This is a genomic window from Aquirufa echingensis (assembly GCF_042714525.1).
GTDB lineage: Bacteria > Bacteroidota > Bacteroidia > Cytophagales > Spirosomataceae > Aquirufa > Aquirufa echingensis.
This window is the reverse complement of the sequence record NZ_JBBKYA010000003.1, coordinates 288,357-346,027: the sequence shown is the minus strand read 5'-3', so window position 1 is coordinate 346,027 and position 57,671 is coordinate 288,357. Positions and strand designations below refer to the sequence as shown.

Below are 57,671 nucleotides of genomic sequence, written 5' to 3'. Positions count from 1 at the left end.
GAAGAGTTAAAATTACAGGATTTACTTCAGAATGACTGGAAATCGGTGTTGAAATCTACATTCCGATCCGAAAATTTTGAGAAGCTTTCGGTGAAAGTCCTTGATGTCTATCAAAATGAACTTGTTTATCCTCCTGTTTCTCAATTGTTTGATGCGCTTAATCTTTGCTCCTTCGAAAATACTCGCGTGGTCATCTTAGGTCAAGATCCCTATCATGGGCCTGGGCAAGCACATGGCTTAAGTTTTTCGGTACCCCAAGGCGTTCCGCTTCCCCCTTCCTTAAAGAATATTTATAAGGAGTTGTTTCAAGATTTAGGCTTGATGCGTTCTTCTGGTGATTTAAGTGATTGGGCAGGTCAAGGAGTTCTACTTTTGAATACCTCATTAACCGTTCGGGCAGGGGAGGCGGGTTCACATGCAGCAATGGGCTGGCCAATGTTCACAAAAGCAGTCTTGAATTTGCTGAATGCGCATGAAAGTCCAATCGTCTTTTTGTTGTGGGGTAATCATGCACAACAGTTTGCTTCTCTGATTGATGCGAATAAACATTATGTCATCAAGTCCGCACATCCATCACCTTTATCTGCGAATCGCGGCAGATGGTTTGGGTCAAAGCCCTTTTCGCAAACGAATAATTTCTTAGTTTCTCAAGGAATAGAACCCATTCGATGGGCTTAAAGTCTTTTTAATTGGCTTGGGAAATAGACAAATTGATTCGGGAATTCCGCTAAAAAGAAATTGGAAATTAGGTTTTCGATGGCCTCTTTTCTTCTTTCTTCTGATTGTGGAATCAAGCATTGAACCGAAAACCCTTTCGAATCGGGTTCTTGATGCGAGCTGATTTCAAAAACATGCGCTTGTTCGATGAAATCCCAGGCATTTAATTCCGGTACGATATGTTTGGTCAGAGCCTTGATGGCTTGGTCTTCGATTTTGTTCTCGACAAATATAGAAATGTTGTATTGGATCATGGTTTTAGGGTCTTTTGAGCAAGTGCTTGGTACATAATTTCCGCTGTGTGGAAAGCTTCTTTGTCTATGCCATCTTTGATTTGGTGCCGACAAGATGTTCCGTTCATGGCGATAATCGTTTTACTTTTAGTCGCCAATAGGCGAGGGTATAAGACTAATTTGGCAATTTGTTGGGATAATTTATAATGCTTTTTCTCATAGCCAAACGAGCCCGCCATACCACAACAGCCTGTTGGTAAAAGTTCAACCTCATAGTTGGCAGGAAAGTTCAGAACTTGTCTGGTACTACTAATTCCTGCGATGGATTTCTGGTGGCAATGCCCGTGGAGGATTACTTTTTCAGGCTTATCGGTAAATTGTTCTTGCGTAATGCGTTTTGCTTTGATTTCTTGAAACAGAAATTCGTCCACTAAGAGGCAGTTTGCTTTTAATTTCAAAGCTTTTTCACGGAGCTCTTCATTAACCAAATTAGGGATTTCATCCCGGAAGCTCAATATGGCGCTCGGCTCAATTCCGATGAAGGGGTGTTCTTCTGAAACGATGTCTGTTAAGGCTTGGACATTGGTATTGGCCAATTGTTTGGCAAAGGCAAGCATTCCCTTGGAAATATAGGTTCTTCCGGAAATGATTTGATTAGGGATTTTGACACCGTAACCTAATTCATTTAGAAGTAATACGGTCTTTTTGCCTAATTCAACCTCATTGTAATTGGTGAATTCATCCGCAAACAAATACACAAATCCTTTTTCGAATTGGTCTTGGTTGACCCGATTGCTATAACGTTTATGCCATGTTTCAAGACTCGTGAAATGTACCTCAGGAAGGCTTCTGTTCCATGAGAATCCCATGGCACTTTTCAGTAGGATAGAGCTTCCTGGAAAGTTGATGGCTAAGTTGTAGAGTGGAGCAACATAGCTAGCGAGTCTTTGGAGGATAGGGAAGTGGCCGACCATTTTAGTTCGCCACGGAATCCCTTGTTTGTCATAATGTTGTTGGAGTGTTTCAGCCTTTAATTTTGCCATATCTACTCCGGATGGGCATTCGGTTTGACAACCTTTGCAGGAAAGACATAGGTCTAATACTTCAAGTAATTCAGGATTTGAATAAGCCTCAGAACCACTTTCTGTGATGAGTTGGCGTAAAATATTCGCTCTCCCTCGCGTGCTATCTTGTTCTTTTTGGCTGGCCATGAAACTGGGACACATGGTTCCACCGGTCAATGCTGTTTTTTTACAATCCCCAGAACCTGAACATTTTTCAGCGAGGCCTAATGGACTTTCTGTTTCTGGATAATGGAAATAATAGTTTGCGGCCTCCTGTTTTTCCTTTTGACGAAAAGCTTCATCCATTGGAGGAGAATGAACAATTTTACCCGGGTTTAGGATGTTTTGTGGGTCAAACAATTGTTTGATTTCAACGAATAATTGGTAAATCTCATCGCCCATAATTTGCGGGATGAATTCGCCTCTTAGTCGGCCATCACCATGTTCTCCACTAAGTGAACCCTTGTATTTTTTTAGAATTTCAACCGTTTCCGTAAGTAGTTTCCGGAATAAAGTTTTCCCTTCTGGGCTATGAATATCTAAAAAGGGTTCAATGTGTAATTCTCCTGCACCAGCATGGGCATAAAAGGCCGCCTGCACATGATGCTTTGCTAATAAAGCTTGAATATCAGCAACATAAGAAGGTAAGTCAATGGGAGCAACCGCACAATCTTCAATGAGATTTACGGGTTGTTTAAGCCCGGTTTGGTTGCGGATAAGTCCCAAACCTGCTTTGCGGATATCCCATCCTTTGCTGATTTCATCACCATACAAAACAGGGAAGGCATAAGCCAAATTAGCCTCTCGGATCGATGAGATGCAAGTGGCGATTTTCTTATCTAATTCATCCTGACTTTCTGATCGGAATTCAACCATCAAAATGGCAGCCGGTTTTCCTTCGATAAAGCTACGGTCATCTTTGAAGTTGGGATGATTCTCTGTAAACGACAGAATAAAATCATCCACTAATTCTGATGCGGTAGGATTGGATTGTAAGGCAATGATATTAGCGTGCAGCGAATCTTGTAGGCTGTTGCAGTGTAAACATAATAGCCCAACAAACGGCTCGGGTTTACTCAGGAGGTTCAATTTGGCTGCATGAACGACCGCTAAAGTTCCCTCGGATCCAGCTAATAAAGCTGATAGATTGAACGGTTGACCTTTTGGATTAAAGGGTTGCATCTCAATGAGTGCATCGAGTGCATAACCCGTATTTCTCCGTTTGATTTCAGCCTTTGGAAATGCATTTCGGATCAGTGATTGTATCTCGGGATTATTGAGCATTCTGTGAAGCTCTCGGTAAATCGTGCCTTCTAAGTTGGTGAGTGTTGTTTTTTTATAAAACGCCTCTAAACTTAGTGGTTCTGTATGTATTTCTGTTCCATCGGATAACCATGCTCGGGTTTCCATTAAATGGTCACGGGTTGTACCCCAAACAATGGAATGCAAGCCACAGGAATTGTTTCCGATCATTCCGCCGATTAACGCGCGGTTCGCCGTGGACGTTTCAGGGCCAAAGAATAAATCCGCAGGCGCTAAATGTTTATTTAAATCGTCTCGAATGATGCCTGGTTCCACCCAAACACTTTGTTCTTTTTTATTCAATTGGATGATTTTGGCCATTTTGGCCGATATCTCCATGACAATACCATCGCCTACAACTTGCCCAGCTAGGGAAGTGCCCGCACCGCGTGGAATGATATTGGTTTTATGATTCGCCGCGAATTGTATGAGCCGTTTAATGTCTTTGGAATTGGACGGAATGGCAACGGCTGTTGGTTTTACTTCATAGACGGATGCGTCGGTCGCGTACAATCGTTTGGCCATCCGACTAGTTTGCGAGTCATTGATAAAGAGTTCTCCCTCAAAATGAATGCTTAATTGCTCGATGTCCCGCTTACTCCAATGCATGTATCTACGAATTGAATTTTAAAATTACGAAATCCAATCTTACCAACATATAACCACTCAAAGTTTCTGATGTGCAATTCATCCGAATGAACGAATTCCTTTCGTTATTAATTGTAAATTTGAATTCAAACTGAAATCTATGTTCTTTTTACGTCAAGTTTACGAGAGTTTTTTGTTTGCCTATCAGGCATTGCGGTCGAATGTGATGCGTACGACATTGTCCTTATTGGGCGTAAGTGTAGGTATTTTTGCCATCGTGGCGGTATTTACGGCCGTTGATTCCTTGAATAATAAGATTCGGAAAGAGATTGATTCCTTTGCAGGTTCTGGCGTTTTGTATGTAGGAAAATGGCCTTGGTTGATGCAGAATAATTATCCTTGGTGGAAATATTTGAATCGGCCGGAGATGAAATACACGGAATTTAAATACTTGAAAGAACATTTAGAGAACGCGGAAGCTATTGCGATTATGGATGGTGGTCGGACGGCGAATGTTAGTCGAGGAAGTAACAGCATCGATGCCAACATGACGGGAGCTTCCTATGAGTATAATCAAATTACGAGTACTCCGATTCAAGATGGTCGTTATTTCCTTCCAATTGAATCCGATAACGGATTATTTGTATGTATTATCGGTGCCAAAGTGGCTGAAACTTTAGTGGATGGTCGATCTGCAGTGGGAGAAATCATTAAGGTTAATGGAATTAAGTTTTTAGTGATTGGTGTGATTGAAAAGAAAGGGGAGGACATGTTGAATTTTGGGGGTACTCCAGATGAAAAGGTGATTATTCCATACACAACTTTTGCGGCGGTATTCCAAAAAGACAGACCTGCACCCGATATTGCAATTAAAGCATTTAAGTCGGATGATGGTCAAACAGCCTTAGAAGGTGAGATTACGGGTATGATGCGTAGTTTACGTTCCATTAAACCCAAGCAAGAGGATAATTTCTCTGTAAATCGGTTGGATGGCTTGCAAGCATTTTTCGACGGGATTTTTGCAGCCTTGAATATCGCGGGAGCTTTAATTGCCGGATTTTCTTTGTTGGTAGGTGGCTTTGGTATCGCCAACATTATGTTTGTATCCGTGAAGGAGCGAACCAATATTATCGGAATTCAGAAGTCCTTAGGTGCTAAGAATTATGTGATTTTGTATCAGTTTTTATTTGAGGCGGTGTTCTTGAGTTTGATCGGAGGTGTTGTTGGGATAGGTTTAGTCGTACTCATTACGTTAATTCCACAAGATGCATTGCCTTTGACCTTATCAGCATCGAATGTTTTCAAAGGCCTCTTTATATCGAGTTTTATTGGGGTGTTGTCGGGAATCATTCCTGCCTGGGTTGCCGCGAAGATGGATCCAGTGACGGCCATTCGATCGAAATAAAAAAAGCCACCTGTCAGCTGACGGGTGGCTTTTTTTATGCATTGTAATTCGATATTAGATAGACAATGTCGCTAATACGGAATTCATATTACGAACAGCTTCAGCAGATTTGTTGAAAGCAGCTTGCTCGTCTTCTGTTAATTTGTAATCAACGATTTTCTCCCAACCATTCTTGCCTAATACGACAGGAACGCCTAAGCAGATATCTGATTGACCGTATTCTCCGTCAAGTGATACGCAGCAAGACATGATTTTTTTCTCATCGCGAACGATTGCCTCAACTAATGCAGCACCTGCAGCACCTGGAGCATACCAAGCAGAAGTACCTAATAAACCAGTTAAAGTTGCACCACCTACCATTGTGTCTGCAGCTACTTTGTCTAACGTTTCTGAATCTAAGAATTGGCTAACAGGTACACCGTTATAAGTTGCCAAACGCTTCAAAGGAATCATGGTTGTATCTCCGTGACCACCGATTACCGTTCCGTGGATATCATTGATTGAAACATCCATCGCTTTTGCTAAATAGCATTTGAAACGAGCTGAATCTAATGTACCACCCATACCGATGATACGGTGCTTATCTAAACCAGCTACTGATTTCGCCAAGTAAGTCATTGTATCCATTGGGTTAGAAATGATTACAATGATTGGGTTTTTAGAGAATTTTAAGATGTTTTCTACAACACTCTTAACGATTCCAGCATTTACACCGATCAACTCTTCACGAGTCATACCTGGTTTACGAGGTAGACCAGAAGTAATTACAACGACATCTGAATTAGCTGTCTTTGAATAATTATTGGTTGAACCTACTAATTTGGTATCAAAACCCAACAAAGAGGCCGTTTGAAACATATCAAGGGTTTTACCTTCAGCAATACCTTCTTTGATATCTAATAATACTAATTCATCTGCTAATTCTTTTCTAGCGATGTTGTCAGCACAAGTTGCACCTACGGCACCTGCTCCTACTACGGTGATTTTCATTGTTTATATTTTTAGGAATGATTATACTAAAATCGTCGCAAAAATAAGACATAATCGTCAAATTTCGACGTTCTTTTTAAAATCAATATTTATAAGGATAGAGCCGACTTGGAATTAGCAGCATTTTAGTATATTTAAGGATTAATTAGTGAAAATGGGAACAGAGAAAAGTTTTATAGATCGAATTATTTCATCACATTATTTTCAGAAGGCCATGGAAAAAGCGGAAGCGGTTTTCATGAAGGATAAATTAGGCATGTTAGGTCTGATTCAAAAGTCTTTGGTTAAGGTTCAGGAGATTGCGGCAACAAGTAATATTTCAGTTGTTCGGCTATTGAATCATTACATTGTGTTGTTTAGCGAATTAATTAAAGCTTATGTTGCGGGAACGTACAAGAAATTGCCTGCGATTACGTTAGTGAAAATAGTGGCTGTATTGATTTATTTTATTTCGCCCTTTGATTTCATTCCGGATGTTTTACCATTGGTTGGATTTACAGATGATTTGGCCGTCGTATTGTGGGTTGGAAAATCGATTAAAAAGGAATTAGATGAATTTGAAAAACATGTGAATGTTTGACGCCTGAATAAGGATTATTAATGACTATTGAATATATTTACAAAATTAAAAATTAGACTACAATGAACATCTCAAGTATATTATTGTTTTTAAATGGTTTAGGTGGCGGCGAATTATTGTTAATCGGCTTAGCTATCTTATTGTTTTTTGGTGGTAAGAAATTACCTGAATTGATGCGTGGACTTGGAAAAGGAATTCGTGAGTTCCAAGACGCGAAGAATGAAGTGAAAGATCAGATCAACAAAGAATTAGACGAAACAAAGAAGTAGTCTTACCGTATTTGTTTTCAATGCATAGTTGGTGAAAGCCAACTATGCTTTTGTGTTTAAAAAGAATCCCCCTTTTTTGATGAATTTAGTTCCTGTTGCCTACTCGGAAATACGTCGAGATTTATTGGCTGGCAAGCGTACATGCGTGGAAATTGTGCAAGGTCATTTAGATCGTATAAATGCTTATAATGCCCAATTGAACGCATTTTTGACGGTTTATGACCAAGAGGCATTAGCGCGTGCAGCAGAAATAGATGCTAAAATCAAACAGGGAACTGCAGGTCCTTTGGCTGGTCTGGTTGTTGGGATCAAAGATTTACTTTGCTACGCCGACCATCCTAGTCAGGCGGGAAGTCAAATATTAAATGGCTTTCAATCCACCTTTTCAGCTACGGCTGTACAGCGTCTTTTAGATGCCGATGCGATTATTATTGGACGGCAAAATTGTGATGAATTTGGGATGGGATCTACGAATGAGAATTCGTCATTTGGACCTGTATTGAATTTTGCGAATACCGCTCGCGTAGCAGGTGGAAGTTCCGGAGGTTCGGCTGTCGCAGTTCAAGCGGGAATGTGCCAGGTTTCATTAGGAACAGATACGGGTGGTTCGATTCGTATGCCAGCAGCGTTTTGTGGTATTATGGGATTGAAACCAACGTATGGTCGAGTATCTCGTTGGGGCTTAATCGCTTATGCTTCATCATTTGATACAATTGGTCCTATGGCGCATCATTTGGAAGATCTGGCCCTTGTGTTAAAGACCATTGAGGGGAAAGACGGATACGATAGTACCGTGGTGGATGATTTTGATACGTCTTATGCATCCAAGAAAAAAGTGGCTTATATCAAAGAAATCGTTGAGCATCCAAGTTTGCAGCCAGAGATCCGTGATGCATTTTTTGCGCATGTGGAGACATTGAAGTCGGCGGGCTATGAAGTTGTTTCGGTTGATTTTGCATATATCGAGCAATTATTGCCAACGTATTATGTGTTGACAACTGCTGAAGCAAGTTCTAATTTGGCTCGATTTGATGGGGTCAAATTTGGTCATCGCACGGCAGATGCCAAAGATTTAATGGAGCTTTATAAAAAGACGCGGGATGAGGCATTTGGTGAGGAAGTGAAGCGAAGAATTATGTTAGGGACTTTTGTGTTGAGCGCCGACTATTACGATGCTTATTATACGAAAGCCCAACAAGTTAGACGCCTTATTCAGGAGCGTACTTTGGCGATTTTAGCTGATGTAGATTTTATTATTTCGCCGACGACTTCGTCTACAGCCTATAAAATGGGTGAAAAAACGCTAGATCCGCTTCAGATGTATTTGGGCGATTTATTCACCGTTCAGGCAAATATTACGGGTTTACCAGCTTTGTCGGTTCCCATGGGAGAAGATATTGCCGGTTTGCCGATGGGTTTTCAGGTGACTGGGAAGGCATTTGATGAGCAGGGCTTAATTGATTTTGCTAAAATTTTCGAATAGATGTTCGTAAGGCTTTTGAGTTTTGTGGTATTGTTGTTGCTGAATCTTCCAGTTTTTGGACAGATTACAGCATCAATGCCGGCTACTCAAGATGTCAATACTTCTAAGAACTATTTTCCTACGGATGATTTAGCAGCGATTGATTCTTTGGCATCATTTGAACAAGGTTCACCCACCGCGTTTATGATTGATCCGTCGATTGTCTCATCGCGCTTGGTTAAATTACAAAATCAAATTCCATTAAATTACAATTTTCATACACACCAGTTTGTTGAATATTTCGCTTTTCGGAAAGCGGAATTTACCCAACGGATGTTGGAGCGCAGGGATTTGTATTTCCCGTTGTATGAGAAATATTTGAAGCAATATAATCTACCAGAAGAATTAAAATATTTATCCTTAATTGAGTCTGGCTTAGAATCGAGAGCGTTAAGTAATAAAGGTGCAGGCGGTTTATGGCAATTTATGCCTTATACGGCACGTGGAGATTTTGGATTGCGGGTAGACGGAGTTGTGGATGAGCGATTTGATCCTGAAAAAGCGACAGAGGCTGCTTGTAAATACTTGAAGCAACTATTCCGTGTATTTGGTGATTGGCATTTGGCTTTAGCGGCATACAATACAGGTCCAGGTAATGTGAAGCGGGCAATTCGTAAATGTGGCAAAAGTGATTTTTGGGGCATTTATAATTGTTTACCCAAACAGACGCGTGCTTATGTACCGCAATTTATTGCCATGGATTACATGATGAATTACCATTGGGATTATGCCATTCACGCAGAGAAATGGGTTAAAAAGATTCCTTTTGATACGATTCATGTCAAAGGCTATTTGAATTTAAATCGCTTGAAGCAATTTGCTTCGATTCCTGTGGATACTTTTCTGTTGATTAATCCTCATTTAATTGGGACGAACATTCCCAACGATAATAAAACGGTTGTGGTGCATATTCCAAGTTTCCGTTTTGCTTATTTCAGCTCCAACAGACAAGCTATTTTAGATTCAGCTGCTTTCGTCAGCCAAAAACAATCTGATAGTTTAGCCGCATTATTTGTGGATAAATTGGTTCAGCGACGCTACAAGGTTAAACGAGGTCAATCTTTATACGACGTAGCGCGCATTTTGCAAGTGAGTGTTTTGGAATTAAAGCATTTGAATCGCCTAAAAACGAATCGGATTAAACGCGGAAAGCAATTGGTTTACTTTGCACGCGTTCGAGAGAAAGTGATGCAAGCTGCTGTTGATTCCGCGGCTGATGTAGAGGAGCCTGTCGTTTTTAAAAAAGCTAAGAAAGCTAAAATCCGTTTTCATAAAGTTCGTTCGGGAGATACACTTTCGGATATTGCTGAACGTTATCAAGGCCTAACGGTAACCAAATTGAAAAAACTTAATCGAATGCGTGCTTCGACGACTTTACGTCCAGGTATGCGTTTACGAATTTCATAAGATGATCGCATATTTAAAAGGTAAATTAGCTCACAAAGATCGTACACATGTCATCATCGATGTGCAGGGAGTAGGCTATGAGGTTAAAATTTCATTGCAAACCTACGATGCGCTAAAAGACGGCAACGAAAATGTCCAATTATTTACGCATCTTCAGATTAAAGAGGATTCACATACCTTGGTAGGTTTTCATTCCATGGATGAAAAATACCTGTTCTTGGATTTGGTTTCAGTGTCTGGCGTGGGATTAAGTACGGCATTGGTGATGCTTTCTTCTTTTTCTTCGAGTGAGATTCGCTCGGCGATTATGAATGAAAATATTGGGCTGATTCAATCGATTAAAGGAATTGGTTCGAAGACGGCCCAGCGCGTTATCTTAGAATTAAAAGATAAATGTAAGAAAGATACCTTGTTTGTTGAGGCAGGTGCGGCATCACATGATGCATCATTTGGGGTTAAACAAGAAGCTTTAGCAGCATTAGTAACGCTAGGAATTCCGCGTGTAGCTGCGGAAAAGAATTTGGATCAATTGTTGAAGGCAAATCCGGATTCGAATGTTGAACAATTAATTAAACTCGCGCTTCGTTAATTTATTTTTAACCCTTTTTGGATGTTTTTGCACCGCATTTTTCATAGGACCCTCCAGGTAGCTTTTACGAGCTTCATGGCGATTGGTGGTTCATTGGATTTGTCGGCCCAAGTATTGGATTCAACTTTAATTCTTGAAAAAAGTGGTAAAAAGCCACGTTATCAAGTCAAGAAATCGAGTAATTTAACTGCTAAGCAAAAGTCACCTTTTGCTATTTATTCCATTCCTCAGGTTCAATCCACTACGCGTATTTCTGGTGAAAATGTTTTGCAGGAGCGTCGTTTAGGCGAATTGTCTTTGAGCCCTGTGCATAGTAAGAGTTTTTCGGATTATAGCCTCCAACAAAATAGTTTGGTGAATCGGAGTTTTTGGAATGCTTATTCCAAAAGTTTAGATGGTTCAAGTAGCGTTCAATCCCGTGGATTGTTTCCCAAAATTGAATTACCTCCTGCGATTGATCGTATTTTTGGAGGATCGGAAGTGTATTTCAAACCCAATGGAAGTTTGTTGTTGGATATTGGCTATCAAGGTCAATATGTAGATAATCCTGCGATTCCCGTACAATTACGCTATGTGGGAAATTTGTTTTTCAATGAACAGGCGCAGATCAACTTTCAAGGCAAGATTGGGGATAAGTTGAATTTGAATGCCAACTTCGATACGAAGGCGAGTTTCAATTTCCAAAATCAATTAAAGTTAAATTGGAAGACGCAGGAGGAGGATATATTACAAAACATCGAAGCCGGTAATACTTCTTGGACCTTGAATTCGCAATTGATTCCTGGGGTTCAGAATTTATTTGGTTTAAAGACATTATTGCGTTTTGGGAATTTGGATGTGACTGTTGTGGCAGCACAGCAGCGTTCTAAGCAGGATTGTATAACAATGAAAGGTGGTTCCCAAGGACGTTCTTTCGAACTTCGGGCTGATCAATACGATGAAAACCGACATTTCTTTTTGTCGACCTTTTTTCGAAACAATTACGAACGCTCTCTACAGAATCTACCTGTAATCACAAGTGGTATTACGATCACGCGTGTAGAGGTTTATGTGACGAATCGTACTCAAAGCACTGAAACCTTACGTAATCTTGTGGCTTTGTCGGATTTAGGAGAATCCAATCCCTACAGTCGGGATAAGGCCATTATGCAGCCAATTGTCGCTGGTCAAACGGTCGATAACAAAAACAATGGTATGTATGTGAAATTGACGGCTGATGCACAAATTCGTAAGTCGGATCAGGCTTCATACCAATTAGAATCTGCTTACAACTTACAGCGGGGTACTGACTTTGATATGTTGAAAGGTGCCAAACGCCTGAATGAACGTGAATTTAAATTCAATTCCCAGTTGGGTTATATCTCTTTAGTCGCACCACTTCGGAATGATGAAGTGTTAGCAGTTGCCTATGAATACACGTTTAATGGTCGGAAATATAAGGTAGGCGAGTTGACGGAAGATTACCAGGCCCGACAAGACAATGAGGTGTTGATTTTAAAGATGCTTAAGTCATCCACGATTCGAAATCACCTGCAACATCCGATGTGGGATTTGATGATGAAAAACATCTATTCCTTGAATTCGAATGGTTTGAGTAAGCAGAATTTTCAATTGCGCTTGATTTATAAAGATGATGCGACGGGGATCGATAATTCCAATCTGATAGAAGGAGAGAAGGTGAAGGATATTCCTTTGGTTAAGGTTTTAGGATTAGATAAATTGAATTTTGCTGGGGATCCTCAACCTGATGGAAATTTTGATTACATCGAGGATGTGACCATTGATTCAAAAAATGGTAAGATTATATTTCCGGTCTTGGAGCCTTTCGGGGCGAGTTTAAAGAAACAATTTACTGCTTCGGAGTCCAATTTAGTCGATAAATATGTGTTTGATAAATTGTATCGTTTGACACAGACGGATGCACTCCAACAAGCATCTAAAAACAAGTTTTTTATCAAAGGCAATTTTCAAGCGGGTGTTGGTGGAGATATTTCTTTGCCTTTTGGTGTTGAACCTAAGTCGGTGACTGTTTCTGCGGGTGGACAATCGTTGGTCGCAGGTTCCGACTATATTGTTGAAGGGCAATCAGGAAAAGTTAAGATTTTGAATGAGGGGGTATTTCAGTCGGGAAGAGAACTTAAAGTTTGCTACGAAAAACCAGATTTATTTACCAACCAAGTTCGTACCTTATTAGGGACGCGCTTAGATTATAATCTAGGTCAAGATGTGCATTTGGGGGCGACAGTTCAGAGTATGAGTGAGACACCGCCTGCCTTTTTACGACGTGTTTCAATCGGGAATGAACCGGTCAATAATACCTTGATTGGTTTTGATGCCAGTATTTTGAAGAAATCAAATGCTTTGACACGGATGATTGATGCATTGCCAATTATCTCGACAAAGGAAACTTCTGTGATCGATTTTCAAGGGGAGTTTGCCAAATTAATTCCGAATGTCAATGATCGTGTACAAGGAAATGCATTTATCGATGATTTCGAGTCGGCGCGAGTGGTCTTTAATTTAAGTTCACAACCTACGCTTTGGCGTCCAGCCTCTACACCGAAGGATTTTGTTGTTTCGAATCCACGTGACTTGAGTTCAAATTTCCGTCGGGCGAAAATTTCTGCCTACAATGTGGATGCCAGTTTATATGGTACGGGAGGATTCTCCTTGGATGTTCCTGGCTTAGATCCGGCAACAGTAAATACTTATGCCTATGAGCGTGTGGTGACCCCAAAAGGATTATTCCCCAATAAAGATTTTGCGAATAACATTACCAATTTGCCTTTGGGCGTTTTGGACGTAGCTTATTTTCCATCAGAGCGTGGTATTTACAATTTTAATCCGAATCTGACGGCACAAGGTTTATTACCTAATCCGAAGAATAATTTTGGTGCGATTACCCGAGCGATTACATCCGATACGGATTTTGATAATTCGAATGTGGAGCAAATTGAGTTTTGGTTGATGGATCCGTTTGTTTCGGGCGAATCAGGTAAAATTCGGGATGGGGTATTTAACAAGAACAATACGACTGGAGGTAAATTGATCTTTCATTTAGGAGATATTTCGGAAGATTTTATTCCGGATGGATTCTCCAACTTTGAGAATGGGATACCAGCTGGTGAAAAGATTGTATCTGGAGGATCACAAAACGTGGAGAAGACGAATTGGGGATTAGCACCGAAACGTCAATTTGTGATTAATGCGTTTGATAATCAAGGTGGGAGAGGCCAACAAGATATTGGTTTGGATGGTTTGCCCAATCAGGTAAGTGAAAACAGTTCGATTTCGGAAGCAACTTATTTTGCGGAATATTTGAATCTAACTAAGACTCGCGTTACGGATGCGAAGGCGATTTCGGCTATTCAAGCGGATCCTGCTGGAGATGATTTTGTTCATTATTTGAGTAATTCATATAGCACGACAGGTAGCATGATTGAGCGGTATAAGAATTACATGGGAATTGAAAATAATTCGCCTACGACCGATAATCCAAGTAATTCTAACGTCACAGAGGCCAATTCCATGATGCCTGATCGTGAAGATTTGAATAATGATAATACGGTGAATGAGGTGGAAGCCTATTATCAATATGAGGTTGATTTGAAACCAGGAGGTTTAGCGGTAGGCCAAGGATTTGTGGTTGATAAGGTTAATGACGGGGGAGTGGATTGGTATTTATTCCGAATTCCGATTAAAGATAAACGTAATTATACGACTCCCGCGGGTGAAATTTCGAGTTTTAAATCCATTCGATTCTTCCGCATGTTGTTGAGCCAATTCCAAGATCCGGTTGTCTTGCGTTTTGCACAATTGCAATTATCGGGTTATTCTTATCGGAAGTTTATTGGAAATTTAGATCAACGAAATGGACAAGAAATTCCGGAAACCTACGATGCGAAGTTCCGTATTTCATCTGTCAATATTGAGGAAAATGGACCTGCAAGCAAAGGAGCCAATACGATTCCGTATGTGGTTCCTCCAGGATTTGTGCGTGATCAGGATGTAACGACGATCAATAACGCACGTTTGAATGAGCAATCCATGAGCTTATGTGTGGATAATTTACGTCCAGGCGATGCGCGTGGGGTATTTAAGAATTCTGCATTTGACTTTATCAATTACAAGCGTCTTCGCATGTTTGTTTCGATGCAAAGTCCAGACCAAGTGGATGGCCAGGTTTCAGCTTTCATGCGAATCGGAACAGATTTAACGGATAATTATTACGAAGTTGAACAAACGGGTTTACGTCAAACGCAAAAAGGTCAAAGTTTAGATATTGAGATTTGGCCTCAGGATAATGAGTTTGATGTGGAATTCGAGCTATTGAAGCAGGCTAAAATTGAGCGTGACCGACAAGGGAAGTCCTTGAATGAGCGTTTCACCTTGAATATGGTTTCTTCAACGGGTAAAACGTATCGGGTAACAGTGATGGGCCGACCGGATCAAAGTGCTTCGATGGTTTTGATGATTGGTGTTCGGAATACGGCGAAAGACGGTCAAAATAAGTCTTTCTGTGTTTGGGTGAATGAGTTAAGAGCGTCAGGTTTTGATCAAACTTCAGGAGCAGCGGCCTTAGGTAAAATGGGAATTAAGTTGGCTGATTTAGGTCAAATTACCATGAACGGCAGTTTCCGGAATTATGGATTTGGTGGTGTGCAATCCAAGATATCCGATCGATCGCGGGATAATACGAAGGAATATGGCATTACGGCCAACTTGAATTTAGATAAATTCTTACCTCAGAAATGGGGCTTTAAGATTCCGTTTTATGTGTCGTATGATCGTAGGAATGTGGCACCGCAATTTGATCCACTGGATCCCGATATTTTCTTAGCGGATGCAATTAGTAAGTTCTCGACGCAGGCGAAGCGTGCGGATTATTTGAAATTAGTGGAAGACAATACGGAACGACAAGGCTTTAATTTTACCAATGTCCGTAAGGTTCGTTCTTCATTGGCAAAGCATGCCTATGTGTGGGATTTATCGAATTTTACGTTTAGTTATGCGTATTCGGAGATGATTCGGACGAATACCTTGACAGAGACTTACCGACAATTAAGTCAGCGAGGAAGTATTTTGTATAGCTATACCTCTTCTGCGAGTTTCTGGGAGCCATTTGCGAAAATGTCTTCCACAACTCAGTGGCTAGCGCTTTTGCGTGATTTGAATGTGAATATTATACCTTCTTCGATTACGGTTCGTGCGGAGATGGATCGGAGTTTTGTGAAGACACAATTGCGGAATCAGCAATTGACGACGGAAGGGGTAGCTCCACAATTTGAGAAATATTGGTTCTTTAATAGGCAGTATGCGTTGAATTGGAATTTGACGAAGAGTATGATTGTCAATTATTCAGCGAATGTGAACTCGATTATTGATGAGCCATTTGGAGATTTGGATACACAAGCCAAACGTGATTCTGTCATGTTTAATATTAGAGCTTTGGGGAGGGCAAAAGAGTTCGACCAACAAGCCGGATTAGTTTGGCGATTACCTTTACAGAAATTGCCATTAACGGATTGGATGAATGCAGATTATACGCATCGTATTGGATATAATTATTTTGCCAATTCCTTTAATATTAAGGATTCCTTGGATATTCCTTTTGGTAACATCATTAAGAATACGCGGGAACGTTCAATCAATGGGAAAGTCGATTTTGTCTCCTTATATAACCGTATTCGTGCCTTGCGTTGGGTGAATTCAAGTAATCCAACGACAAAAGATGTTGCCCGAAATCCTGGGGATGAAGAGGATATTATTATTGCGCCAAAGAATGCGTTGAAGTCGGTCGCTCGATTGTTACTCACGCTTCGTGGTATTCAAGTGAATTATTCCATGAATGAATCAACAACTTTGCCAGGATTTAATCCTTCGCCAGGTCGTTTGGGTATGAATGGAAATTGGGGTGCACCAGGATTGGATTTTGTGAGCGGGGGACAGAGTGATCAGATACGTTTTACTGCCGCGGAGAATGGATGGTTGTCCAAGAGTATCGTTCAAAATGTCCCATTTACGCAATTGCGCCAACAAAAATTTAGTTATTCAACACAGTTGGAGCCTACGAAAGATTTACGAATTCAAGTTGAAGGAAATTATAACAAAGGCGATAATTATCAAGAGTTTTTCCGTCCAACAGAAATAGGAGGTCCATTTAAGAGTCAGAGTCCATTGCGTTCGGGGAATTATTCGATGTCGTTTTTGTCCTTTATGACTGCATTCAAGGATCCTGCGGTCGTATTTGAGGAGTTTCGGTCGAATCGTGAGGTCTTGATGGCTAGATTAAATCGGACAAAGGTTGCGGAAGGAATGTATAATAAGAATTCGCAAGATGTATTGATTCCATCGTTCTTTGCGGCTTATTCAGGTGTTTCTGCCAATGATGTGAAGTATTCGCCTTTCTATGATATTCCATTGCCCAACTGGAAAGTGGATTATAATGGCTTGAATTTATTCCCGGGTATTACGAAGAAATTCAGTTCGTTCACCATTACGCACATGTATTCAAGTACATATAGTGTTGGGAATTTTGTGTCATCTTTGGAATATGGGCAGCTAGCGAATGACTTCCAAAATCTTACTTTGAATAGTCTATTATATCCATTGTCATCACGCTTTGACCCGGAAACGCATACGTTGATACCCGTATATGTGATGAGCACGATATCATTTACCGAGCGTTTCTCTCCGTTGATCGGTGTAAATGCGATTACGAAGAGTCGGGTTTCCTTGCGTTTTGAATACAACCAGGATCGTTCGGTTGGTTTGAATTTAGCGAATTCGCAGGTTGCTGAAATGGCCAATAAAGATTTAACTTTTGCGGTTGGCTTTACAAAAGCCAATATGTTGATTCCATTTAAGATCAATGGTCGGTCGGTACGTTTACCAAATGACTTGCGCTTCAACATGAATTTAACGATTCGAGATACGCGAACTTTACAACGTAAATTAGATGCTGAGACGGTTGTGACGCAGGGCTTTGTGAATTTCCAATTTAGGCCACAGATAAGTTATTCGGTGAGTGATAAATTATCAGTAACCGCATATTTTGATAAAATGATGAATAACCCTTTGGTTTCCAATTCTTTCTACCGTTCGACGGTGGCAGGAGGATTTCAAATCCGATATAGTTTAGAATAATTCCGGTAAAATTTTTGCAATCAAGCCTGAATTTAATGACCTTTGCAAGCAAAAAAATACGAACATATGAATTTCCCAGCAGATTTAAAGTATACGAAAGAACACGAGTGGATTAAGATTGAGAGTGATGTGGCGATTGTAGGTATTACGGATTTCGCACAAAGTGAATTAGGTGATATTATTTTTGTTGAGGTGGAAACTGTAGGGAAGACCATCGCACAAGATGCAGTGTTTGGAACGGTAGAGGCTGTGAAAACGGTTTCGGATTTGTTCTTACCTGTTGCAGGAGAAATTGTTGAATTTAATACGAATTTAAATAACAGCCCAGAATTAGTTAACTCGGATCCATTTGGAGAAGGTTGGGTTGTGAAAATGAAACCAAGTGATTTGGGCGACATTGATCAATTGATGGATGTAGCGACCTATCAAGCATTTGTTGGACATTGATTTTTAAAACCCTGATTTCAGGGTTTTTTTTTAGCTTATACAAACATGCGGATTTTATTTAAATCAGTTTTAGTATCAGACTCTCGCTCAAGCTTTGCTGGGAAGACGATGGATTTATTGGGGGAAAATGGCCAATGGATTCAAATCGCTTCATCCATTGAAGAAAAGGCCGATGTTGTCATTGAAGGTAATCAATTGCATTTGAGTCCTTCTGTTATCGACCTACGTGTACACAACACCTTACCTGGTGGTGAACATCGGGAGGATTGGGATAGTTTAGGAAAATCGGCCCTGAAAGGAGGCGTGTTGGATATGTTGTTGTTGCCTACGGGTTCACCGGTGCCCCAACAAGCTGATGCGATTCGGTTTATTAGCCAAAAATCAGATGCCATTTCTTTTTATCCCATGGCTCCTTTGAGCCTAGATAATAAAGGAGAGAATTTTACCGATTTATTTGATTTACATCGTGCGGGTGCGTCATGGTTTGGCCATGGAGCGGGTTCTTTGCAGCCTGTGGATTTGATGTCCAAAAGTCTTCAATACCTGCAAACCTTGCCAGTAACGATTGTTAGTCGGCCGGACACGGAGGCATTATCGCTTTATGGTCAAATCCATGAAGGATTACAAAGTACTTTATTAGGCTTAAAAGGAATACCAGTCTTGAGTGAAAGCATGAGTATCCAGCGGGATTTGGATTTGTTGCGCTATGTACGTGCGAATGCCTTTGGATTAGCACATGCTGATTTCCGACTGCATTTTTCTTGTATCTCGACCGCTGCGAGTATTGATTTGATTCAAGCCGCCAAGGCGGAAGGATTGCCTGTGACAGCTGATGTGGCTGTGCACCAACTGGTTTTTACAGAAGATGCCATTGCTGATTTTGATACAAATAAGAAAGTGTTTCCACCTTTCCGAGCGAACTCTGATTTGGAAGCTTTGTGGAAGGGCTTAGCTGCAGGTACCATTGATGCAGTTGTTTCGGATCACCATCCGGTGGAATTTGAATCAAAAGCCTTGGAATTTGATCATGCGGATTTTGGGACGATTGGTCTTGAAACATTGTTAGCCGCTTTTGTGGATGTAGCAGAAAAGCGTGGATTGACTAATTGCTTGGATTATGTTACCAGTAAGCCAGCAGCTTTATTAGGAATTCAATTGCCTGTAATTGAGGTGGGTTCTCCTATCAAAGTGGTGGTATTTGAGCGGGGAATACATCATGTTTACCAAGAAAGTGATATTTTGGGGCGATCGAAAAATTCGTGCTTCATCGGAGTGACTTTTTCAACGCAGATTAGCCATGTAATCAAGGGAGATCAAATTTTATATCAACGATGAGTGAGTTAAAAGGTATATGGCCGCGATTGATTGGTGTGAGTTTAGTATGCGTTCTATTGATGGGTGTTTACTGTTATGTTTTAACTGTTAATGGCATTATACCTTTGGCAGGTAAAAAGGCGCCGTCTTTTGTTCTTGTTTTGTTGGCTCAAGTATATCTAGCAAAAAACTGGGTAGGAGCCAATCGGGGCGCTTCGGTACATTTTCTGAAATTATTCTTGTATCAGTATATTTTTGTATTGTTGACGGCACTGATTGGAGCATTCTCTTTGTATTATTTCTACGAATCTGCATCGGGTTTAGAGGTGCTTCAAGATTACATTCGCATCAGCGTGAATGAATTAGGGCAATACAAGGATGTGATTATTAAGCAAGAAGGGAAGGAGTATTATTTCCAACTAATGCAAGGTATTCAGGGAATCAATGCATTTAGCATCGCCCGAGATGAGTTTAGTCAAAAGTTGTTTCTAGCGTTTTTGCCAAATTTGTTAATTTCACTTTATTATAAACAATAAATATGGAAACGAATACATCATCTAAAAGTTTGATTCTTATTAAATGGGGGATTATTGGTGGCTTGATTAGCTTCCTTGTATCCGTAGTTACGCAGTATTCAGGATTAGCTGAGGACTTTTCGGAAACATTGGGTTGGGTCTCGTTTTTAATAACTTTTGTAGTTAATGTCACTGTTTTGTTTTTGGCGTTAAAAGAGGTCAGAGAGCAACAAGGCGGATATTTAACTTATGGAGAGGGCTTAGGAAGTTCTACATTATTAGGTGCACTGTGGGGACTTGTGGCGGGTGGTTTTAACTACATTTACATCAATTTTATTGATAATGCGGTTATTCAAAAACAGATGGATTTAGCGCGCCAGCGACTTGAAGATCAAGGTATGTCGGAGAGTCAAATTCAAGATGCTGAAAAGATTACGAATATGATGCTAGGTCCTGGTGTTCAGTTTGTTATGGTTGTTGTTGCCACCACTTTCTTTCTATTTGTTTTAGGACTTATTGTTTCAGGTATCATGAAGCGTGAAAAACCGATGTTTGACGAATAAGCATGCTAGCAATCATCCGAAAAGAGTTAAGTCATTTCTTTAGTTCCTTTTTGGGATTAGGCATTATGACGGCTTTTTATGTCTTGATGGGGATTTATTTGTGGTGGTTGGATGGTAACATACTCGATTATGGATTTGCAGAAATGCAGGTTTTCTTCGATTTAAGTCCTTGGTTTTTTCTCTTTTTTATACCAGCCATTTCGATGCGTTCTTTTGCGGAAGAGTTTGAGATGCGCACTTTCGATTTATTAAGAACCTTGCCGGTTTCCATGAATTCAATCGTGATTGGTAAATTGCTGGGTACATTTATCCTGGTATTGATCATATTAATTCCCACAGGTATTTTCGTTTATTCGATAGGCCAACTCGGCAGTCCTGAGGGGAATTATGATGCTTCTTTGATAATTGGTGCTTATACCGCTTTAATATTGCTTTGTGCTGTGTTTATTTGCTTGTCTACTTTAGCTTCTGTGCTTGTTTCCAAACAGTCCTTAGCCTTTGTCCTCGGTTTAGTCTTTAATTTCGCTTGTTGGCAAGGCCTGCAAGAAATTCCTGCGATGGAAACCTGGTCGGTGTATGCACATTACCAACAAATGAGCAAGGGCGTCATCGATGGCAGTAGTGTCCTTTATTTCGTGGGAATATGCTCGATCTTAATCGGATTAATTCGCTTGCGATTGGATTTGAAATTTGCTTAAGCCTTGTAGTCGGCAATAGCGAGTTGATCCGTACATAAATTTATTTCCGCTTGTTCATTGGAAGCGATAAGAATCAACTTATGCCTTTGGCTTTCCAAAGCTCTGTAAAACCAGTTCTTTGCCGTTTCATCCAAATTGGAAGTAGGCTCATCTAAACACAAGATTGGTCTGTCGGCAGCTAAAGCAATTCCCAACTTTACTTTTTGGCGCATTCCGGATGAGAAATTCTTAATGTATTTCGTTTCGGATGGGCGTAGGTCGATGAAGGATGAGAAAGCTTCGAAATCCCAACGAGCTGTAAGAAAATCAATTTGAATCAGGAAGTTTAATAATTCGGGTAGTGTGAATTCTTCGATTAATTCGGAATATGGAGCAGCGAAGCTGATTTGCTTGTTGATATCTTCCGATAGGCCTTCAAATTCAACCTTGCCTTTATTCGGTAGGCTATATTGGGCAAGGGTTTTTAGGAGGGTAGATTTACCTGCACCATTTTGACCTATGATTGCATAGGATTTACCTGATTCAAATGTATAGGATAATGCCTTGAAGACCCATTCCTGGCGGAATTTTTTGTGAATACCTGTGGCAATGATCTTCATGGGAGCCATTTTATCCTTTCATAATTCCACGCTCTGAATTGCGAATAAAATCAACGATTTCGTCGCGGTAAGCAGATTGAGGAATATTGGATTCGATTTGATTCAAAGCTTCTTGGTTGTTCAAGCCTTTTAAATATACGTAGCGGTAGATGTCTTGGATTTCAGCAACTTGTGCATCATTAAATTCTCGACGACGTAAACCTACAGAATTAATGCCAGCATAGCTAAGCGGTTCCCGACCAGCTTTTGTGAAAGGAGGGACGTCCTTGCGAACTAATGAGCCACCGGAAATCATGACATGTCGGCCAATCGATGCAAATTGATGTATTGCTGATGAGCCACCAATAATCGCAAAATCACCTACGGTCACATGTCCTGCCATTTGAACGGCATTAGCTAGAATACAATTATCACCAATGATGCAATCGTGTGCCACATGGACATAAGCCATGATTAAGCAGTTTTTGCCGATAACCGTTTTTTGTTTGTCGGACGTACCCCGATTAATCGTGGCACATTCACGAATGGTTGTATTGTCACCAATTTCTGCCGTGGTGATTTCGCCACCAAATTTCAGGTCCTGTGGAATCGCTGAAATAACGGCTCCAGGAAAAATACGTACATTTTTACCGATTCTTGCACCGGGGAAAATAGTTACGTTGGATCCAATCCACGTACCTTCACCTATTTCTACATCCTCATGAATAACAGAAAAAGGATCTATGCTGACATTAGCAGCAATTTTGGCATTGGGATGTATTACAGAAAGTGGTTGACTCATAATCAAATACCTAAGATTTTCTAACTAAACTAGCCGTCATTTCAGCTTCACAAACTACTTGTCCGGCTACGTAGGCCTTGCCAATCATTTTGGCAATTCCCCGACGAATTGGAGCAGTTAATTCACATTTGAAGATAACGGTATCACCTGGAATGACACTTTTACGGAAGCGGCAGTTTTCGATGCCCACTAAGTACGGCCAATAATTCTCAGGATCCGGTACAGAGCTTAATACGAGGATACCACCTGTTTGTGCCATGGCTTCTACCTGCATAACTCCTGGCATTACCGGGTTGTTCGGGAAGTGACCCATGAAATAATTCTCATTCATGGTTACGTTTTTAACGCCAACTACGCTGTTATCATCCAGGTAAATGATTTTATCAATCATTTGGAAAGGATAACGGTGTGGTAATAATTCGTAAATCCGTTCGTGCGAACAAATAGGAGGTTGTTTTGGGTCGTAAACAGGGACATTGTTTTTCTCTGTTTCCAACATCAATTTCTTGATTTTTTTAGCCAATTCAACATTGGATGCATGACCTGGGCGTGATGCCAAAATCTGTGCTTTGATTGGTCGGCCTACTAATGCCAAATCCCCCATAACATCCAACAATTTATGGCGTGCCATTTCATTGTTGAAGTGTAGATTCGTATTGTTTAAGATACCTACTTCCTTGGAAATGGATACTTTGGGTTTGCCTAAAACTTCAGATAAATGTGCTAATTCTGATTCTGAATAGTCCTTATCTGCGATCACGATGGCATTATTTAAATCTCCACCCTTGATTAAACCCGCTTTATATAAGGCTTCAAGTTCATGCACGAAACAGAAGGTACGGCACATAGAGAAATCCTTTTCAAATTGAGAAACATGACTTAAGTTGGCATGTTGGCTCGACAAGAATTTCGAGTTATAATCCACCATTACAGCGATGCGGTAATCATTTAGTGGTAATGCGGCTAATTCGATTCCTTTGTCTAAGTCTTTGAAACGAACCTCTTCGGTTAATTCAAAGAATTTACGGTGCGCTTCTTGTTCAACAGGTTCTGCATCTTTTAATGCTTCCACAAATTTGATGGAAGATCCATCCATAATCGGTGGTTCAGGGCCATCTAATTGGATGAGAATATTATCAATTTCAAGACCTACCAAAGCTGCTAAAACGTGCTCAACGGTGTTGATACGGGCACCATTGTGCTCAATCGTTGTTCCGCGGGATGTATCTACGACATAGTCTACGTCCGCATCTGCAATCGGTTGGCCCGGTAAATCCACACGCTGAAATTTAATTCCGTGATTAGCTGCCGCGGGTAAAAAAGTCATATTGGCTACAACGCCTGTATGCAAACCGACTCCGGAAAGCGTGACAGATTTAGAAATCGTATGTTGCTTATTATTCATAAGAAAGGGTACGCTTATTTAATTTTATTAATCTTTTCGAATAGCTCCGGCAATTGTCGGATTAATGCGCTACGTTTTAAATTGTCAACATTATTTGTTGCAGGAAAACCACCCATGGTTTGACCTGGCGTTTTGATTGATTTCGTGACGCCGGATTGTCCCGTAATGATGGTTTTAGGTGCGATGCTGAGGTGACCAGCAATGCCAACTTGTCCGCCGATGAGGCAGTTTTCACCTATTTTTGTAGAACCAGAAATCCCCGTTTGTGCGGCGATGGCGGTATTTGCGCCAATCTCCACATTATGGGCAACCTGTACTAAATTATCTAATTTAACGCCTTTGCGAATGAACGTAGAACCCATGGTTGCCCGATCAATCGTGGCATTGGCACCAATGCTTACATCATCTTCTATGACTACATTTCCTAACTGAGGAATCGCTTTGTAGGTTCCATCTGCTTGAGGAGCATGACCAAAACCATCTGCACCAATGACCGCATTGGCATGGATAATGACATTGTTTCCAATAATCGTATCCTTGTAAATAACTACGCCAGGATAAATGATGCAATTGTCGCCAATATGTACATTTTTTCCAATGCTGACGTGGTTATGTATGCTATTATAATTACCAATGCTTGATTGCGCATCAATAAAGGATAAATGGCCTACAAATAGATCTTTTCCTACTTTTACGCCATCCGCAATATGCGCTGTTATTCGTATGCCTGTTTCCCGTTCCGACATCATTTCTTGGTACTTTTGCAACAAGATGGTAAAAGCCACATAAGGCTCTTTCACACGGATAAGTGTTGATTTTACGGGAGATTTTAATGCCAAATCAGTTGATACGATGACTGCCGTGGCGTCCGTTTCGTATAAATAAGATTCGTATTTGGGGTTGGAAAGGAAAGAAATGCTTCCTGTTTTTCCTTCTTCTATTTTATCGAATCCCGTAATGCATTGAGTTCCGTCGCCTTCTACTGCTCCTTGAATCATGGTCGCTATTTGGTCAACGGTAAACTTCATATAGGATAATTCGAATTTAGAATGTTTGTGAGTTCAATACACCTTGCAAATATACGCTCTTTGGGCAACAAAAATAGTATTTTTTCACAATCTTACTTAGGGCTTGTATGGTTGGGAGGTCAGATGCCTCCGTTAGCTCGACCACTTGACCTAGTTTATCGACGATTTTAATCGTGTTATCCCCTTGGACATAGGCCGAATTGCTTGTGGACCCTTCGATGACAAAATAGGATAATTCTTCATCGTTGATTTGCAGTGTTGATTTGATTTCTTCGGAGATCTCCGTGCGTTTTGACTTGGGAAGCGGTTGGCTGCCGAGTTTACACGTAAACAATTTCCGACTCAAAAAGTGGGAACATAAAAGCGACAAGATTTTATCGTCAGCATCTTTCCAGGTTTTTATAGCAGCCCAAACATCATGGTCATCTAAATCCGTGAAGGCGATTAATAGGTTAGGATCGGCGGTGAATTCTTCCCAGGTATATTCTTTGCTTAGGAATTGCATCAATGCTTTTGAACAGCTCAGTGGTTTATCTTGGTTAATGAGGTATTTCGCTCGACGAAGAATTTGAATCAACATCGTTTCTGCTGCGATGGCTGTTTTGTGTAAGTATACTTGCCAATACATCAAACGGCGCGCCATCAAGAAATTTTCAATCGAATAAATCCCTTTTTCTTCCATGACAAGATTCTCGTCTTGTAGGTCAAGCATACTTAATAAACGCTCAGAACCAATGAAACCCTCACGAACCCCCGTGTAGAATGAATCGCGAGAAAGGTAGTCTAGTCGGTCAACGTCCAGTTGGCTCGAAATCAACTGATGAAAAAACTTTCTCGGATAGGAATCGTCAAACATGGAGATTGCTAAACTCAGTCGGCCTTCAAAATGTTGGTTCAGTTTCTCCATAATGAGATTTGAGATCTCTTCGTGGTGAACATGATTCAACAATGTATATTCTAATACATGGGAAAATGGGCCATGTCCGATGTCGTGAAGTAAAATGGCAATCTCAGCAGCTTCCATTTCGGCATCAGAAATCGCATAACCTTTGGCCTTTAAATTATTCAATGCCTCATCCATGAGGTGCATGGCACCGAGCGCGTGGTGGAAACGTGTATGATGTGCACCGGGATAAACAAATTCGGCGAGGCCTAATTGTTTGATTCGCTTCAAACGTTGAACGAATGGATGGTCGATCAGTTTGAGGATGAAAGAGTTATTGATTTTAATGAAGCCGTAAATCGGATCATTGATGATTTTGGTAGGAAACATGGTAACGAGCTAGCGTTTTTTCAAGCCTTAAATTTAGAAAATATTCACTCCAAATTAGTTCGAAAGCAATAATTAATTAATTTTGCATCACATTAGGTCAAGCTAATGCGGACTTGTAGCTCAGTTGGTTAGAGCATCTGACTCATAATCAGGGGGTCCATGGTTCGAGCCCATGCTGGTCCACAAAGACACTCATCTGAAAAGGTGGGTGTTTTTTTTTGGACGTTGGACATTGGACTGTGGTCTGTAGAGACGCGATACCTCGCGTCTAATCTACAAAACTAATAACCCCAGACTTCAGTCTGGGGCTGTAGACGCGAAGTATCGCGTCTCTACAAAATGGGATTCAGATACGAAGTATCGCGTCTCTACAAAATGGGCATATTATAGTTTAATTCTTAATTCCAATTTCCCCCCCAATCCCAATTCTACAATCTTTTGCAAGTTCGAAATACGCACCTCTTTGATGTCATTTTCTATTTTGGAAATATAGGACCGGGTGCTGCCTACCTTCTGGGCTAATTGCTCTTGCGTTAAACCTGCTTTAATTCGGGCGTCATGAATGAGGGCGCCAACTTTAAATTGTTCGTATCCGCGTTCAAATGCCTCTCTTTTTTTTGTTCCTTTCGGGCCATAATGCTGCGTTGTGAACTGATCTAATGTGGTGGTATTAGGATTCGTTTTCATAAGCTTGTTTTATTTTAATGGCTTTTTCTATTTCTTTTTGTGGCGTTTTTTGCGTTTTCTTTTGAAATCCATTCATCAATACGATTAAATTTCCTCGGTCAAAAAAACAAAAAATGCGAAAAATGTCTGATCCAAAATGTATTCGTATTTCATAAAGACCAATTGTTCCCACCATGTATTTTAAATAGTCTGAAGGTACTTGATGGTATTCTTCTATCAATTTTAGAGTCCACATTATTTTATCTTGAATTTTTGGCCGTTGTGCATCAAAAAACTCACGATAATAATGATTGTATAAAATGACTTGTCTGATTTTTTGCATCGCAAGTTACATTATTTTTGTTGTACTAAAGTGAAACTTTTGATAATTATTTTTTTAGGACTTGGAGACAAACTTAGTTCTAGAAGATGGCTTTTTTGTCTAGTAAACTGATAATATAGTCGTTTGACGTTGGACGTTTGTATGTAGAGACGCGATACCTCGCGTCTAATCCCCAGGTTAAAACCTGGGGTTATAAAATGTTTTGACGTTGGTCGTTAGACTTTGGACTGTAGACTGTAGACTGTAGAGACGCGATACCTCGCGTCTAATCTATAAAACTTATAACCCCAGACTTTAGTCTGGGGTCGTAGACGCGAAGTATCGCGTCTCTACAAAATGGGATTCAGACGCGAGGTATCGCGTCTCTACAAAAAGGAATTTAGACGCGAAGTATCGCGTCTCTACAAATAGCCAACGTCTAATGTCTAATGTCCAACGTCTAATATAACACTCCCAACGCCACCGCCGCCGCGGCCATCAGCATCATCGCGATGGTTCCCATCACATTCAGGTAGCGGGTATTTGTATATTCACCCATGATGGTTTTATTATTGGAAATATGTAGTATGATCCCGATCAACACAGGTGCAGTCACACCATATAAAATTGCAGTATAAATTAATGCTTGAATAGGGGAGATTCCGATGTAATTCATGGATAGGCCTAATAACAATGATATCATGATGATGACATAAAAGCCTTTGGCCTCATGGAATTTTTTGTCGAGACCTTGTTCCCAACCAAATGTCTCCGCGTATATGTAAGAGAGTGATCCACTTAATACAGGGATGGCTATTAAGCCTGTTCCAATGACACCTGTAGCAAATAAAACATAAGCCAAATCGCCCGCCAAAGGTTTTAAGGCCATAGCCGCCTGTTCCACCGTGTCGATTTGATGAATGCCTGCTCCATACAAAACCGTACCCGTTGTCAAAATGATAAAATACATCACAAAGCCCGAAAAGCCCATCCCGAAATCCACATCCTGTTCCATTGCATGAATCAAGCGCTTATTCACCATCAAATACTTTTTCTTGTGTTGCATTTCCTCCACTTCCACGGATGCCTGCCAGAAAAATAAATAAGGTGAAATCGTTGTTCCTAATATCCCCACGATAATGGCCAAATAGGCTTTGGAAAATTCAAATTTGGGGATAAAGGTAGATGAGAGAATTTGGGCAAAATCTTGTTTGTAAAGAAAAGGGACAACAAAATAGACCAACATCACGATGCAGAGGTATTTCAGCGTCGAGGCAATTTTTTGGTAGGGTAAATAGATGATGAGACCTAGCAAAATGATCGTAAATAGAACACTGAAATAAGTCGCTTCAATTTGGGGAAATAACAAATTTCCCACGGCACCCATGCCTGCAATGTCCGCCCCAATGTTCATGATAATTGCGGGTGTACTAAAAATTAACATGACATAAAGCACAGGTTTGGAATAATGTTTCTTCAGTGTTCCCGTCAATCCTTGTGAGGTCACCATTCCAATTCGTGCGCACATTTGTTGGATCGCCGCCATCAAGGGTATCGTAATGATCGTCGTCCAAAGTGTCATTAGCCCAAATTGAGCCCCCGCTTGCGAATAAGTTGCAATGCCTGAAGGATCATCATCACTCGCTCCCGTGACCAAACCGGGCCCAACAGATTTCCAAAATCGCTTAATCTTTGTTAGTAGGCTCATACTTTTGTATTGATTTTTGTCAACTCCTACGCAGTTTAATGATATTTTCCTATTTTCGTGTTATGCGTAAACATAATTTTAGTCCTGGTCCCGCGACCTTACCTGCTGTCGTTTTCCAACAAGCCGCTGATGCACTCGTCGATTACAATCATTCTGGCTTAAGTATCGCTGAAATTAGCCATCGGGCGCCTGAATTCATGCAAATTATCGAGGAAGCTAGTGCGCTTGTTCGTGAATTATATCAATTACCTGATTATTTTGAAGTTCTTTGGTTACCGGGTGGTGCGAGTTCGCAATTGGCCGTCGCCCCCATGAATTTATTGGGTCTGAACGATTCCATGGCTATTGTGGATACGGGTTTTTGGGCGCTGCGTAGCATCGATGCCGCGCGTGAATTAGCGCAGGTACATGTTTTAGCTTCTGCGTCAGAAACGCATTATGATCGTATTCCAAAGGATTGGACTTTGCCTGCTGATGCCAAATACCTGCATGTGGTCTCCAACGAAACCATCGAAGGGATTCAATACCATCAATACCCAGAAGTGGATATTCCGTTGGTGGCGGATATGACCTCCGACTTCCTCAGTAAACCCTTGGATGTAGATCGATTTGGAATCATTTTCGCTTCTGCACAGAAAAATTTTGGCATTGCTGGAATTACTTGTGTTTTGGTGAATACCAAAGTGCTGCCTTCCAACAGTGATCGCAAAGTCCCTACGATTTTTGACTACCGAACGCATATTCAAAATCAATCGCTCTATCATACGGTTCCAACATTTCCAGTATATGTAGCTCTGTTGATGTTGCGCTGGATAAAAGCGGAAGGTGGTTTGGATGAAATGCAAAAAAGATCAATTGCGAAATCGGAACTACTCTATACTGAAATAGATCGTAATCCCTTGTTTGAGGGAATTGCTGTCAAAGAAGACCGATCGGTGTTGAACGCTTGTTTCCGAGCGATTAGTCCGGAAATCGAAATCCAATTTTTAGCACATTGTTCAAAAAACAATGTGGTGGGTATCAAGGGATTTCCAACTGTAGGAGGATTTCGTGCCTCGATGTACAACGGCATGAACATCGAAAGTGTTGAACTGCTCGTTGATTTAATGAAAAATTTTAAACCTGAATTATGAAAATTATCATTGCCGGTGGGGGAATAGGTGGTTTGGTGACGGCAATGCGCTTGCACCAAGATGGCCATGATGTGCATGTGTTTGAATCGGTCAAAGAGGTGACTCCGCTCGGGGTGGGTATCAATTTATTACCGCATTGTGTTCGGGTTTTGACGAATTTGGGTTTGCAGGATAAGATAGCGCAGATTGCCGTGGGAACGGAGGAGTTGGTATATGCAAACCGACAAGGCCAGTTTTTCTGGTCGGAGCCCCGCGGAAAGCATGCCGGTTATCGTTGGCCGCAATTTTCCATTCACCGTGGGCATTTTCAGGTTTTGTTGTGGGAAGAAGCCATGCGCGTTTTGGGACCGGATAAATTGCATGCCAATGCGCATTTGCAAGATTATGAAGATTTGGGCGATCAGGTCAAAGCGACTTTTGTCGAGAAAGAATCAGGTGAACATTTAGCTGAGGTTGTTGGGGATATTTTAATCGGTGCCGATGGAATTCATTCCACTTTGCGAAAGAAATTATATCCGGATGAAGGCGGCGTAGTATTTTCGGGCAATGTTTTGTACCGTGGCACGGCGCGTATGAAGCCCTATTTGACGGGAGCTTCCATGGCGATGATCGGTTCGATGAAGCAGAAAATGGTGATTTATCCGATTTCGAAAGAATTGGATGCGGATGGAAACCAACTCATCAATTGGGTTGCCAATTTGCGTCAGGCATCTGGAAAGGAGATAACGGTTCGTGATTGGAATCGTACAGTAGGGAAGGAGGAATTATTGGAAATATATCAATCTTGGCAATTTGATTGGATCAATGTGCCTGAGATGATTGAAAATACCCATGGCGGAATATTCGAATTTCCGATGTCGGACCGCGATCCGTTGCCTCGTTGGTCTTTCGGTCGGGTGACCTTATTAGGTGATGCTGCGCATCCGATGTATCCGATTGGCTCAAACGGCGCATCACAGGCGATTTTGGATGCGGATGCTTTGGCATTAGCCTTACAAAATCATGTTGATGCAATTGAGGCATTGAAGGCTTATGATTCGGAACGTGTGCCTGCGACGGCTCAGGTGGTGTTGCAGAACCGACAAAAGGGTCCTGATTTTATCATGGATTTGATGGAAGAACGTTTTCCAAAGGGTTTTCAGGAAGGCGAGGTTCCGCATGCCGAGTTGGCCGAAGTGATGGCCCACTACAAGAAAGTAGCCGGATTTGATGTAGAAACCTTAAATGCCAAAGCCTGATGGAATTGAAATTATTTTTAGAAGCGGAGATTGTGTTGGGTGAAGTTCAAGATTTAGGAGCTCGAAGAATCGTTCGTGTGATGGGCGGTAAGTTTTGGTCGGAGGAATTAAAAGGAACGATCTTAGAAGGTGGTGGAGACTGGCAACAGATTCGTGCGGATGGCGTGGTAGAAATTGATACACGCTATACGTTGAAAACAGATGATGGAGCATTGATCTACTTAACGAATCAAGGATTGCGTGATGGAGGATATATGCGGACTTTTTCGCGATTTGAGTCTAACGATGAACGCTATACTTGGTTGAACAAACGCTTGTTTGTTTCGGATGGGGCAAAGGTGGATGGAGTGGTGAAGCATTCCTTCTATGAAGTCTTGTAGAGACGCGATACTTCGCGTCTTTTTCCCCAGGTTAAAACCTGGGGTTATAAATATTGGTCGTTAGTCTTTGGACTTTAGACTTTGGATATTTTCTCTTTGGCAAACCTTTCAGGATTGCCAAAGCTTGAGACACATGAAATGTATCTATTTCCCCAGGTTAAAACCTGGGGTTATAATAATTTTAAACTCAGGCTTTAGCTTGGGGATCCTTAGGCTAAAACCTTGGGGGGGTACCTCTTAACTCTTACCTCTTAACTCTTAACTCTTAACTCTATTTACCTATGAAACGAATTGAATTTATTAAATCTTCAGCCCTTTTGGCATTCAGCGGATCGCTGTTGAATTTTCAAAAGGCAGATACGGGCCTGACCAACTGGGCAGGCAATTTGCGCTACCATGCGAAACAGGTTGTATATCCTACAACTGTTGATGAATTGCGAAAAGCGGTGCTGGAAATTAAGCAAGGAAAAGCTTTAGGTTCGAAGCACTCGTTTAATACAGTGGCGGATACGACGGAGACTTTGATTTCTACTTCCAAATTGAACAAGGTTATTTCTTTGGATACAGTTAAAGGCCTAGTTTGGGCAGAAGGGGGTATTAAATATGGTGATTTGGGATTATGGATCGACCAAAGAGGCTATGCCATTCATAATTTAGCTTCATTGCCCCATATTTCGGTTGCGGGTGCTTGTGCAACTGCGACGCATGGTTCGGGTGGGACGACAGGTAATTTATCTACGGCTGTTGAGGCCATCGAGATTATGAAGGCGGATGGTACCTTGATGATGTTTGATAAAAGTAATCCCAAATTTTACGGTGCTGTGGTGAATATTGGGGCATTGGGAATCGTGACCAAAGTAGCTTTGAAGGTATATCCACGTTTTGAGGTGACACAGGAAGTGTATGAGAATTTGCCGATGTCGGCTTTGAAAGGAAATATCGATACAATTTTTGGTTTGGGATATTCCGTTTCCATGTTCACACATTGGCTGGACCAAAACATCAACCAATTATGGGTCAAGAAAAAGGTAGAAGGAACATTCAAACCGGGACCTAAAACGATTTTGGGTGCGACGGCTGCTACGACCAATTTACATCCAATTAAATTAAATTCCCCGATTAATTGTACAGACCAAATGGGCGTTCCTGGTCCATGGTATGAGCGTTTACCGCATTTCAAGATGGGTTTCACGCCTAGTAATGGTGCTGAATTGCAATCGGAGTTTTTTGTGCCACGCAAACATGCCTATGAGGCTTTGTTGGCTTTGGAAAAATTGCATCCAGAAGTATCTCCCATCTTATTTGTGACAGAAATTCGTAGCATCGCGGCGGACGAATTATGGTTGAGCCCCGCCTATAAACAAGACGTCATCGCCTTCCACTTCACGTGGAAACCCGAAACGGAAAAAGTGATGGCTGTTTTACCTAAAGTAGAGGCGGCATTAAAACCGTTCAATTACATGCCGCATTGGGGTAAAATCTTCACGATAGCACCGGCAGATTTGCAAAGTCGCTATCCGAAATTTAAGGATTTTGTGGCTTTGGCGAAGGAGATGGATCCGGCAGGGAAGTGGAAGAATGGGTTTTTGGAGCGGAATATATATTCCTAGACATTGGTCGTTGGACTGTAGAGACGCGATACCTCGCGTCTATTTCCCCAGGTTAAAACCTGGGGTTATAAAATTTTGGTCGTTTGACATTGGACTGTAGATAGTAGAGACGCGATTCCTCGCGTCTATTTCCTCAGGTTAAAACCTGGGGTTTTTTATTCTTAACCCCAGACCTTTAGTCTGGGGAATCGACGCATTTCATGCGTCTCAAACTTTGGCAATCCTGAAAGGTTTGCCAAAAAGCAAACTTCCAACGTCTAATGTCTAACGTCCAGTGTCTAAAGACGCGAAGTATCGCGTCTCTACAAAGGTTTGCCAAAGAGCAAACGTCCACCGTCCACCGTCCAACGTCTAATTTCCTACCTTACCCAATACCAAATGATACCTGGAGCCGAGTTTGTTGAAGTTCCTCCCCCGGCATCGCTTAGCCAGGGAGCAGGAGAATAATTTACATTATTTGAAATTAATGTTGCCCACCAGTTTCCTGTACCACTTGAATTTGTATAAAATCCTGTTCCAGAACCTGCTGTATTACTGCGAAAAGGCATTCGCTGTGCAAATCCATTGTTATTGGTGGTATAATTCCAAGAGCCAAATTTGACCGTATTGGTGATGTCCGATTGCGCATTGCTCGTGCTGACGAAACTATATGCCTGATTTGCTGTGAAAATACCTCCGTAACTATTTCTAGTACCTGCATCAAACATGAATTGAAAGCCTGTTGAACTTTTTTTGATGTAATCCGCCCAACCAATAATCGAATAATTTACCGTTGCTGTATTGATGATATCTGCATTGATTTTGTAAGGCATGTCAGTATTGAGCGCCATGGAATTGGCATAGGTCCAAGCGGCATACGACGAGTTCTTTAGGATCAATGTCCATCCTCCACCATCTGTCGTCATGTCGGCATAAATTTCTACCGGGTTTCCACTGTTGATGTTCGCATTCTTAATCCAATAAAATCCATCGGGAGAATTGGGATAATCTTGCTTGATTTGATAGGCACTTGATGATGCCGTCTCCGGGCTTAATCCCGAATTATCAGGGTAGAAGCGTTGTTTGGTCGAATTAAAATTATTAGTGATTTCTGCCTGCGTTAATTCCCGGTTATAAACTTTAAAGCTAGCTACGTTCATGTTCATTTTCCAAGAGGCATCCCCACGCCAGCCTGAGATACGACCGGCGCCTGAATTGAAATTGGCATTCGCAGTACCAAACGCGCCTTGTTGTTGGGCCATTGTTTCACTCACACCATTGACATATATTTTATTATTGGTTTTAGCACCTGCGTTCATCACAAATACGAAATGCTTCCAAGCCCCCTCTATACCGAGTGTATTCGCTCTGGCATAGGAAATTCCATATTGATCACCTGCAGAAGTATTATATCCGATGTTACCGTTCTCTGTCCAAACATCATAATAATTAAAGCCAAAATACATGGATCCATTAGGCAAATTCAGCGAATTTGTTTTCACCCACATTTCCACTGTGACTACATTGGTTGAACCAATGTTTGCCGCAAAATTCGCATAACTAGATGTCCCATTAAATTCAATGGACCCGCCATTCGCTGCATTATAAGAAGTTGAAGTCAAAGTAACATTCGAACCATTTCCAGATAAATCAGTCCAGGTCGTTCCCGAACCAGGATAGCTAACAGGATTGGCTGCATCTAAATGAAGGACCAAACCCGAATTAGATAGACAGGTAATTGTCACACTTCCGTCTCCCGTGGTATTGGGTGTCCCAAAACTATTGTGTCCATTCGTTGATTTGGACGAACCTCCTCCACCTCCACCATTGGCAGATCCTCCTCCAGCACCTCCGCCACCGCCAAAAAATCCTGCGCCTCCACCGCCTGCGCCTTGCCATCCCGTGCCAATTCCCCCAAAACCTCCGTTTATATTGTTTCCATCGCCACCATGCTGCGCTGGGGCATTATCATATGCAAAACCGCCCACTCCCACGGCTGTAGGGGTAGCACCATAGCCAAATTGATACCTGCCAGATACTAGGTAACTCAGTCCTCCCACGCCATTCGCTGCAGTTCCCGAAGTCGTGTTAAGCGCATTTCCTCCTGTATATCCTGTTGTTCCACCCGTTCCTGCGCCTCCGCCTCCACCACCAGCCACAATGAAAGCATTAGAATTATTGGGGGTACTAGATGAAAATACCCCAGATAATCCACCGCCTGCACCACCATTACCAGCGGTATTGGTAGCAACACCACCTGCACCCGCGAAACCGTATTTGGCAGTTGCCGATTGGCCTGGAAATCCACCTACGACAATGTATAAAATTTGTCCAGGAGTTACATTTAATGTGGAAGTGATATTGGCTCCCGCACCGCCCGTTTGGCCTCCGCCTCCAGTACCACCTTTTGCTCCGATCGCATTGACTTGGATAGCGGTAACCCGATTAGGTACAATGAATTGCTGGATTGCTCCTGTATATGCAAAATTGTAAATGTGCGTGATATTGGGCTTTTTCAATGCAGCCTGCATGCCAATATTCTGAGCAAACAGAGATTGGCTATGAAAAATGATAAAAGATAATATAGTTAGAAATCTCCGCATTAATATAAGGTGTCACCAAAGACAAAACCTGTCGTTGTACTATTCATCACTAAACCAATGACGCTATTTGTCGCCCGAGAATTCAAACCATTTGCCGAATTTAACGTAATCCCAGAGGCACTAAGAGTCAGCGTACCTGCACCTGTCTGAATAAATTGACAGTTGAAACCAATAGGCAGGGTAGGTACCGTAATAACCACATTGGACCCCGAACTGATAGTAAAGATTTTATTATTATCAGCTGAGCTCAATGTAAAAGCAGCAGTTTTGGAATTGTCGATGACTAATCCGCCTGCGATTTGAACCCAAGCGGATCCATTGTAAAAATAATAACCCGGAACTACGTTGTTTGGGATGGAACCCGCTGTGGCCGTATTGTAGATCAATAATCCGGCTACGGGTGAAGCAATCGTCGAAACATCCGTTGCACCTGTCAAGGCAATGCGAGGAGGGAGAAAGCCTTTGTTGGTGGCATAGACCTCCAACTTCGCCGATGAGTTGGGAGTGGTAGTACCAATACCCGTTTGAGCATAGGTCCCTAAACTAATGAACAATAATGTGATGCTTAGTATTTTCATGTTATCTAATCCAAATTTGATGCAAAGTACTATTAGCTGAGTTCCCAGGATAATCGTCCACTTCCCAGCGTGAACCACCTCCACGGATCCCCCAGTGATACGTTCCATTTAGCCAAAATGGAAATTCCGTCATGGCAGCATTACCTTGATTTGTAAAATAACTCGCTGAACTGGCAGGTAAATAAGACGAATGACCCGTTAGCGCCGTATAATTCCCAGCTGTCCCAATTCCTGACATGCTCCCCGTTCCTGTAAGAAAGTAATTCATCGTATTCGTGTGTGAGGTTTTAAAATGAATCACACGCGTATGTGCCGAAGTTTTGGCATAAAAGCGTAATTCGCTGAACGTAAATGCACTCAAATAGGTGTTCGAAACATTCCCCCAAGTTGAGGCAGATGCAGATTCATCGGTTCCTAGGGTAGTTGAGCCTTGCAAAGGCAAGGAATTTGTTTTGACTACTAAAGCTGGATTGGTATTTCCGGCATGTAAATAATTCAAGACCAAAGTCCATCCACCACCATCTGTTGACATATCGCAATAACAGTTAGTCGATGGGTTAGCCCCCGCGTATCCGTCCGGGTCGATGACATAGATGCCCGATGTGGCCTGTGGGAAATTGGTTAGTATCTCATGGCAGGATTTAAAAGGATAGTCGCGCAATAAAACGCCAAGCCGCATGGTGGCATATACATAAGACGTTAATGGTGTCACGCGTACGTAACGTGCATACATAACATTCGCGAAATTATTGTAGACTTTGGTGGTTTGGTCACTATTCATAGTGAAGTTTGTCGCTGCGGGTACCCAATTGATATTATCTAAACTGACATCCACTTTTGCCGACGTTACCCACTGTGCGGCATTAGCTCTACCTTGCGAAACTATTCCCTGCACCCAGCGCGGACTTTTTAAGTCATATTGTAAATAATCTGTCCCACTATTGGCCGTTCCTGCCGACCATCCTTGTCCCGAATCAATCCATGGGGTATTGTGCGTTATTCCAAAGGAATCATTGATGTAAACACTGGATGCCGACCAGTTCGTCGAGAGATTAAAGGACTCCATTGAGGGAGACGCGTTCATAATCGTCGCCGCTATCCATTTACTCGAAGTTCCAGTTAAAGCTAACTTTCCAGTTCCTGAAAAGATGATTTTGTTGGAATAAACGGGATTGATATTATTCGGAATGTTCACGGTATGCCCATCCATAATGGTCGCCGTTCCCGTCAGGTTTTGCGGACTCGTCCATGTGCCCGTATTTGTAAACGTGCCCGTACCAGCACTGTTGGTCGTTGTTTGCGCCCAAAGTGTCGGTGTTAGTATCCAGCAAAAAAAGATAAATCCTAAGGTTTTCATCAGTTATGAACGCTACCTGCCGTAGCGCGCTCGGGTTGCATTGTAATTGGTTAATATTTCTGCTTCCGTTAAGGCCCGGTTATAAATCTGTAGCAAAGGTATACTGACATTGCTAAAGGTACCTCCATACCCCCAAAAGGCTGCTCGGGATTGACCAATTAAATAGGGATTATTCGTGGTATTTTGAGTTCTAGGTAAAACAAAGGGTTTGGAAGTATTCATTGACCATGCGCTCGTATTCCACTGATAAACGGATGCTGCAAATTTACCATCAAAGCAAATTCGGACGGAGGTGTTGGAATTGTCGTAGGTATAGGCCACAAAATGCCAGTTTCCATCGAATAGGGTCGTGGCAGCAATCGGATAAATCAAATCACTTCCCCAAAAACAGACACCAATGCCTCCATTATTGGTTGGTGGATAGGAACCTGCCCCAACGCCAGCACCATTCGTATAAACTAATACCAATTGTTCCGATTTGTCATCTGTAACGGCTCCTTTGTCTAATAAGATCGTATTTTTATTGGCCGTCGACTTATACCAAACCATGACCGTCCGTGAATTATTTCCGCTTGTGGATGGAATCGCAACGCCATTAACATAATCATCCACACCATCAAAAGTAACAAATCCTCGATTTGAGATATTATAGCTTGGCCCATTGGTTAGTGTACCATGATTCGTGGAACTGGATAAATCCCTCCAGGTTGTAGAAGTACCATTGTGCGATATAAGATTACCTGCATCTAAATTCAAAACTAATCCATCCGATATGCTAGGTGTTGATTTAATGATAGCTCCCATACGCATGGTAATGTGACCGTTCCAAGCCGTCGGATTGAGTCGAATGAACCTTGCGTAAACCACGGAAGGAAAAAGTACGGTAACCGCATCGGTTGAATTTGTGTTAATGGAGGCTCCAGTTAGCACATTCGTCCACGTTGTCCCATCTAAACTGACATCCACATTGGCCGTTGTAACCCATTGTCCACCGTTATAGGCACGACCTTGCGTAACTAAACCTGTCATATAAACTGGTACGGGATAACTTAATTGAATGTATTGGCTTGTATTGTTCACTTGTGCCGACCAGCCTTGTGGTGAATTTAAATAGGGAGTTTGATGCAATGCAAGACCTGTACCCGGATATGGAGCATTCTCATAAAAGGGGTCACCAGCACCTGTAGAGCCTGTCGTATAATTCCATGAGCTGGTCACCGACCAATAGTTTGGGGTCGAGTTTGTCGTAGGGCTATGGACAAAAGTGTTCGTGGTACTTGCCGTTCCTGGTGTCCATTTACTTGTATTATCCGTTAAAACCAATTTCCCTGTCCCGTTGAATATGATTTTATTCGTATTCAAGGTAGTTGATGTATTTAAAGTAATAGTATTCCCTGTATTGATTTGCAAACCACCAAAGAGGTTGGGGTAATTCGAAACCGTTGTGGAATTTAATGTCGTATTGTTAGCTGATGCCAACGAAAACGCGATGTCATTATTATGCACGGCGTATGTGGAATAAACACCCGTATAATCCGATCCAGCTGGGAAATCCGCACTGATTTCGACGACAAAACCTGCTACTCCGGAATAGGTATTGGGTAAATCATTCCAACACGTATTACTATTCCATTTTCCTACGGCATAATCTTCCGAGTGGTTTGCGCCATTGGGTTCTCCGGTACACCAATTATTATATTGTCCATCGATATTTCCAGCCGTAGGTCCATTTTGTGTTTTCAAGACCGTACCCAATTCCGGCCCCGCATCGATGACCCAGGTTCCATCCGTGACGGCATCCGTGATGGCTAGCCAAACATTTGAACCAGAAATATTCGTATTGATAAAATTGTTTTCTGCATCGGATGTAACCGTGACCATGTAGCCTGTTTTTCCCTTGAAACTGTAGGTGGCTGCATTCGTTTTGGCAGTAGCATAGGTTATATTTCCTGCGACATAGCGATAAAAGTGTTTATTCGCCGGATTGTAAACATAATTGGCATCATAGCCTGAAGCCTCTACATTGATTTTAACAGCCGTTTTTACTGCACCCATGGATATTGTCATGGCAGCAAGCGCCGTATTGACGTTGGTCTTAGTTCCATAAAATACGATGCTCGTAATTCCCGTCCACAACGTATAACCTGTATTCAAGGTTAAGCCTGTTGTAACAGGTAAGGAAAATGTTGCTCCATTATGGTATTCCAAACTAATGGATACCAAAATTTGGTCTGTCGTGTTTGCCCAGTTCACCACAAAATCCCCCGCGTCCACATTGCTGGCATTCGCCTCAATGGTCAAGGGCGCAGGTGCTGTGATCATTTGTCCCCAAACGCTCAGACTACAAATCCATAAACATATCCCAAAGAAATACTTCATCCTAGCGTGCTTGTTTCTTCAATTTTTTGACTTCGCGTTTTAATTGTTGAATTTGTTTTTGTTGGGCCTTCACTGCCTCCACGAGTAAGGCAACTATCTTGTCATATTGTACGGATTTAAATCCTTCTGCTGTGTTTTCTGTTTGGACAATTTCAGGTACAACTTTTTCAACTTCCTGAGCGATGAAACCCATCGTACGTTTTTCGGAGAACATGCGTTGTGGGAAGGCCGAGGTATTCCAGTTGAAATTCACGCCCCGCAACTGCATAACTTTGGCCAATGGATTTTCAATAGGGGAGATGTCTTTCTTGAAACGGATGTCAGAAGAACCAGCGATTGAATTTGCGATAATGTCGCCAGTTACCTGTAACCGAACGGTAGGTGCAATATTTCCTAATCCAACAAACCCATTTTCTTTTATGCTTAAACCAGTTGTTGCATCTGAGCCATTAAAAATTCGAAAACGTGCGTTGGCTAAGTTATCTCCATAGGTATCTATGGTCCAATCATTTGTTGGTCCAGATAATGATTTTTTTAGGGTAATTTGACCGCCTTCATTTGAAGCACCTTGCGGATTGATGGTGATTTCACCGGAAATGGTACCTCCTGCATTACCTACGGTTAGGGTTGATAATGGTGCAGAAGTTCCAATTCCTACATTTCCCCCCAAAGGATTAATACCTAAAAAATAATTGGTGCCATACGTTTTATTCCGAGCCTGCATCCAAGCAAACGTAGACGTACTACTCAAACCAAAGTCCAAGACATGTACAGCAGGGGATGGCCCACTCAAACGTAAATTTCCGTTTGCAGTCGTTCCACTCGATAAAGGATCAGCGGTCGCTGTTTCCACCTGTAATTTATTTACGGGTGTCGTGGTACCGATACCCGTTTGGGCTTTTGCTCCAAAGCTTAAGCCTAAAATTGCGAAAATAAATATGCGTTTAAAGTCCATGTCTTGCTTTGTCTTTATTAAAGTTATTCGTGATTTCAGCTTGCGTAAGTTCACGGTCGTAAATTTTAAATTTGGTGATGTACATCTGTTGCATGTATGCATTGTCATTGGCCCAACAAGCAATTCGGCCAATTCCCCCATTAAAATTGGTATTAGCATTTTGAATGGTCCCTGTTCGTAGAGCTAACGTTTGTGAAACCCCATTCACATATATCTTATTGGATGTCACCGAACCTGTATTCATGACGAACACATAGTGTTTCCAAGTATTGACAAAACCACTGGTTTGGGTGGAATTTATACCATAGAGATCTCCACCTGCCGTATTGTATCCCAAACCACCTCCCGTGGTAAATACGTCATAACGGTAAAAGCCAAAAAACATGCCACCAGATAGCGTAGTTGGCTTTACCCACATTTCAACTGTAATAGTAGAAGTCCCATTTAATCCACAGCTAAAATTTGAATAAGCAGTACTAGCCCCATTAAAATACATGCTTCCACTCGCAGTTGCATTGTAAGACATGCCTGCTCCAATATCCCCTGATTTGGCATGTCCCGATATATCATTCCAAGCGGTTGCCCCTGAAGTCGCCAGAGAAGTTGTATTACCTCCATCCAAATAAAACACTAAATCATAATTTGATTTCTCTTGTTGGTAAATTGAATTCACCTCCCCATCTCCCAAAGCCGCTGAAAAGAATTTTACATCGGCCAACAAAAAACTCCCATAAGCACCTGATCCCATGTGTGTGCCATCATATGCTGCTATACCAAAATATTGAGCAGCCGTATAACTGCCCATGTGTGGACCCGAACGCGTATAAGTTGCTGTACCTACTAATGTATTGTCTAAATAGGCTTTGACTTGTGTTCCTGTATATACCAATACCACATGGTGCCATTCATTGAGTGTAACAGTAGTGGCTGTGGTAAGAACGGTGTTTTTGGGCCAAACAGAAAATTTTAAATATCCTGCTACCATCTCAATATCTGAGGTATGATAGCCGCCTCCCGGTATTGTGTTATCTAAATCAGATACGACAACTCCATTAAGTGCTGTGGGATTAAACCAAAGGCTTAAGGTGAAAACTCCTGATCTCGTACTAGGGCTCACGGGTGAGTATGCGTTTTTAAAGTCTCCTATTATCATGTATTGGGAACTTCCCGCAATAAAACGAAGGTAACCCGGATCAGAGAAATAGGTAGGACTGTTTGCGAGACTTGCACTTACCGCATTCGTCGTTGTGCTATACACCGTTGTGCCTGATCCAGGGTAGGAGCTTGATTTACTAAAATCATAATTCACATAGAGATTATTTTTCGATACATTTCCTGCATAGCTCGGCGAATAGAATTGCGCCAGCAAGACAGAAGGTATCAGTAAAAATATAATCAGTATCCTTATCATTAATTTCCTAATTCACCTGATATAACCACAATATTACTTCCCAAATGCAAGACAGTCGCAATCGCATATTGGCCTAATGTTTTCGTATAGGAGTTCCGATTGATAATTGTCACCCCACTTGCAGCAGCAAAGGTGATTTGTCCCGCGCCATATTGCAAGACCATGCAGTTGAAACCCGTAGGTAAACCTGTCGGAATCGTCACAGTTATCGCGGAAGCAGCGTCCGATTTAATTACTTCTGCATTGTCGGTAGCAGCAAGGGTATAAGCAGCTGAAATAGAAGAAATCGTTGCTCCAAAACCCGATAGAGTATTGCTGTTTGAACCTAAGACATTCCCATTTAAATCTATCCGCATACGTTCCGTCCCAGCGGTACGAAAGACGATGTTATTGTTCATATCGGCTGTATTCGAAAAACCTGAAATATCAATGGAAGACTGTGCAGTTGTTGTTGTCCCCCCCCCCGCGGAAAGTCGCAGAAAGCCATCATCTGCTCCATCTGCTTGGACTGTTCCTGTTGCGGATCCTACACCACGAATTTCATAATTCCCAATGCTACTGGTATTAATGGCGGGTCTTGTACCACTATTTGTGAATCCATCGTAGATTCGCATGCCACCACCCACAAGATTCAATTTCGCAGTAGGCGAGGAGGTACCAATGCCCACATTACCTCCCAAAGGATTTAATGCCAAATTGTAATTCGTACCATAGGTCTTATTTCTTGCTTGAATCCAAGCAAAATTACTCGTATTACCTAAGCCAAAATCCAAAACATGAGCCACCGATAAACCACTCAGACGCAAATTTCCATTGGCTGCAGAACCACTTGTAGCGGGATCTGCCGTAGCCGTTTCTACTTGGAATTTATTCACGGGAGCTGTTGTACCTATACCTGTTTGAGCTAATAATTTTCTATTTTGGAAAATTGCTAATACAATAAGGAAAACAGTTAATAGCTTTTTCATATTTGTCTCATAAAGACTTTTATTAATGAATTGTCGAATTTGGAAAATATGACAATTGTATTTTAGAACAATGCTCGTAAGATGATCCAGTTGGTGCCTGTTGATATCGCCTTTATCCAGTTATTTGACGGTTCAGTTCCAATGTTTAAACCAGTTGCAGATGTCGTTGTACTATCTGAAATTAAGTTACCTGAGGTGGCTGCTACTGCTACAGTTACACTTGCAATATTCTTAATTGTAATTTCACGACCTGCACCTGCTGCTGATGCGCTTGGTAATGTAATTGTTTGACCAGAAGTAGATCCAGAAAATACAATAAGATTGTAATTATCGGTAGCTGCCATGGTTGCAGTCGCAGATATTGACGAAACACCTCCATTACTATTTGCTGACCAAGTTGCTAAACCATTTGCATCGGATATTAAAACTTTTCCTGCTCCTTGGGAACCATCTACTACTGTTAGTGTCCCTGTTAATTTTGAATTACCTGTAATTTGTAATTTATAATCACCGGCATCGGTTGTACTTCCAACAAGGACTTCACCGTTTAATGATGTCATAGTAGTTGATGCATTACCTATCACCGCCGTATTTGATCCTAAACCTCTACCTTGGTATCCAATTACTATAGCATTACTTTCACCACTTCCAAGAGTTCGCGCATCAGCTCCTATAATGACTGAGGTATTCATTTGCGTATTACTAACAGAACCAATACCGATTTTTTGACCAGCCTCGTTACCAATACTTACATTGGAAGATCCACTAGTCATATCCGCTAATGCGAAAGTTCCCATCACAGTATTGTAAGCTCCGGATGTCATGGCTGATAACGTTGCATTCCCGACAGCCGTATTTCGTAGGACATTACCTGAAGTTGCGTTATTCATTGCGCTGATTGAACCACTGCCGATGGCCGTATTCCCTGAGCCAACTGTATTGGCAGCCAATGTATTGTAACCTATTGCGGTGTTATCTGTTGCATTGGTATTAGCAGCCAATGCATTTGAACCGATTGCAACGTTTTTATCCCCAGTTGTAGCTGCCGCTAGGGTTGAGGCCCCAATCGCGATGTTTGTTGACAATGAGGCTAGGCCTTTACCAATTTTCAAACCATTGATATAGGAGTCTTCAGCAACATACATTGATTTGGCAACACCCAAACCACCTGAGACAATAACTGCCCCCGTTGTTGTGGATGTACTCGCAGTCGTATTTGCAAAGGTTTTTATCCCCGCAAAGCTTTGTGCTGAGGTAGTAACGACACCACCATTGGTGCCATCTGCAGGCGCTAAGTTGAGGACATTGGAAGTGATACTAGCTCCATTGGCTGTAGAAGATGCTGAAATAGCTCCTACACTCGTCACCGCACTTGACGTCGACCAGGCAGGTGCTCCACTGACTAAAGTTAGGAATTGTCCATCTGTCCCTTTGGCCAATAAAGTTGTCGTACCTGCAGCAGTTTGATAAGGGAGCGATCCAGCTAAACCACCGGCAATGTTCGTAGCTGTTGTAGCAGTTGCTGCATTTCCTCCAATATTTAAATTCGTAACCGGCGTAGTAGAAGTAACAACTAAAGGTGCAGTACCTGTGGCAACGGTTGATGTCAACTGACCTGTAACACTTAAACTTGTTCCAGTTGCGGCGCCGATAGTTGGCGTTACCAAGGTAGGAGAGGTAGCGAATACCAAAGATCCCGTTCCTGTTTCATCAGAAATGACTCCCGCTAATTCAGCAGATGTTGTAGCTGATAAAGCACTTAATTTATTTGTTGTATAAACTCCATTCGTTACTGTGGCAGCATTGCCTGAAATGGATCCCACAATCGTTGATGAAAATGTTTTAGCACCTGCTATAGTTTGTGCGGTTGTTAAATCCACAAAGTTTTGTGTTGCTGAACCTGTACCTCCGTTGGCAATCGGTAAAATACCCGTTACACCCGTAGTTAAAGGTAAGCCCGTTGCATTGGTTAAAACACCTGATGCGGGTGTTCCTAGGGCTGGTGCCGTAAAAGATTTATTGGTTAACGTTTGGGTTCCCGTTAAGGTAACTAAGTTTCCAGATGCATTTACATCTGCCCATGAAGCCACACCATTCGCATCTGATGTTAAGTATTTTCCAGCAGCCGCCCCAGTAGGTAATATTAAAGCAGGTATACGTACTTGGCCATAATTATTTAATTGCATGATTTGTGTGTCTGTCGTACCATTGTTATAGTAATAGGTCAAATTTTCTAACGTGCCACTGTTTTGGTTCGTCATGATTTTGAAAGCTTTCGAACGGAAACTCAAGGTCATCGTTCCACCACTTAAATCCGCATCATACTTTAATGGGAAGTCGGCATTCGTATCGCCAAAAATCTGGAACTTTGACGTAGGGGCCGAAGTAAAGATTCCTAATTTATTATCCGTACCACTGTAATGAATGGCTGAATTAGCTAAATCTAAATTGGTAAATGATCCTGATAAGGCTGTTGCAGTTGTACTAACATTCAATGGGCCATTTACAATCACAGAACCTAAATTGCTGACAGTTAAAATGTCGGAAGTTCCTCCGCTGTTCATATATGAAAAATTCAAGTCGGTCGCAACGCCGGAATTGTTTCCGGTACGCATCAACCAGCCTGTAGCACGGTAACCTAGTTTTAATGTATTGTTACTGTTGGCATCGACATAGTACTTTAAGTTGTCAGCGGATTCCGTTCCAATTTGAAATGTAGCAGAAGGTGTACTGATACCAATACCCAATCGCGCATTGGTATTATCCCAAACTAAATTTGAACTTGTACCCAATGCGCTTGTTCCATTACCAAACGTGATTTGACTCGCACTAATGCTCGCCAAACCTGTACCACCGGCTGTTACCGGTAAAGTACCTGAAGTGACCGCTGTTGTACTTGTCGTATATAATGCACCACCACTCGTAAAGGAAGTTAATCCCGTACCACCGGCACTCGTAGGTAATGTACCTGTCGTTAATGCCGACGTGCTCGTTGCATACATGGCACCACCACTATTAAAGGATGTCATTCCTGTACCTCCTTGATCGGTCCCCAACGTTCCAGTACTTGTCAAACGCTTCGATGCGTCTGTGAAGACTCCTTTGGTAGCTGTTAAAGCTGATAGGGTTGTAGCGCCTGTAATCGTAGCAGTACCACCGATGGTTGTGTTACCGGTTACTGCTAAGGTTGTTCCAATGGTACCCGATCCACTGATATTGAAATCGGTGCTAGCTTGTTGGGTCGTTCCATTGATTACATAGTTCGTCGAACCGGAAGGTAAATCCGCTGCAACTAAGCTTCGGAAGCTTGGTGCTGCGGCTGAGGCTCCAGAAGTAGGACCTGCAAATACGAGATTTGCGGCTACGGATGTTACCCCGGTACCTCCATTGGCAACTGGCAAAGTACCTGTGATATCAGAAACGGCAACTCCCGCCCAAACTGGTGCTGCAGCAGATGTTCCATCACCGCTTTGTGTCAAGAATTTCTTAGTTGCAGATGAGTTACCTGCTAATAAGGTTGTTGTGTTCGCTGCGCTTTGGTAAGGTATTGAACCTACGGCACCCCCGTTCAAGTTAGTTGCTTTACTCGCTAAACCAGTTAAGTTGGCCGTAATTGTTCCTGCCGTGAAATTGCCACTGGCATCACGAGCAACGATGGCCGAGGCTGTATTCGCATCGGTTGCTGTTGTGGCTGAATTGCTTACTTTCCCTGCGGTAGCGATTGTCGCCAATTTGGTATCAGCAATCGCAGCAGATGCATTGATGTCGGCATTTACAATCGTTCCATCGGCAATCTTTGCAGATGTAACCGCATCGTTATTGATTTTGGCAGTCGTTACTGCACTGGCAGCGATGGCGGGAGAAGCGGCAGTTCCTGTTAGGTCACCGGCCAACTGTATTTTTCCTTTCGTCGTAGCATCAGCATCTGGCGCGCCGGAGGTAATGCTAGCGTCAACGTATTCTTTGATGTATTTTACTGCTGGGTATTTTGTTGTAGATGCGGCATCTGCAGCAACGTCAGTACTTAAATTGGCTGTGGATTGTGCTCCCAATGCGGTTAATGCGGCTGCCGCAGTAGTTGCCCCTGTACCTCCTTTCGTGATGGGCAATGTTCCTGTAATGGCTGCTACGGGTAAGCTGCTGGCATTACTCAAGTCAATTGCTGATGGCACGCCCAAATCAGGTGTGATTAACACAGGGCTCGTTAATGTTTTATTGGTCAAGGTTTCCGTTCCTGCCAATGTTGCTAAGGTTCCCGTAGCACCTGGCAATGTAATCGTTGTTGTTCCTGCGACTGCTGGTGCTGCTAAGGTTGCTGTACCGGATGTTGAACCAGCAAAGCCAACGCTCGTCGCGGATGACACACCCAAGGTAGGTGTTACTAAAGTAGGAGAGTTCGCAAATACCAAAGCCCCTGAGCCTGTTTCATTCGTCACGGCTGTGGCTAAGTTTGCGCTGGTAGGTGTTCCTAAGAATCCACCTACGCCTGTTCCTAAATCGGATACGTCTGCAATAACCATAGATCCCCAAGCAGGAGCAGCAGATGCGGAACCTGTTCCAGTTTGTGTTAAGAATTGTTTGGTGGCTGAAGTACTTCCGGTTAAAAGCGACGTTGTATTAGCTGCCGATTGATATGGTAGCGCCCCTAAGGTTCCTCCGTTGATGTTGCTAGCCTTAGATGCCAAACCTGTTAAGCTTGCGGTGATGGTACCTGCGGCAAAATTGCCACTCGCATCACGTGCAACAATAGCTGAAGCTGTATTTGCATCTGTAGCTGTTGTGGCTGAATTGCTCACTTTTCCTGAAGTAGAAATGGTGGCCAATTTCGTATCTACAATAGCGGCCGATGCGTTGATGTCGGCATTTACAATCGTTCCATCAGTGATCTTAGCTGAATTAACTGCCCCATCGTTGATTTTAACCGTTGTAATGGCATTGTCGGAAATGACCGGTGCCGCAGCAGTTGTCCCTGTTCCGGCTAAATCACCGCCTAGTTGAATTTTACCTTTTACGGATGTTGAGGCATCTGGAGTTGCGGACACAACACTTGCGTCAACGTAATTTTTGATGGCTTGAACAGCTGGATATTTAGTTGTTGATGCAGCATCTGCAGAAATATCTGTACTTAAGTTGGCAGTCGCTTGTGCACCTAATGCCGTCAAGGCATCTCCAGCAGTTGTTGAACCTGTTCCACCTTGAGCAATACTTACAGCTGCGTTTGTTGTTAAGATTGTAGCTGATGCATCTGGCAGGGTAAAGGTTTTTTCTGCTGTGGTTGGTCCTGTGAATTTCGTGAAACCATTTCCTGTTCCGCCATAAGTGGATGCGATAATGCCGGTCAAAGCTGCAGAACCATCAAAACTGTTTCCATAGATGTTTCTTGCCGTGGCTAATGTAGTTGCAGTACCTGCATTTCCGCTGATGCTTCCTGTGATGGTGGATGAGAAAGTTTTAACTCCAGCGATGGTTTGCGCGGTAGTTAGGTCAACAAAGTTCTGTGTTGCGGATCCTGTTCCCCCATTGGCGATGGAGATAGGACCTGAAATTTTGGCATTTGTGATACTTGCATTAGCTATGTCCGCCGTTGCGATTGTTCCATCAGCAATTTTCGCAGAAGTAATGGCATTATCTGAAATCACCGGTGCTGCTGCCGTTGTTCCCGTTCCTGCCAAATCACCTCCTAATTGGATTTTACCTTTTAATGTCGTTGTGGCATCCGCAATGGTTGCAGCTGCTACGGAATTGTCGACGTATTCTTTGATCGTTTTAACGGCTGGGTATTTTGTTACCGAAGCAGCATCTGCAGATACATCGTTACTCAAATTGGCTGTCGATTGCGCACCTAAATTCGTCAAAGCCGCAGTTGCAGAAGTCGCTCCAGTACCCCCATTTAAAATGGCTACGGTTCCTGTGACATTAGCCGAATTACCTGTAATGTTTCCATTTACTTTCGATCCAGAAACTGTAGCAATTTTAGCATCCGTTACATTTGCATCCGTGATTTTAGCCGTCGTGATGGCATTATCGGCAATGTCTGCGGTTTCAATTGTCCCATCGGCAATTTTCGCACTTGTCACTGCGCTTGTTGCGATGGCAGGAGCAGCTGCTGTACCTGTTAAATCGCCGGCCAATTGTAATTTACCTTTGATTAAGGCCGTTGCATCTGCAATGGTTGCTGCGGCTACTTGGTTGTCCACATATACCTTGACCGCGTTCTGTGTAGGGTATAATTGGTCACTGGTTCCCAAGGCTGTGGCTGTCGATTTATTGCTTGTGTTTTCTTTGTTCGCCAATGCGGGTACGGTAGGAGAACCTGCTGTACCGCCCAAATCACCGGCTAATTGAATCTTTCCTTTGGTCGTTGCATCTGCATCTACGATCGTAGCTGAGGCAATTGCACCTTGAACGAAGGCTGTTGTCGCCAAGGCTGTCGAGTTATTTGCCGGGCTTTGTGTTACTGCCGTTGTTCCTGAAGGTAAAGATGGTGTTCCCGTGAAAACAGGGGAGTTTTTGTCCGCCTTCGCGTCAACTGCGGCTTGCAAGGCGATGCCCATCGTCGCTTGATCCACATAGGTTTTAATGGCACGTACAGATGGATATTTCGTATCCGATGATCCATCTGCTGCCACGTTCGTCGATTTGTTGCTTGTATTTTCTTTGTTGGCCAAACCGGGTACCGTTGGGTTGGTTGCTGTTCCGCCTAAGTCCCCGGTTAATTGCACTTTTCCGGATGCCAAAGTCGTAGCATCAGGAGCTCCAGACGCAACGGCAATGCTCACAGCATTATCTACATAGGTTTTAGCGGCTTTTTGTGTTGGGAATAAGATATCAGATGGGTTACCGCCACCTAAATCTGTTGCCGAGGATTTATTTCCAGCTGATTCATAAGTTCCACTCAAATTATTTACTGTATTGGCTGTAGCTTCCGTTAAATTACGAACGGAGCCAATTTGTGAACTTAGATTGTTTGTCGTATTCGTTAAATTATTAGCGGTTGTATTTATCCGATTATCGTGATCTGTTAATGTATTGTTGATGTTTGTAATATCTGCTTTAACTTTCTTATCAAGCGCATCAATGGATTGATTCACCACAAGAAATTTCCCTTCATTTGTCGCTTGATTATCCGCAATTGCTTTGGTATTGGCAGCCACAGAAGATTTCAATGGATCTAAATCTTTTGGTACCAAATAACCCGTGTCATTGTTGAATTGACTTAGGTTTTTAGGTGAGTTACGTACGTTTTTGTAGTCCACGGATTCTGCATACAAGGCGTATGGCGTGAAGTTCAATTTTTGATTGCTTACGGTCGTAAATTTCGATCCTCCATCGAAATTGACCGCTACGATCATAGATTTTAATTCGGAATCCCAAACAATGGAATCAAAGGTGCTATACTTACTTATCCCAGTCGCATTGCTGCTGTTGGAGGCCGTTGACGCACCGGTTCCCACGGTCAAGGAAATAAGACCGAATTCGTCCGTGGTCGTTTGTTGGATCTCTTCATAATCTACGCCTGCCGATGTTTTTAGTGTGAATCGAACCCACACTTTTCCATTGGAAAGTGGTTGGCCAGTCACATTGACACCGGGCACTTCGATGGTTTTGGGGTCGAGGATGACTGCTTGGTAATTCAGTCCCTTTTTCTGGCCAAATGCCGCGAATAAACTTAATTGTAAAACAATAAGGAGGAGTAATTTTTTCATCGTTTTAATGCCCGTTTTAGGGGAGTATTTAAAGAACTAATTGGGTAAAATAGACTTAGAATTTTGAAATTTTAAGGCCGATACTTAGGCTTGTAGGTGTAAAATTTAAACTTGGTTTTCCTTCGGTCCAACCGTGGAGCGTCGTATTCTTTTGGTAAGAAATGAACATGGAAGTCTTGTCCGTAAGCAATTTGTGAATCTCGATGTTGTAGCCGAGCATCATGTGAATCGGGCTGAAATTTTCATTGTCTGCCAAATTGTAATTGATGTTTTTACTGTTGCTTATCTGAGTTTGAACACCAGTAAATAATTTCTGTGCACCTAAATTTCCTTGTACGGCAATGGAAAAACCTTTGTAGATTTTGAGCTCTGGTCCAAAGGCAGCATGCAGTCCAATGAAATTTGTTTGGTAATTCAGGATGATGTTTTGGATGTCACCGGTGGCGTTGAATTGATTGATATTCACCCCCAATTCGTAGCGAAATAAACTGGCGATTTTCGCGAGCTTTTGGTGGTTACCAAAGAATATAGCTGTCTTCGAAAACTTGGAAATCAAGTCGGTGGTATCTACCAGTTCTTTGTTGTATCGGAAGGAGGCATGCACGCCACCAAGCGGTTTGATGTAATCAATAACATCCCCCGTTGAACTCTTGTATTGGTAGTCGGTGCTATTTAAACCCACCGTCCATTTCCAATGTTGCGCTTGAATTTGTATGCTTACACACGCAAATAATGCAATGAAGTATAAATTTTTAATCATTATTATGTATTCTTAGAACCATGAGAATTTCCCATAATTCAAAATTAACATAGTATAGTCAAGCACTATTGGAATTCAAGCGGTACATGTCCTAGTTTTCGAAATTCGGACACATTTATTAAGCGGTAAGAGGGGAGAGTTAAGAACTAAGAGTGAAGAGGTAAGAGTTTAGAGATGCGAAACTCGTTGCTGTTTTCTCTTTGGCAAACCTTTCAGGATTGCCAAAGTTTGAGACGCAATACTTCGCGTCTATTTCCCCAGGTTAAAACCTGGGGTTTTTTATTCTTAACCCCAGACTTTAGTCTGGGGATCTCCCTAGGCTTTAGCCTAGGGTTAAAAAGCATTTTAATTCTAAGGTGTAAGGTTTTTAGGCGTACCTACAAACTTTACCTCTTACCTCTTCACTCTTAACTCTTCACTCTTAACTCTTAACTCTTCACTGAAAAAGCTACCACCAAGTTCCCCTTCGGCGTCCCCAACTTCGTCCCACCGCATGTCACAACGACATACTGTTTTCCATTGACCATGTAGGTGGATGGTGTTGCAAAGGAGGCAAAGGGTAAAGGATAACTCGCCAAAAGTTTTCCCGTGGCGGATGCATATATACGAAGGGTGGCGTCTTTGGTAGCGGCGATGATGAGTAAACCACTTTTTGTAATAATGGGCCCACCGTAATTTTCGCCGCCTGTGATATCATGTATTCCTTGGTTAGCGAGAGATGGTTCAGAACCGAAAGGGATTTTCCATAAATAGTTACCTGTGTTCATATCGATGGCATTCAAGGTTCCCCAAGGGGTGCTCAAACCCGGAAGACCATCTGAATCCAAGAATTTGTTGTAGCCACTCATTTGATATGGAACAATCGCGGGTGAATTGGTGGATGCTACCTCTTTGGAAGCTAATCCTTGTATGTATGCGGCGATCGCATTTTGTTTTTCTGGACTGATGTGGCCAAAACCCGGCATCATGCCTTTGCCATTCCGTATGATTTGTGCAATGTATTTGGCATCCCGCTTTTTTTCGATTCCCAATAAACTTGGGTAGCCTGACGCCGGGTTTCCTTTTCGATCAGTTCCATGGCAATTCGCACAGCTTTGTTGGTATAAGCCTTCGCCACTCGTCGAGTTACCTGCTTTGTTTTTGACCATTTTCTGTATCCAGCCCATTTCATTGCTATTGATGTACAGAATTCCTTTTTCGGGATCAGCACCCGCGCCGCCCCATTCGCCACCACCGTCGAAGCCAGGAAGAATTAACGTCCCTTGTTCACTTGGGGCATCGTACCAAGCTCTTTTTAACTTGCCTAAAGTAGCGGAAAGTTCTTCCTTGTTTTTGGCATAAGGACTCACGTCACTCGGTTTGATCTCATTCGATAAGCGGGCGTAGGGTTTAGGTAAAACGGGGAAAGGTTGTGTTGGCCAAACATGTTCGCCCGGTAATCCTGTTCGTTCTACCGGGATTTCTTTGATGTCGAATAAGGGTTTACCCGAAACGCGGTCAAAGAGAAATACGAACCCTTGTTTCGTGATTTGTGCAACGGCATCGATCCGTTTCCCGTTTCGGGTGACGGTAATCAAATTCGGTGGCGCAGGTAAATCTCGATCCCATAAATCATGGTGTGTCGTTTGAAAATGCCAAAGCCTTTTTCCTGTCCGCGCATCCAAGGCAAGTAGGCAATTGGCATATAAATTTTGGCCTTTCCGATTCCCTCCCCAAAAATCATAACCCGCCGATCCCGTAGGTACATAAATTATTCCACGCTTACGGTCCACTGCCATTCCGGCCCAGTTGTTCGCCGCGCCTGTGTAGGTATTTCGATAGGCATCTTTCGGAAATGTCGAATAGCCTTTCTCGCCCGGATATGGGATGGTATGAAAGCTCCAAACTAATTTACCCGTATTTATATTAAACGCACGAATGTCACCCGGTGCCGCATCTGCCCCCTCAGATAATCGCAAGGGCATGACGATGACGTCGCCCACAATCGTCCCAGGAGTATTTGAAATGATGAATTTGTTTTGTGCGATGGCTGGTAAGCCCGTATGCAAATCCACCTTCCCATGATCTCCAAATGTTTCAATAGGCTTTCCCGTTTTGGCTTCCAAGGCCCAAAGATTAGGTCCAGCCGTATATAAAATGCGCCCATCTGCATAGCTCAAGCCACGCGATGTGCTTGCCCAGTTTTTTAGCGGATCCCCGAAGCGCCAAATCTCCTTGCCCGTCGCAGCATCCAATGCGAAGGCTTGCACGGATGCGCTGACACTATAAAGTATACCCCTTACTGTAATGGGATTTGCCTGCATTTGTCCTGAATCGGGTAGGGAGTATGTCCAAGCGACCTTCAGGTCTTTGGCATTGCTTTCATTAATTTGTGTCAATGGTGAAAAATGATTGCGGTCGGGGCCACCTAAATACTCCGACCAATCTTGATCTGTTTCAGATGACCAGGCGAAGAGTAGAAAACTTAAGCTTAGTGTGAGGGATGCAATTATTTTCATGTTATAAGGTTTTGGCTTTCCTATGGGGGACAAGGATGGTTGTTTTAATTTGTCAACTTACATTCGTAGATTGCTTTGAAATCTAAACCTTGAAATTTATGAAAATTCTATTGCAGAAAGGCTTATGGTTGCTCTTTTTTATGGCGCCATCTGTCCTGTTTGGTCAAATTTCAATTCAACGGGTCCTCGTTGAGAATCAAGTGAATCCACATGGCATTGGTTCTCTTGTGCCTCGATTCTCTTGGAAATTAGCATCGATTCAGCGGAATGTGACTCAGAAAGCTTATTCGATCCAAGTGAAAGAAGGAAGTCAAATTGTTTGGAACTCCGGTAAAGTTTCATCCAATCAATCCATATTTGTTCCTTACGCCGGTGCTGCTTTGAAATCAAATCAAGCTTATCAGGTTGCTGTTCAGGTTTGGGATCAGTCGGACAAAGCCAGCGTAGTTTTTAAGTCTAGCTTTGCTACGGCATTTTTGAATTCTTCGGATTGGAAAGCAAAATGGATCAGTTCGGGTATTGCGGCTGATACGGTTGACGGGCGCATTCCGCTTTTCAAGAAATCATTTGTTGCCTCTAAAAAAGTGAAACAAGCCCGTTTGTTTATTACCGCTCGGGGTTTGTATGAGGCTTCGATTAATGGGAAGCGAATCGGCGATGCCTATTTAACACCGGGTTGGACGAGTTATAATAAGCATCTGCAATATCAAGTGTATGATTTGACATCCGATATTAAAAATGGACTTAATGAATTGGATGTACTCTTGGGTTCAGGTTGGTATCGTACACGCATTGCATGGGAAAATAACAAGAATTTTTATGGGGCTCAAACGGCTCTTTTAAGCCAGTTGGAGATTACCTATGCCGATGGATCAACAGAAACCATCGCCTCAGATGCGTCTTGGAAAGCCACTTTAAGTTCGATTCTTGCATCCGAAATTTACGATGGCGAAAAGCAAGATTTGCGCATCAAGCCTGTTCAAGGGACGCCTGTGGTTGAAACGTCAGCTTCATTCGATGTGTTGCGTGCCCAAATCAATGAACCGATTCGTAAGCAAGAACAGGTTGCCGTTAAAAAGGTGTTACGTACTAATTCAGGAAAAGTGATTTTGGATTTTGGTCAAAATATCGTGGGTTGGGTTAAGTTTCGGGCGAAGGGGCAAGTAGGCCAACAAGTGAAATTTTACCATGTGGAGATGTTGGATAAATTTGGAGAGCCCTATTTTGCCAATTTACGTTCTGCCAAAGCGCAAGCAAGCTATGTACTTTCCGGTATGCCTGAAATCATTGAGCCACATTTTACGTTTTTTGGATTTCGATATGTCCAGGTGGAGGGATATGATGTTAAGCCCGAAGATTTCACGGCTATCGCTTTGCACTCGAATATGGAGTCGACGGGTTCCTTTGAAACAAGTAACCCTTTGTTGAATCAATTGCAATCGAATATTCGTTGGGGCCAAAAAGGGAATTTCTTAGATGTTCCCACGGATTGTCCACAGCGCGATGAGCGTTTGGGATGGACAGGTGATGCGGAGGTGTTTTCTAGAACGGCGGCCTTCAACTTTAATGTGAATCAGTTTTTTGCCAAATGGCTGAAAGATGTTCAGGCGGATCAGGCGCCCAATGGAGCTGTTCCTTTCGTTATTCCCGATGTGTTGACGCGTACCACAATTGGCAAAGAAAATACGCAATCGGGAGCTGCGGGTTGGTCGGATGCCAGTATCATCATACCGTATAATGTATATACGAGCTATGGCGATAAACAGGTTTTGGAGAATCAATACGCGAGCATGAAGGCTTATTTGAATTATGTGCGGGGTGCTGCGAAAAATGATTTGTGGAATACGGGTTTTCAATTTGCCGATTGGCTTTCATATCGAGTGGATGATTCTAAAGGAATGATCGGACAGAAGTCGGCGGTTACCGACAACTATTTAGTTGCGCAATGTTTCTATGCTTACAATACGCAATTGATGATTAAAGCGGCGCGTATTTTAGGTGAAACGGAAGATTACAAAGAATGGGAGCGCTTATTAGATCGAATTAAATTGCAGTTTCAAAAGGAATTCATGACGGCAAACGGGCGTTTGATTTCTGAGACACAAACGGCTTACATTTTGGCATTGCAATTTGATATGATCCCTAGCTCTTTACGTGAAGCTGCTTTAGCTCGTTTGGTTAGTAACATTGAGGGATATAAATATCATTTAACAACCGGTTTTTTAGGTACGCCATTTTTAAATCCTGTATTAACGCGTTTCGGTCGGAGTGATGTGGCCTTTAAATTGTTGTTACAGGATACTTATCCGTCGTGGTTATATCCCATTAAGGCGCATGGGGCAACGACCATTTGGGAGCGTTGGGATTCAATGAAACCGGATTCGACATTTCAAGATCCTGGGATGACCTCCTTTAATCATTATGCCTATGGGGCGGTTGGTGATTGGATGTATCGGACGATTGGGGGTATTGATACGGAAGAATTTGATGGTGCTGGTTACAAACAAAGTGTCATAAAGCCTGAATTAGGAGGAGGATTAAGCTTTGCCAAAACAAGTTTGGAAACTCCTTATGGAAAAATTTCTTCTGATTGGCGATTAGATTCGGGGGTATTTAGGCTTCAAGTAGAAGTGCCTGTGAATACAAGTGCGAGTGTTATATTGCCTGCCTTTGGTCAAAATCGGCGAACATTAGATGGGGTGGAAATCTCAGGTGATCGTGTGCGACTTGGATCAGGAACTTATTTATTTACGATAAACTAACAGATATTATGGGTGCTATTTTAGGATTACTTTTTCATTCTTTGGGCGGTTTTGCTTCCGGCTCATTTTATATTCCTTATCGTAAAATCCATGTATGGTCTTGGGAAAGTGCTTGGTTAGTAGGTGGGGTGTTTTCTTGGTTGATTGTCCCGATTGTAGCGGCTTATTTGACCATACCGGATTTTATGAGCATCATCCAACAAGTGGATTCGGATGTGTTTTT

40 protein-coding genes and 1 tRNA gene (2 of these 41 cut by a window edge) are annotated in these 57,671 nt (G+C 42.2%); 20 read left to right on the top strand and 21 right to left on the bottom strand.

Going from position 1 to position 57,671, the window contains the following annotated elements; all coding sequences use genetic code 11:
- Nucleotides 1-678: the 3' portion of a uracil-DNA glycosylase gene (locus SKC38_RS06770; RefSeq protein ID WP_377976270.1), read on the top strand. Its footprint begins 93 nt before the window's first position; the window shows 678 of its 771 coding nt (coding positions 94-771); the start codon falls outside the window, past its left edge; the stop codon is at nt 676-678.
- On the opposite strand, the gene SKC38_RS06765 is transcribed toward SKC38_RS06770, so the two are convergent.
- Nucleotides 675-971 (bottom strand): DUF4286 family protein, encoded by a 297-nt coding sequence (locus SKC38_RS06765; RefSeq protein ID WP_377976268.1) that lies wholly within the window; start codon nt 969-971, stop codon nt 675-677. The two genes, SKC38_RS06770 and SKC38_RS06765, sit on opposite strands and share 4 nt — an antisense overlap.
- Nucleotides 968-3,925, bottom strand: a complete 2,958-nt coding sequence (locus tag SKC38_RS06760) for an FAD-binding and (Fe-S)-binding domain-containing protein (protein ID WP_377976267.1) — start codon at nt 3,923-3,925, stop codon at nt 968-970. Before SKC38_RS06760 ends, SKC38_RS06765 begins: the two co-directional genes overlap by 4 nt.
- Nucleotides 3,926-4,064: 139 nt before the next feature.
- On the opposite strand from SKC38_RS06760, the gene SKC38_RS06755 reads away from it, so the two are divergent.
- Nucleotides 4,065-5,309 (top strand): ABC transporter permease, encoded by a 1,245-nt coding sequence (locus SKC38_RS06755; RefSeq protein WP_377976265.1) that lies wholly within the window; start codon nt 4,065-4,067, stop codon nt 5,307-5,309.
- Between the two features lie 54 nt (nt 5,310-5,363).
- Here SKC38_RS06755 and mdh read toward each other — a convergent pair whose 3' ends face one another.
- Complete coding sequence (mdh, locus tag SKC38_RS06750) at nt 5,364-6,299, bottom strand: malate dehydrogenase (RefSeq protein ID WP_377976263.1); 936 nt, start codon at nt 6,297-6,299, stop codon at nt 5,364-5,366.
- Nucleotides 6,300-6,453: 154 nt separating this feature from the next.
- Here mdh and SKC38_RS06745 point away from each other — a divergent pair, with 154 nt between their 5' ends.
- From SKC38_RS06745 to SKC38_RS06695, 11 genes are all read left to right on the top strand, one after another.
- Entirely contained in the window at nt 6,454-6,879 is a 426-nt protein-coding gene (locus SKC38_RS06745; protein ID WP_377976262.1) for a YkvA family protein, read from the top strand.
- A 62-nt stretch (nt 6,880-6,941) separates the two neighbouring features.
- Nucleotides 6,942-7,148 carry a Sec-independent protein translocase subunit TatA/TatB gene (locus SKC38_RS06740; RefSeq protein ID WP_315575355.1) on the top strand — a complete coding sequence of 69 codons (207 nt, stop codon included), beginning with the start codon at nt 6,942-6,944 and terminating at the stop codon, nt 7,146-7,148.
- Between the two features lie 79 nt (nt 7,149-7,227).
- Nucleotides 7,228-8,631: an Asp-tRNA(Asn)/Glu-tRNA(Gln) amidotransferase subunit GatA gene (gatA, locus tag SKC38_RS06735; protein WP_377976260.1), complete on the top strand. Its 1,404-nt coding sequence runs from the start codon at nt 7,228-7,230 to the stop codon at nt 8,629-8,631.
- Nucleotides 8,632-10,077, top strand: coding sequence for a lytic transglycosylase domain-containing protein (locus SKC38_RS06730; protein ID WP_377976258.1), 1,446 nt, complete (start codon nt 8,632-8,634; stop codon nt 10,075-10,077).
- A gap of 1 nt (nt 10,078) precedes the next feature.
- Nucleotides 10,079-10,666 (top strand): Holliday junction branch migration protein RuvA, encoded by a 588-nt coding sequence (ruvA, locus tag SKC38_RS06725; RefSeq protein ID WP_377976256.1) that lies wholly within the window; start codon nt 10,079-10,081, stop codon nt 10,664-10,666.
- A 21-nt stretch (nt 10,667-10,687) separates the two neighbouring features.
- Nucleotides 10,688-17,812 (top strand): T9SS outer membrane translocon Sov/SprA, encoded by a 7,125-nt coding sequence (sov, locus tag SKC38_RS06720; RefSeq protein WP_377976254.1) that lies wholly within the window; start codon nt 10,688-10,690, stop codon nt 17,810-17,812.
- Between the two features lie 66 nt (nt 17,813-17,878).
- Nucleotides 17,879-18,259 (top strand): glycine cleavage system protein GcvH, encoded by a 381-nt coding sequence (gene gcvH / locus SKC38_RS06715; protein WP_377976253.1) that lies wholly within the window; start codon nt 17,879-17,881, stop codon nt 18,257-18,259.
- Between the two features lie 45 nt (nt 18,260-18,304).
- A complete protein-coding gene (locus SKC38_RS06710; protein WP_377976251.1) occupies nt 18,305-19,594 on the top strand; it encodes a dihydroorotase in 1,290 nt (429 codons plus the stop codon).
- The gene (locus tag SKC38_RS06705) at nt 19,591-20,109 is read left to right on the top strand and encodes a hypothetical protein (RefSeq protein ID WP_377976249.1); all 519 of its coding nucleotides are present in this window, start codon (nt 19,591-19,593) and stop codon (nt 20,107-20,109) included. Before SKC38_RS06710 ends, SKC38_RS06705 begins: the two co-directional genes overlap by 4 nt.
- Nucleotides 20,110-20,111: 2 nt before the next feature.
- A complete protein-coding gene (locus SKC38_RS06700) occupies nt 20,112-20,651 on the top strand; it encodes a DUF4199 domain-containing protein (protein ID WP_377976247.1) in 540 nt (179 codons plus the stop codon).
- A gap of 2 nt (nt 20,652-20,653) precedes the next feature.
- Nucleotides 20,654-21,349, top strand: coding sequence for an ABC transporter permease (locus SKC38_RS06695; protein ID WP_377976246.1), 696 nt, complete (start codon nt 20,654-20,656; stop codon nt 21,347-21,349).
- Here SKC38_RS06695 and SKC38_RS06690 read toward each other — a convergent pair.
- Genes SKC38_RS06690 through SKC38_RS06670 form a run of 5 tightly spaced genes read right to left on the bottom strand, consistent with a single transcriptional unit; the run spans nt 21,346 to nt 26,435 of the window.
- Nucleotides 21,346-21,948, bottom strand: a complete 603-nt coding sequence (locus SKC38_RS06690) for an ABC transporter ATP-binding protein (protein WP_377976244.1) — start codon at nt 21,946-21,948, stop codon at nt 21,346-21,348. The genes SKC38_RS06695 and SKC38_RS06690 overlap by 4 nt on opposite strands.
- Nucleotides 21,949-21,958: 10 nt before the next feature.
- On the bottom strand, nt 21,959-22,729 hold the full coding sequence (gene lpxA / locus SKC38_RS06685; RefSeq protein ID WP_377976242.1) for an acyl-ACP--UDP-N-acetylglucosamine O-acyltransferase: 771 nt from the start codon (nt 22,727-22,729) through the stop codon (nt 21,959-21,961).
- A 10-nt stretch (nt 22,730-22,739) separates the two neighbouring features.
- Nucleotides 22,740-24,134, bottom strand: a complete 1,395-nt coding sequence (locus SKC38_RS06680) for a bifunctional UDP-3-O-[3-hydroxymyristoyl] N-acetylglucosamine deacetylase/3-hydroxyacyl-ACP dehydratase (protein ID WP_377976240.1) — start codon at nt 24,132-24,134, stop codon at nt 22,740-22,742.
- A 14-nt stretch (nt 24,135-24,148) separates the two neighbouring features.
- On the bottom strand, nt 24,149-25,162 hold the full coding sequence (gene lpxD, locus SKC38_RS06675) for a UDP-3-O-(3-hydroxymyristoyl)glucosamine N-acyltransferase (RefSeq protein WP_377976238.1): 1,014 nt from the start codon (nt 25,160-25,162) through the stop codon (nt 24,149-24,151).
- A 16-nt stretch (nt 25,163-25,178) separates the two neighbouring features.
- Nucleotides 25,179-26,435: an HD domain-containing protein gene (locus tag SKC38_RS06670; protein WP_377976236.1), complete on the bottom strand. Its 1,257-nt coding sequence runs from the start codon at nt 26,433-26,435 to the stop codon at nt 25,179-25,181.
- 109 nt (nt 26,436-26,544) lie between these two features.
- On the opposite strand from SKC38_RS06670, the gene SKC38_RS06665 reads away from it, so the two are divergent.
- Nucleotides 26,545-26,618, top strand: a tRNA-Ile gene (locus tag SKC38_RS06665).
- A gap of 201 nt (nt 26,619-26,819) precedes the next feature.
- On the opposite strand, the gene SKC38_RS06660 is transcribed toward SKC38_RS06665, so the two are convergent.
- The 3 genes from SKC38_RS06660 to SKC38_RS06650 form a co-directional block, all read right to left on the bottom strand.
- Nucleotides 26,820-27,122, bottom strand: a complete 303-nt coding sequence (locus SKC38_RS06660) for a helix-turn-helix domain-containing protein (RefSeq protein ID WP_377976234.1) — start codon at nt 27,120-27,122, stop codon at nt 26,820-26,822.
- Entirely contained in the window at nt 27,106-27,444 is a 339-nt protein-coding gene (locus SKC38_RS06655; RefSeq protein WP_377976233.1) for a type II toxin-antitoxin system RelE/ParE family toxin, read from the bottom strand. Before SKC38_RS06655 ends, SKC38_RS06660 begins: the two co-directional genes overlap by 17 nt.
- Nucleotides 27,445-27,883: 439 nt before the next feature.
- Entirely contained in the window at nt 27,884-29,131 is a 1,248-nt protein-coding gene (locus SKC38_RS06650) for an NRAMP family divalent metal transporter (RefSeq protein WP_377976231.1), read from the bottom strand.
- Between the two features lie 62 nt (nt 29,132-29,193).
- Between SKC38_RS06650 and serC the strand changes: the two genes are divergently transcribed.
- From serC to SKC38_RS06630, 4 genes are all read left to right on the top strand, one after another.
- Nucleotides 29,194-30,264, top strand: coding sequence for a 3-phosphoserine/phosphohydroxythreonine transaminase (gene serC / locus SKC38_RS06645; RefSeq protein ID WP_377976229.1), 1,071 nt, complete (start codon nt 29,194-29,196; stop codon nt 30,262-30,264).
- On the top strand, nt 30,261-31,502 hold the full coding sequence (locus tag SKC38_RS06640; protein ID WP_377976227.1) for a flavin-dependent oxidoreductase: 1,242 nt from the start codon (nt 30,261-30,263) through the stop codon (nt 31,500-31,502). The genes serC and SKC38_RS06640 overlap by 4 nt, the downstream gene beginning before the upstream one ends.
- Nucleotides 31,502-31,882, top strand: coding sequence for a DUF3237 domain-containing protein (locus SKC38_RS06635; protein WP_377976225.1), 381 nt, complete (start codon nt 31,502-31,504; stop codon nt 31,880-31,882). Before SKC38_RS06640 ends, SKC38_RS06635 begins: the two co-directional genes overlap by 1 nt.
- 281 nt (nt 31,883-32,163) lie before the next feature.
- Nucleotides 32,164-33,492, top strand: coding sequence for an FAD-binding protein (locus tag SKC38_RS06630; RefSeq protein ID WP_377976223.1), 1,329 nt, complete (start codon nt 32,164-32,166; stop codon nt 33,490-33,492).
- A 359-nt stretch (nt 33,493-33,851) separates the two neighbouring features.
- Here SKC38_RS06630 and SKC38_RS06625 read toward each other — a convergent pair whose 3' ends face one another.
- From SKC38_RS06625 to SKC38_RS06580, 10 genes are all read right to left on the bottom strand, one after another.
- Entirely contained in the window at nt 33,852-36,002 is a 2,151-nt protein-coding gene (locus tag SKC38_RS06625) for a fibrinogen-like YCDxxxxGGGW domain-containing protein (protein WP_377976222.1), read from the bottom strand.
- Between the two features lie 71 nt (nt 36,003-36,073).
- Nucleotides 36,074-36,652: a hypothetical protein gene (locus SKC38_RS06620; protein ID WP_377976220.1), complete on the bottom strand. Its 579-nt coding sequence runs from the start codon at nt 36,650-36,652 to the stop codon at nt 36,074-36,076.
- 1 nt (nt 36,653) lies between these two features.
- The gene (locus SKC38_RS06615) at nt 36,654-38,009 is read right to left on the bottom strand and encodes a fibrinogen-like YCDxxxxGGGW domain-containing protein (RefSeq protein ID WP_377976218.1); all 1,356 of its coding nucleotides are present in this window, start codon (nt 38,007-38,009) and stop codon (nt 36,654-36,656) included.
- A 12-nt stretch (nt 38,010-38,021) separates the two neighbouring features.
- On the bottom strand, nt 38,022-40,388 hold the full coding sequence (locus SKC38_RS06610) for a discoidin domain-containing protein (protein ID WP_377976217.1): 2,367 nt from the start codon (nt 40,386-40,388) through the stop codon (nt 38,022-38,024).
- 1 nt (nt 40,389) lies between these two features.
- The gene (locus SKC38_RS06605; RefSeq protein WP_377976215.1) at nt 40,390-41,343 is read right to left on the bottom strand and encodes a tail fiber domain-containing protein; all 954 of its coding nucleotides are present in this window, start codon (nt 41,341-41,343) and stop codon (nt 40,390-40,392) included.
- On the bottom strand, nt 41,333-42,754 hold the full coding sequence (locus SKC38_RS06600) for a LamG-like jellyroll fold domain-containing protein (RefSeq protein ID WP_377976213.1): 1,422 nt from the start codon (nt 42,752-42,754) through the stop codon (nt 41,333-41,335). Before SKC38_RS06600 ends, SKC38_RS06605 begins: the two co-directional genes overlap by 11 nt.
- Entirely contained in the window at nt 42,754-43,722 is a 969-nt protein-coding gene (locus tag SKC38_RS06595) for a hypothetical protein (RefSeq protein ID WP_377976211.1), read from the bottom strand. Before SKC38_RS06595 ends, SKC38_RS06600 begins: the two co-directional genes overlap by 1 nt.
- A 62-nt stretch (nt 43,723-43,784) precedes the next feature.
- A complete protein-coding gene (locus SKC38_RS06590; RefSeq protein WP_377976209.1) occupies nt 43,785-51,428 on the bottom strand; it encodes a hypothetical protein in 7,644 nt (2,547 codons plus the stop codon).
- A gap of 55 nt (nt 51,429-51,483) precedes the next feature.
- On the bottom strand, nt 51,484-52,188 hold the full coding sequence (locus SKC38_RS06585; protein ID WP_377976208.1) for a hypothetical protein: 705 nt from the start codon (nt 52,186-52,188) through the stop codon (nt 51,484-51,486).
- A 428-nt stretch (nt 52,189-52,616) separates the two neighbouring features.
- The gene (locus SKC38_RS06580) at nt 52,617-54,686 is read right to left on the bottom strand and encodes an outer membrane protein assembly factor BamB family protein (protein WP_377976206.1); all 2,070 of its coding nucleotides are present in this window, start codon (nt 54,684-54,686) and stop codon (nt 52,617-52,619) included.
- Nucleotides 54,687-54,784: 98 nt separating this feature from the next.
- Between SKC38_RS06580 and SKC38_RS06575 the strand changes: the two genes are divergently transcribed.
- The gene (locus tag SKC38_RS06575) at nt 54,785-57,448 is read left to right on the top strand and encodes a family 78 glycoside hydrolase catalytic domain (RefSeq protein ID WP_377976204.1); all 2,664 of its coding nucleotides are present in this window, start codon (nt 54,785-54,787) and stop codon (nt 57,446-57,448) included.
- 8 nt (nt 57,449-57,456) lie between these two features.
- Nucleotides 57,457-57,671: the beginning of an L-rhamnose/proton symporter RhaT gene (rhaT, locus tag SKC38_RS06570; protein ID WP_377976202.1), read on the top strand. Its footprint extends 841 nt past the window's final position; the window shows 215 of its 1,056 coding nt (coding positions 1-215); its start codon is at nt 57,457-57,459; the stop codon falls past the right edge of the window.

What these genes read in the sequence shown, in the direction of transcription:
- SKC38_RS06765 (WP_377976268.1), bottom strand. Translation starts at nt 971, where the DNA reads ATGATCCAATACAACATTTCTATATTTGTCGAGAACAAAATCGAAGAC.
- SKC38_RS06760 (WP_377976267.1), bottom strand. Translation starts at nt 3,925, where the DNA reads ATGCATTGGAGTAAGCGGGACATCGAGCAATTAAGCATTCATTTTGAG.
- SKC38_RS06755 (WP_377976265.1), top strand. Translation starts at nt 4,065, where the DNA reads ATGTTCTTTTTACGTCAAGTTTACGAGAGTTTTTTGTTTGCCTATCAG.
- mdh (WP_377976263.1), bottom strand. Translation starts at nt 6,299, where the DNA reads ATGAAAATCACCGTAGTAGGAGCAGGTGCCGTAGGTGCAACTTGTGCT.
- SKC38_RS06745 (WP_377976262.1), top strand. Translation starts at nt 6,454, where the DNA reads ATGGGAACAGAGAAAAGTTTTATAGATCGAATTATTTCATCACATTAT.
- SKC38_RS06740 (WP_315575355.1), top strand. Translation starts at nt 6,942, where the DNA reads ATGAACATCTCAAGTATATTATTGTTTTTAAATGGTTTAGGTGGCGGC.
- gatA (WP_377976260.1), top strand. Translation starts at nt 7,228, where the DNA reads ATGAATTTAGTTCCTGTTGCCTACTCGGAAATACGTCGAGATTTATTG.
- SKC38_RS06730 (WP_377976258.1), top strand. Translation starts at nt 8,632, where the DNA reads ATGTTCGTAAGGCTTTTGAGTTTTGTGGTATTGTTGTTGCTGAATCTT.
- ruvA (WP_377976256.1), top strand. Translation starts at nt 10,079, where the DNA reads ATGATCGCATATTTAAAAGGTAAATTAGCTCACAAAGATCGTACACAT.
- sov (WP_377976254.1), top strand. Translation starts at nt 10,688, where the DNA reads ATGTTTTTGCACCGCATTTTTCATAGGACCCTCCAGGTAGCTTTTACG.
- gcvH (WP_377976253.1), top strand. Translation starts at nt 17,879, where the DNA reads ATGAATTTCCCAGCAGATTTAAAGTATACGAAAGAACACGAGTGGATT.
- SKC38_RS06710 (WP_377976251.1), top strand. Translation starts at nt 18,305, where the DNA reads ATGCGGATTTTATTTAAATCAGTTTTAGTATCAGACTCTCGCTCAAGC.
- SKC38_RS06705 (WP_377976249.1), top strand. Translation starts at nt 19,591, where the DNA reads ATGAGTGAGTTAAAAGGTATATGGCCGCGATTGATTGGTGTGAGTTTA.
- SKC38_RS06700 (WP_377976247.1), top strand. Translation starts at nt 20,112, where the DNA reads ATGGAAACGAATACATCATCTAAAAGTTTGATTCTTATTAAATGGGGG.
- SKC38_RS06695 (WP_377976246.1), top strand. Translation starts at nt 20,654, where the DNA reads ATGCTAGCAATCATCCGAAAAGAGTTAAGTCATTTCTTTAGTTCCTTT.
- SKC38_RS06690 (WP_377976244.1), bottom strand. Translation starts at nt 21,948, where the DNA reads ATGAAGATCATTGCCACAGGTATTCACAAAAAATTCCGCCAGGAATGG.
- lpxA (WP_377976242.1), bottom strand. Translation starts at nt 22,729, where the DNA reads ATGAGTCAACCACTTTCTGTAATACATCCCAATGCCAAAATTGCTGCT.
- SKC38_RS06680 (WP_377976240.1), bottom strand. Translation starts at nt 24,134, where the DNA reads ATGAATAATAAGCAACATACGATTTCTAAATCTGTCACGCTTTCCGGA.
- lpxD (WP_377976238.1), bottom strand. Translation starts at nt 25,162, where the DNA reads ATGAAGTTTACCGTTGACCAAATAGCGACCATGATTCAAGGAGCAGTA.
- SKC38_RS06670 (WP_377976236.1), bottom strand. Translation starts at nt 26,435, where the DNA reads ATGTTTCCTACCAAAATCATCAATGATCCGATTTACGGCTTCATTAAA.
- SKC38_RS06660 (WP_377976234.1), bottom strand. Translation starts at nt 27,122, where the DNA reads ATGAAAACGAATCCTAATACCACCACATTAGATCAGTTCACAACGCAG.
- SKC38_RS06655 (WP_377976233.1), bottom strand. Translation starts at nt 27,444, where the DNA reads ATGCAAAAAATCAGACAAGTCATTTTATACAATCATTATTATCGTGAG.
- SKC38_RS06650 (WP_377976231.1), bottom strand. Translation starts at nt 29,131, where the DNA reads ATGAGCCTACTAACAAAGATTAAGCGATTTTGGAAATCTGTTGGGCCC.
- serC (WP_377976229.1), top strand. Translation starts at nt 29,194, where the DNA reads ATGCGTAAACATAATTTTAGTCCTGGTCCCGCGACCTTACCTGCTGTC.
- SKC38_RS06640 (WP_377976227.1), top strand. Translation starts at nt 30,261, where the DNA reads ATGAAAATTATCATTGCCGGTGGGGGAATAGGTGGTTTGGTGACGGCA.
- SKC38_RS06635 (WP_377976225.1), top strand. Translation starts at nt 31,502, where the DNA reads ATGGAATTGAAATTATTTTTAGAAGCGGAGATTGTGTTGGGTGAAGTT.
- SKC38_RS06630 (WP_377976223.1), top strand. Translation starts at nt 32,164, where the DNA reads ATGAAACGAATTGAATTTATTAAATCTTCAGCCCTTTTGGCATTCAGC.
- SKC38_RS06625 (WP_377976222.1), bottom strand. Translation starts at nt 36,002, where the DNA reads ATGCAGGCTGCATTGAAAAAGCCCAATATCACGCACATTTACAATTTT.
- SKC38_RS06620 (WP_377976220.1), bottom strand. Translation starts at nt 36,652, where the DNA reads ATGAAAATACTAAGCATCACATTATTGTTCATTAGTTTAGGGACCTAT.
- SKC38_RS06615 (WP_377976218.1), bottom strand. Translation starts at nt 38,009, where the DNA reads ATGAAAACCTTAGGATTTATCTTTTTTTGCTGGATACTAACACCGACA.
- SKC38_RS06610 (WP_377976217.1), bottom strand. Translation starts at nt 40,388, where the DNA reads ATGAAGTATTTCTTTGGGATATGTTTATGGATTTGTAGTCTGAGCGTT.
- SKC38_RS06605 (WP_377976215.1), bottom strand. Translation starts at nt 41,343, where the DNA reads ATGGACTTTAAACGCATATTTATTTTCGCAATTTTAGGCTTAAGCTTT.
- SKC38_RS06600 (WP_377976213.1), bottom strand. Translation starts at nt 42,754, where the DNA reads ATGATAAGGATACTGATTATATTTTTACTGATACCTTCTGTCTTGCTG.
- SKC38_RS06595 (WP_377976211.1), bottom strand. Translation starts at nt 43,722, where the DNA reads ATGAAAAAGCTATTAACTGTTTTCCTTATTGTATTAGCAATTTTCCAA.
- SKC38_RS06590 (WP_377976209.1), bottom strand. Translation starts at nt 51,428, where the DNA reads ATGAAAAAATTACTCCTCCTTATTGTTTTACAATTAAGTTTATTCGCG.
- SKC38_RS06585 (WP_377976208.1), bottom strand. Translation starts at nt 52,188, where the DNA reads ATGATTAAAAATTTATACTTCATTGCATTATTTGCGTGTGTAAGCATA.
- SKC38_RS06580 (WP_377976206.1), bottom strand. Translation starts at nt 54,686, where the DNA reads ATGAAAATAATTGCATCCCTCACACTAAGCTTAAGTTTTCTACTCTTC.
- SKC38_RS06575 (WP_377976204.1), top strand. Translation starts at nt 54,785, where the DNA reads ATGAAAATTCTATTGCAGAAAGGCTTATGGTTGCTCTTTTTTATGGCG.